We start from the raw sequence: 57,671 nt of genomic DNA, 5'->3' as shown, positions 1-57,671 counted from the left end.
AAGGATAAGAACATGAATAATCCAGTAATCGTAGATTGTATCCGCACACCAATGGGCCGTTCAAAAAACGGCGTATTCAAACATAAACGTGCGGAAGATTTAAGTGCTCACTTAATGAAAGGTTTGTTAGAGCGTAACCCAGCCGTAGACCCAGCATCGATTGATGATATTTACTGGGGTTGTGTGCAGCAAACTCTCGAGCAAGGTTTTAACATTGCCCGTAACGCAGCATTATTAGCCGGTATCCCACACTCAGTACCTGCAGTAACAGTTAACCGTTTATGTGGCTCATCAATGCAAGCATTGCACGATGCGGCACGCGCTATTATGACGGGTGCGGGTGATACTTATATCATCGGGGGTGTTGAGCATATGGGTCATGTACCGATGACTCACGGTAATGATTTCCACCCTGGTTTATCAACGTCTGTTGCACAAGCTGCAGGTGTTATGGGCTTAACAGCTGAGTACCTTGCAACGCTTCACGGCATTAGCCGTCAGCAGCAAGATGAGTTTGCTTACCGCTCACACCAACGCGCACACGCTGCGACTGTTGAAGGTCGTTTCCGTCGCGAGATCCTACCGATGGAAGGTCACGACGCAGACGGTTCATTAATTCTTGTTGAAGACGATGAAGTAATTCGCCCAGAGACAACTGTTGAAGGTTTATCTCAGCTTCGTCCTGTGTTCAACCCTGCATCAGGTAGCGTAACAGCAGGCACTTCATCTGCACTGTCTGACGGTGCATCAGCCATGCTGGTAATGAGCGAAGAAAAAGCCAAAGAACTTGGTTTACCTATTCGTGCGCGCATTAAATCAATGGCGGTTGCAGGTTGCGATCCTTCTATTATGGGTTACGGCCCAGTTCCAGCATCACAAAAAGCGCTTAAACAAGCGGGTATCACAATTGATGATATCGATGTTGCTGAGCTTAACGAAGCGTTTGCAGCACAATCACTACCGGTATTAAAAGACCTCGGTCTGATGGATGTAGTAGATGAAAAAGTGAACCTTAATGGTGGTGCAATCGCGCTTGGTCACCCACTTGGTTGTTCAGGCTCTCGTATCAGCACAACGCTTGTTCACCTAATGGAAGACAAGAATGCAAAATACGGTTTAGCAACCATGTGTATTGGTCTAGGCCAAGGTATTGCAACTGTATTTGAGCGCGTTGAATAACACGCTCATTAGCCGAACATCTTGGTGATAAAAAGGTGTACTGACACGCGCAGTACACCTTTTTTATTTGCTTTGAATTCGGTTATTGAAACCAGTAGTGATTGAAAGCTAAAATAGCCCCTTACTATTCGTTACTTTCATTTTATAGGTCTGCCATGAGCTTTGATAATCCCGATCACCAATTAGATGCACTTGGCCTTCGTTGTCCAGAACCGGTGATGATGGTGCGTGGTGCTGTGCGCAAAATGAAAGATGGCGAGACTTTACTTATCATCGCTGATGACCCATCAACCACCCGCGACATTCCCAGCTTTTGTACCTTTATGGATCACACACTCGTGGCGAAAGAAGTAGAGCAAGCACCGTATCGATACTTGGTGAAGAAAGGATTGTAGGCTACGAGCTACGAGCTACGAGCTACGAGCTACGAGCTAAAAAATAAAATCAGAGTGGGCTTTGTCAACTTTGATGTAAATAATCAATCGCCCACTCAACACTTAGCGTTATTTTTTCGTGACTGTTACTTTTGGTTGATTGCTATTGCGGTAATCAAAACTCACTACATAAACCCCTTTTGCCGCAGGTTTAAAGCTGAAGTAGTTATAGATTGTGTTGCAATCGGCGCTTGCAGCCTCACCTAAAATGAGTGCTTGACCTGCTGGGTCGGTATCACTGAAACCACAGTTATAGCCTTGGCTGAAATCAGCATCGGCGACTTTAAACTCATACACTTTGCCAGGTGTAGAAAACTTCACATCCGTTTGAAAAATCCCCGGAGCAACTTGGTAAAATTGGTACTGAGGTTCTGCATCCCACAAGGTAAAGTCACCCCGTAAATACATGGTACGGTCTAAGTCTTTACTGGGCAGAATATCATCGATATTCGGCATTTGAATTTGGCTAGAACATGCCGTTAATAAACCAGCCAAAGCTAAAGTTAGTATACGTTTCATAACTGTTCCTCTTTTACAAAAAAGCCAGCACTGAGCTGGCTTTTATTAACGTGTGTATTACTTACTTCTGCAACACAGAAATATCAGCAATATCTAAAAACAGGCGGCTTAACTGGCTTAATAATGCTAAACGGTTTTGCTTAACCGCGTCGTCATCGGCCATTACCATGACGTTATCAAAGAAGTTATCGACACTCTCACGGATACCCGCTAGTTGTGATAACGCTTCTTGATAATCGCCGTTAGCATAAAGTGGTGCAAGCTCTACAGAGAACTTAGCAACATGAGACGCGAGTACTTTTTCTGCGTCATCACTTAATAGGCTCTCATTTACATCACCTTGCGTTGTGATGTCATTCTTAGCCAAGATGTTGCTTACACGTTTATTTGCTGCTGCAAGCGCTTCTGCTGCGTCTAATGTACGGAAGTGACTAACGGCTTTAACACGACGATCGAAGTCAACCGGTTTAGTTGGACGACGCGCGAGTACAGCTTGAATAACATCAACCTCAATCCCTTCATCTTGATACCATGCACGGAAGCGACCTAGCATAAACTCAAACACATCCGTTGAAACATTTAGGTTTGTTAGCTTTTCACCAAACAAGCTTTGTGATTTAGCAACAAGGTCTAGAATGTCCAGTGGTAGTGACTTTTCAACCATGATACGCAACGCACCAATGGCTGCACGGCGAAGTGCAAATGGGTCTTTGTCACCTTTCGGTGCTTGGCCAATGCCAAAAATACCCACTAGCGTGTCGAATTTATCAGCAATAGCAACAGCACAACTAATCACATTCGTTGGTAGGTTGTCGCCTGCAAAACGTGGCATATATTGCTCATTTTGCGCCAGTGCAACTTCTTCGGCCTCACCATCGTGACGTGCGTAATGCATACCCATTACACCTTGTACGTCAGTAAACTCCATGACCATTTCAGTCATTAAATCTGTTTTACTTAAAAGACCAGCACGTTTTGCAAGTTCTGCATCAGCACCTAACTGCTCAGCAATGTAACCAGCAAGTTCACTAATACGCTCTGACTTGTCTTTAAGTGTACCAAGTTGCTTTTGGAATAATACCGTGTCTAATGATTCTAAACGGCTCTCAAGTGTTTTCTTTTTATCGGTTTCAAAAAAGAACTGTGCATCGGCTAAACGTGGACGAACCACCTTTTCGTTACCGGCAATAACCACACTTGGATCTTTACTTTCAATATTAGAAACAAACAGGAACTTGTTAAGTAAGTTGCCTTCTTGATCTAGTAGTGGGAAGTATTTTTGATCATCCTTCATGGTGTAGATAAGCGCTTCAGCGGGTACATCTAAAAAGGCTTCTTCGAAGGTTGCTGTTAGCGTTACTGGCCATTCAACAAGTGACGTTACTTCTTCAAGCAAGTCTTCATCCATCGCAACTTTTGCGTTGACAGCAGCCGCTGCAGCTTCAATTTGTTCACGAATTTGTGCTTTACGCGCTTCGAAGTCAGCCACGACATACGCAGATTTTAGTACATCAAATACTTCGTCAGCGTGATTGATAGTGACCTTTTCTGGGTGGTGGAATCGGTGACCTTGTAGTTGGTTACCTACTTGCTTACCAAGGATTTCACCTTCGATTAGTGTATTACCAAATAAAATCGTTGCCGTATGTACAGGGCGAATAAATTGCGTTTTATTCGCGCCCCAACGCATTGGTTTCGGGATCGGTAATTTAGCAAGCGCTTTGTTTACCGCATCACTCATTAACGCGGTGGTTGCTTGGCCTTCAACGTGTGCTTTATGAAGTAGCCATGCCCCTTTGTCTGTTTCAACGGTTTCGGCGTCGCTTACATCAATACCACAACCACGTGCCCAACCCATTGCAGCTTTGGTTGGGTTGCCATCGGCATCAAATGCTGCCGCAACAGCAGGACCACGTTTTTCTACAACCTTGTCACTTTGTTTTGCTTCAAGTGCTGTAACGCGTAAACCTAAACGGCGCGGTGAGGCATACCAATTTACGCCTTGATGGGCTAGCTCTAAACTTGCAAGCTCTGCTGTTAAGTTTTCAGCAAACGACTCAGCAAGTTTACGAAGTGCTTTTGGTGGCAATTCTTCAGTGCCAATTTCTACTAATAAATTTTCTGCTGACATGCTAATTCTTAATCCTTACAAAGCGGGAAACCAAGTGCTTCACGTGCATCATAGTAACTCTGTGCGCACGCTTTAGATAAAGCACGTACACGTAAGATATAACGTTGACGTTCGGTTACTGAGATAGCGTGGCGCGCATCTAATAAGTTAAACGCGTGTGACGCTTTCATTACTTGCTCGTAAGCAGGTAGCGGTAAGCCAGCCTCAATTAGCTTTTGACTTTCTTTTTCGCAGTGATCAAATTGAGAGAATAAGAATGCAACGTCAGCTTGTTCGAAGTTATACGCTGATTGCTCAACTTCATTTTGATGGAATACATCACCGTATGTAACACGGCCCATTGGACCATCTGCCCATACTAGGTCATAGATACTATCTACGCCCTGAATATACATCGCTAAACGCTCAAGACCATAAGTAATTTCACCTGTTACTGGAGAACACTCAAGGCCACCTACTTGTTGGAAATAAGTGAACTGAGTCACTTCCATGCCGTTTAACCAGATTTCCCAACCAAGACCCCATGCACCCAGTGTAGGTGATTCCCAGTTGTCTTCTACGAAGCGCACTTCATCAGTTAGCGTATCAATTCCCACAGCAGCTAACGAGCCTAAGTAGAGCTCTTGAATGTTTTCTGGTGATGGCTTTAATACCACTTGGAATTGGTAGTAATGTTGTAAGCGGTTTGGGTTCTCACCATAACGACCATCAGTTGGGCGACGGCATGGTTGAACATACGCGCTCGACATTGGCTCTGGGCCAATAGACTTTAAGAAAGTTAACGGATGAAATGTCCCTGCTCCCACTTCCATATCGAGTGGTTGAGCAATCACACAGCCTTGCTGTGCCCAATAGTCCTGTAAAGCCAGGATCAAACCTTGAAAGGTTTTAACGTCATATTTTTGCATATTTGGCTTATAGTATCTGGTGCGTTTAGTCTGAAAATTGCTCTCAGTATACCTTGTGTGCAGTAAGGTTTTAAGCAGTTTGTGCTTTTTCAGCAATAAAAAAAGGAGCCAATAGGCTCCTTTCTTCATCATGTGTTTTAGCTTATACGTCTAGGTTTACTACACGTAGCGCGTTCGTTTCAATAAATTCACGACGCGGCTCAACTTGGTCGCCCATTAATGTTGCGAATAATTGGTCAGCAGCAACGGCATCTTCAATTGTTACTTTCAACATACGACGAGCACTAGGATCCATGGTTGTTTCCCATAACTGATCTGGGTTCATCTCGCCCAGTCCTTTATAGCGCTGGATATACAAGCCACGTTTAGACTCACTGATTAACCACTCTAATGCATCGACAAAGTTATCAACTGGAATTGTTTTTTCTCCACGTTGAATATAGGCGCCTTCTTCAAGGATATTAGCAATGTTTACACCTGTTACAGCGATACGCTTATAATCACGTGAAGTAATGAAGTCGTAGTTTAATACGTGTGCTTTATCTACGCCGTGCTGACGAATATTCACTACAGGGTAATATAAATTACGCTCAGCATCATGTTCTGTTCCAGCATGGAAAATAGTCGCATCTTCATCGCGAGCAATTAAGTCATCAACTAATATGTTAGTCCACTCTTTTACTTTCGCTTCATCTGCAAGGTCAGCTTCTTTTAACTCACTTTGATAGATTAAACGTTCCATAACCGTGTTCGGGTATTTACGTTTTAAGCGCTCAATCACTTTTACCGTGTTTTGATAATCGTGAACAATAGACTCTAATGCTTCACCTTCGAGTGCGGTTGCACCCTCACTTGTGTATAGCGCAGCGTTATTTAACGCCAATGATGTTAAGTAATCAACAAGTGCTGGATCGTCTTTTATATAACGCTCTTGCTTACCTTTTTTCACTTTATAAAGTGGTGGTTGTGCAATATAAATATAACCACGTTCTACAATTTCTGGCATTTGACGGTAGAAGAAAGTAAGTAATAGTGTACGAATGTGAGAACCATCCACGTCCGCATCGGTCATGATAATGATACGGTGGTAACGCAGTTTTTCTGGATTGTATTCGTCACGGCCAATACCACATCCTAATGCGGTAATAAGAGTCGCAACTTCTTGCGAAGAAAGCATTTTATCAAAACGTGCTTTTTCAACGTTTAATATTTTACCTTTCAATGGCAAGATTGCTTGGTTTTTACGATTACGACCCTGCTTAGCTGAACCACCCGCAGAGTCACCCTCCACTATGTATAATTCAGAAAGTGCAGGATCTTTTTCTTGGCAGTCTGCTAACTTACCCGGTAAACCAGCTAAATCCATAGCGCCTTTACGACGAGTCATTTCACGTGCTTTACGCGCTGCTTCACGCGCTCGTGCTGCATCAATAATTTTGCCAACAACAGTTTTAGCATCAACAGGGTTTTCTAATAAAAACTCTGTTAGTTTTTCTGCCATGGCTTGTTCTACAGCAGATTTAACTTCGCTTGATACTAATTTATCTTTCGTTTGTGATGAGAACTTAGGATCAGGAACTTTAACACTCACAACGGCTGTTAAACCTTCACGAGCATCATCACCCGTGGCGTTGCTTGTTGTTTTAGCTTTTTTATTAAAGCCTTCTTTTTCCATGTAATTGTTTAGTGTACGCGTAAGTGCAGCTCTAAAGCCAGCTAAGTGCGTACCACCATCACGTTGTGGAATGTTATTTGTGAAACAGTAGATGCTCTCTTGGAAACCATCGTTCCATTGCATAGACACTTCAACATTAATGCCGTCTTCTTCACGCTCATGCGTAAAGTGGAAAACACTTTTATGAACAGGTGTTTTGTTGCGATTTAAATACTCAACAAAGGCTTGAATACCCCCTTCGTATTTAAAATGGTCTTTTTTCGCTTCTTCACGCTCATCGGTAAGAATAATACTTACGCCCGAATTCAAGAAAGACAGCTCACGTAAACGCTTCGCTAAAATATCGTAGTGGAAGTTTAGGTCAGTGAATGTTTCACCGCTTGGCCAGAAACGTAATTCAGTGCCTGTATCAGTCGCGTCACCAATAACAGCTAATGGTGCATCTGGCACACCCATTGTATACGTTTGTTGATGAAGTTTACCTTCGCGACGGATAGTTAACTTTAGCTTTTCCGATAAAGCATTTACAACAGAAACACCTACACCGTGTAAACCGCCCGATACTTTATAAGAGTTATCATCAAATTTACCACCAGCATGAAGTACCGTCATGATAACTTCAGCAGCTGATACACCTTCTTCTTCATGGATTGAAGTAGGAATACCACGACCGTTATCTCTTACAGAGACTGAACCGTCTAAGTGAATCGTTACATAAATATCATCACAATGACCAGCTAAGGCTTCATCGATAGAGTTATCAACAACCTCAAACACCATATGGTGTAAGCCTGTACCGTCATCGGTGTCCCCTATATACATTCCAGGACGCTTTCTTACTGCGTCTAATCCTTTAAGTACTTTAATACTCGACGAATCGTAATTCTCAGACATGGTTAATCCCACTTATCTTGTTATTAGGTTGCCATGTTTCACGTGGAACATTTTTAGTTCTCGTTGCATGGGTTCCACCACAGCAGAAATACTTTCAGATAAAATAGATGAGATAAAAAGTTGTGAATCGCAATGCGATAAAAGCTGACCCACTTTTTCCTTTGTATCTTCACCTAACTCCGAAGGTAAGTCATCTATTAGCAATATAGATTGCTTATCAGTTTCTGATTCAATTAAGCTATTTTGCGTTACTTTCAACGCATAAAGCAAGAGCTTCAATTGACCGCGTGAAAATGTATTTTCCACACTATTACCAGAAACACTAAAACTAAAATCAGCTTTATGCGGGCCTTTGCTTGTGAAACCCTGTTTGGCATCACGTTCAAAGCTCTGTTCAAGAGCCTCTGAGAGCGATTCGCTCTCTTTCCAACCCGCGTTAAAGCTAATTTCTAAATCGCGTATAAGCGTTAATTCTGCACACATTTTATCAAAAAATTGCTGCTTAAACCTACTTATATACGCGATTCTTAAATTATTTATTTGTTCTGCTAGTCTAACAAATTCTTTGTCCCAAAACTTGATCTGCTCGAAATAATTCCTAGGTTTACTCTTCAGCAATGCATTACGTTGTTTTAATACTTTATTGAATGATTGCCATAAATAAAAAAAGTCATGTTCCACGTGGAACAATCCTAAATCTAAAAATTTTCTACGCTCTTTTGGTCCACCGAAAAATAAAGAATAGCTTTCAGGTGTAATCACTTGCACAGGAATTAGCTGCGCCAACTCTGAGATCTTTCGACTCGTTTTACCCTGGATCTTTAATGATGTTTCACCCGCTTGGTTTTTACTTATACCAATCGGAATCGACAAGTCATGTAATGCCTTACGACCATGAATAACAAACTTGTCTTGCTGATGTTGAATGATACTTTTATGCTTGGCGGTTCGAAATGATTTACCATGTGAAAGGAAATAAATAGCCTCTAAAAGGCTGGTTTTTCCGCTGCCATTTTCGCCATAAATAATATTAATTCCATTTATCGGCTCAAGTGTCAGCGCCTCAATATTACGAAAATTATTGAGGCTTAAATGACTTAAACTCATAAAAGGTTATAAGCGCATCGGCATAACAACATACATCGCTTCTTCGTCACCAGCACCTTCTATTAGCGCGCTACTGTTTGAATCTGCAAGGGTAAAAGTGACATCTTCTGTTTTTAATGTATTCAAAACATCGAGTACATACGAAACATTAAAACCAATTTCCAGCTCACCACCTTGATACATAACCTCAACCACTTCTTCTGCTTGCTCTTGCTCAGGGTTATTGGCAGTTATTTTCAACAAGCCATCAGAAAGATTTAAACGCACACCACGAAATTTCTCATTCGATAAAATAGACACACGTTGAAATGCGCTGCGTAACCATTCTCTATTGGCAGTAATAACTTTATCGCCACCACGTGGTAATACTCGGCGGTAATCAGGAAAACGACCATCTACCAATTTACTTGTAAACGTAAACTCGGTATCAATAATACGAATATGATTAGCGCCAAATTGAATTGTTACTAACTCATCATCAGCCACCATTAAACGCATGATTTCTTGCACACCCTTGCGTGGAATAATAAGCTGACGCTGTGTATTAAGCGACTGAGCTAACTGCTTTTGTGCAATCGCTAAACGGTGACCGTCTGTTGCCACTGTTTTAATGTCGGCATTGTCGACTTCAAACGACATACCATTTAAATAATAGCGTACGTCTTGGTTCGCCATTGAAAAATGAGTACTTTCAAGTAGTTTACGTAACTCTACACGGGTTAACTGAAACTCAACTTCGCCATCCCATTGTTCAAGATTCGGAAAATCTTCTGCAGCTAATGTGGTCAATGAAAAGCGACTTTTACCACTGGTTAGTAATAACTGATGATCTTGGCTACTTAAAGTAAGTTCAGAGCCATCGGGTAAACTTTTACAAATATCGAGTAACTTTTTAGCTGGCAAGGTTAATTTTGTATCTGCGGTGTCTTCACCTACAAATACGCTTGCTACTAACTCAATTTCAAGATCGGTACCCGTCATTGATAGTTGTCCATTTTCTACAACTAACAGTACGTTCGATAAAATCGGTAAGGTGTGCTTGCGTTCAATCGCACCCGACACTTGAACTAAAGGTTTTAAAAATTGCTCTCTTGATATTGTTATTTGCATAATAAAGTCAGCCTTAAGATGACAAGGTTCTTATTAAGTTTTGATAATCTTCTTTCACCTCGTGACTTTCATCACGCAGTGATTTAACTTTACGACAGGCATGCAGTACCGTTGTATGGTCACGCCCGCCAAACGCATCACCAATCTCAGGTAAACTGTGATTAGTGAGCTCTTTAGATAAAGCCATAGCAACCTGGCGCGGTCGTGCTACAGAACGACTGCGGCGCTTAGATAATAGGTCTGAAACACGAATACGGTAATACTCTGCGACTGTGCGCTGAATGTTATCGATGGTTACGAGCTTATCTTGCAATGCGAGTAAGTCGCGCAACGCTTCTTTTACAAAATCGATTGATATTGGACGACCGGTAAAATTCGCATTTGCAATCACACGGTTTAATGCCCCTTCTAACTCACGCACATTTGAACGTAGTTTCTTGGCAATAAAAAAGGCCACTTCATGCGGTAAATTAATTTTACTCTGCTGCGCTTTTTTCATCAAAATAGCAACGCGCGTCTCAAGCTCAGGAGGCTCAATGGCAATAGTTAACCCCCATCCAAAGCGAGACTTAAGGCGATCTTCAACCCCTTCTATCTCTTTTGGATAGCGGTCTGAAGTTAATATAATCTGTTGATTTCCTTCAAGTAATGCATTGAAGGTATGGAAAAATTCTTCTTGAGAACGTTCTTTATTAGCGAAAAATTGGATGTCATCAATCATCAATGCATCAACGCTTCGGTAATAACGTTTAAACTCTTCTATTGCGTTATTTTGAAGTGCTTTAACCATGTCTTGGACAAAACGCTCGGAATGCATATAAACAATTTTTGCATCCGGTTTATTCGCCATGATGCCATTACCTACAGCATGCAATAAATGCGTTTTACCTAAACCTGTACCGCCATAAATAAACACGGGATTAAAGGCAGACCCTGGGTTGTCTGCAACTTGAGTTGCGGCTGCTTTTGCTAGCTGGTTTGATTTACCTTCAACAAAACTATCAAACGTATAATTTTCTTTAATGTTTGATTTATAACCCGATTTTGGTGCAGGTTCTACATTCGCTTTTTCAGGTTTGGGCTGTTGTTTCTCAGATGTGTGTTGAGCACTAACAGGAGCACTCGCAGCTGGCACGGCGGCTTGCGCATTTAAAATAGGTTTACTGCCTACGTCAAAACGTAACTCGGGCGCTTCATCACCACAAATTTCAACGAGCAGTTCATTTATACGGTTTAAATACTTTTCTCTCACCCAATCAAGAACAAAACGATTCGGCGCATATATAGTTAACGTATCTTCGGTACTTTCTGCTTGTAGTGGTCTTACCCACATACTGAACTGCTGTGACGGCAGTTCATCTTGCAATACATATAAACAACTTTGCCAAACCGACAGATACACTATTAAACTCCCAGAGATTTAATTATTATTCCCGTTCATCTTTAATGATGGAAAATCATACATTTATTACTAATCTTTGACCAATTTTCTTGGCCTAGACCGAGTATTATGAAGGCACTTTATCCACAAGTACAAGATTGATTTTTCTGAAAAATATGATCTCGTCTTCACAAAAAGACAACCGCATGATTTTTATAGGGTTTATTTTTTACATCCGAATAGTGATCATAGCAAATTCGCAGCTAGATCGCGATTAAATTCTACGATCTAATTTGCTTTTCCCAAGCTTTTATTCACTTTTTATACAGAGGCTGTGGAAAACTTCTTATTTATGATGATCCTATATGATCGAGCGACAGGATCCTTTATAATTACTGTGTTAGCCGTGTAATTATGATTGACTTTTGTTGTCTTCATCTATAATATCTCGCGCTCGCAATGGCACCTGTGCCAGGATCGCGACCTGCATAGGATGTTTTAACCTTAACCGATCGGATGGAATTGTTATGAAAAGAACTTTTCAACCTAGCGTTTTAAAACGCAAACGTACACACGGTTTCCGTGCTCGTATGGCAACAGCAAATGGCCGTAAAGTATTAGCTCGTCGTCGTGCTAAAGGCCGTAAAGTTCTTTCTGCTTAATATAAGTGGAAGACTTTAGCTTCAGCAGGGAGTTACGTTTGTTAACTCCCTCGCATTACTCTCGCATATTTAATGAACCAGCTCGCGCTGCGACTCCTTTCTTTACCTTATTAGCAAAACCCAATGACCAAACAAGTCCTCGACTAGGTCTTACTGTCGCTAAAAAACGTGTTAAAAAAGCCTGCCAACGTAATCGTATTAAACGACTTGCTCGCGAAAGTTTTCGTTTAAATCAACACAAAATCGATAACATTGATATTGTGCTTATGGTTAAAAGTGGCATTGATGAGCAGTCAAACGAAGAGTTAACAAAACAATTAAATAAATTGTGGCGAAAAATTAACGAACGCTGCAAGCCGGGTGCACCAAAACCACCCCCTTTCAAAAAACGCCCTAATAAATCAGCAAAATCTAATAAACAAGCCTGATATCAATAGAATTACGGGCATAATTAAGGTATCTTTAGCTCACCTTTTAATCATGCATTTAAAATTCTATCTTGGGAATTTAAATTCATGGTATTCCATTGACTAAATTAACGCAGGGGCAGACACACCATGAGGTTACTTAAACCACTTGTTGCTATTCCAAAGCGCTGTTTAGTCATGCTAATTCGTGGCTATCAAAATTGGATAAGCCCGCTATTAGGTCCACATTGCCGCTTTAATCCAAGCTGTTCTCATTATGCTATTCAAGCAATTAATTTGCATGGAAGTGTAAAAGGCAGTTGGTTAGCAGTTAAACGCATATTAAAATGTCACCCTTTACATGCAGGTGGGGATGATCCCGTTCCTGCAAAAAATCATATTAACCACCAACACGAGAAATAAGAGCTGTTATGGAATCGCAACGCACGTTTTTATTAATCGGCTTGATGCTTGTGTCGTTTTTATTATTCCAAGAGTGGAATAACGACTACAATGCACCAAAAGCTGATCCAAGTGCCACAACACAAACACTAGGCGCAACAACATCAGAGTCAGATGACTTTATTCCAGCATCATCTGACGGTGAAGTTCCTGTTGCTACAACAGCAAAGCGCTCAGTTATTGATGTAACAACTGATGTCTTCACTGTAAAAATTGACACCCGCGGTGGTGACATTATTGAAGCAGACTTACTTCAATACGAAGAGACAAAAGGCAGTGATACACCTTTTATGCTACTTGGTGAGTTTGACGGTAATCAATACTTCTCACAAAGTGGCTTAATTGGTTTAAACGGCCCAGATGCAACTGTTGCTGGTCGCCCTGTTTATAAAACCACACAAAAATCGTTCACCTTAAATGGCGATGAGCTTCGTGTACCACTCGAGTTTACCGACAGCAAAGGTGTGACATTTACCAAAACTTATATCTTCAAGAAAGGCGACTACGCTGTAGATTTAGAGTACACGGTAAATAACGTAACAGCGGATCCGATTCAAGTGCAGCTTTACACGCAAGTGAAGCGTACAGTACAAGATAAAGGTAGCTTAGTTGATCAAAACTACTTAGGGGCTGCATACGGTACTGAAGAAGAGCCTTACGAAAAATACAGCTTCTCTGATATGGCCGACAAAAACCTAAATGTTACGACGGCTGGTGGTTATATTGCGTTTATTCAACACTACTTTGTAAGTGCATGGGTTCCACAGCAAGACCAACAAAATACGCTATACAGCAAATTAGTGGCTGGTAATGCTGCCATCATTGGTACTAAAGGTGAAGCTGTTAACGTACAAGCTGGCACACAAACAACCCTTGCTTCGACTTACTATATGGGCCCGAAAGAGTCTGATGTACTTGAAGCAATTCACCCAGACTTAGACCTTACGGTTGATTACGGCTGGTTATGGTTCATCTCGCAACCATTATTCGTGCTACTTAAATGGTTGCACAGTATCCTAGGTAACTGGGGTCTAGCTATCATCGCTATTACTGTCATTGTTAAATCTGCAATGTACCCACTGACAAAAGCACAATACACGTCAATGGCGAAAATGCGCGCATTACAACCTAAAATGGCTGCACTAAAAGAGAAATTTGGCGATGATCGTCAAAAGTTCGGTCAAGCTATGATGGAAATGTACCGCAAAGAGAAAGTAAACCCGATGGGTGGCTGCTTACCGCTTTTACTACAAATGCCAATCTTCTTAGCACTATTCTACGTATTCTTAGAATCAACAGAATTACGCCATGCTGAGTTTGTATTATGGTTAACTGACTTATCAGCGAAAGACCCATACTACGTATTACCAATTTTATTTGGTGCAAGTATGTTCATCACACAAAAGCTGCAACCGATGACGGTTCAAGATCCAATGCAGCAAAAAATGATGACGTTTATGCCGGTAATCTTCTCTGTATTCTTCTTATGGTTCCCATCTGGCCTTGTACTTTACTGGTTAGTATCGAACCTTATCTCTATCGCGCAGATGCTTATCATCTACCGTGGAATGGAGAAAAAAGGCATTAAAGTAAGAGGCTAAAACCCTTACGCACAAAAAAGGCGACTTAGGTCGCCTTTTTTAATGCCCAGTTATTTTTAACCGAGTACAGGTGCATAAAGCTGCTTTGGCACGCTACGTTCACTAACGCTAACGCTTGTTATTACCACAGAGCCTATAACCAAGCCTATGGCTATATAACCTGATACACCTAACCAGCTAGAAACGGTTGCTTTGCGTTTAACTCTCAGCCAGCTCATGTAAATTCCAACACCACTAACACCGCTCATCAAGCTACCAAAAATAGCCCAAATAAACTTTGTGCCTAGACCTGCAAAGTTTCCAAAATGCAGTGGATCAGCGGTGTCTTTTATACGTGGAACAAACGGCAAGTCTTGCCCTTTTTGAATGCCTAACACGGCCCCTGTGCTTGCATTTATATAGACGCGATTAGCGCGTAGGCGTAGTAAAATATCGTTATTATAGCCACGAACTTCGATAGGCTGTGCTGCTTTTTGTCCGTAACCAATATAACGAATATCTAAACTAGGAAAAGCCTGTTGTGCTGCTTCGTATGCGGCCGTTAAAGATATTGGCATCATATTACTTGTCGACGCGCTTTGTTTTAGCGCAATAACCTTTGTAGGTTCTGCAACATAATGATCTACTTTGGCTGTTTGCAATCCATGCTCTATCAGATACCAAAGACCCGTTACCGCCATAACAGCAATAAACCACGTACTCCAAAGTCCTACAAGCTTATGCCAGTCTGCCCAACCATTGCGTTTATGCAATAAAAGTGGGGCTGGCTTTTTAAGAAAGCCTTGCCACCAGCGTCGGTAAAAAAAAAGCTCGAGACCAGTAATATAAGTACTAAGATACTTAAGCTTGTCACAATCAACTTACCAGTCCAGCCCATGGATAAATTCATATGCCAGTTACGTAAAAATCGCGATATTCGTGCCCACTCTCCTTCTCCTAATACTTCTCCTGAGGCAGCATCAAGATAAACAAACCGAAATGTATCATTAATTTTTAGCGCAACTTCTGTGGCTAAATAATCTTGCTTATGACTATGGATATACAGTACTTGTGCATTGGGATAATGCTTATTAAGACTGGATTCTATCGCGGGATAGTTAGTCATGGGTGAAGAGCTTAAAGCACGATATTTACTCTCAGTCAGGTACTCTATCTCGTGACTAAGGGTTGCTAACGTACTGGACACACAAATAACAAAAAGCAGGACCCCAACAACGAGTCCTGCCCACGAATGTAAGTTAAACCACTGCTTAGCGCTCACACGCCACCATTAAAAGCTGTATTTAGCACTTAAATAAACACGGCGTGGCTCACCGGGAAAATGCCCCGTACGTTCAATAAAGCCACTGCTTGCATATTCTTTATCAAACACATTTTTAACTGATAGCTGCCATTGCCAGTTATTTAAGGTCGTTTGCCATGCCATATTGTAGATAGTGTAAGGTTGAACACGTTGTCCGCCCAAGCAAAGCTGCTCATCAACATAGTCTAAACCTGCAGAAATAGATGACGATACGCGAGGTAGTTCATAGCGTGTCCAAATACCCAGGGTATTTTGCGGCGCATTGGCAAACTTATCACTGTTAGGAATTTGATTACGTATGCTGTCATTGGCTTTAGTGATACGGGTATCATTATAGGCATAACTTGCTGTCACTACCCAACGCTCGGTAATATCACCAACCACTTCGAGTTCAAACCCTTTACTTTGCACTTCGCCGACGGCCACTAAATCATCAACCCCATCGCCTGCAACATCACCCAACAAACTGGGTTGCAGAATATTTTTGCGCACAATGTCATAAGCGGCCATATTCACAGCTAAGCTATCATCAACAAGCTTCGTTCTTAAGCCCACCTCATTTATACGACTTGTTTCAGGAGCAAAAGGTCCGCCCTTGGCTGTTTCTTGATCGCTGGCACTTTGTGGTACAAAACCAGTACCATATAAGGCATAAGGAAAGAAAGTATCATTAATATTGTAACTGGTGCCGACACGATAAGTGACATCGCTATCAGAAAACTCGGTCTGATTTAACTCATCTTTGTCTTCAAAGCGATCGTATCTTAACCCTGCGGTTATGCTCCAGTTGGCAGTGACATCAAGTTGGTCTTGCACATAAGCACCAAAGCGTGTGCTATGAGTACTGCCAAGTCTGGGTGTAATAGCATTGAGATCATAATCATCGCGAGACGTTAAACCATACACGGGATCTTGAAGGTCAAGCCCAGGGACAGGCCCTCCTTTACTTTGTTGCGTAGCTGTGCGGTAAACACTTTCGAAATCATGCTCATACCAATCACTACCAAATAAGACTTGGTGTTGCATATTAGCAAATATAAACTCAGCTACCGCATTAGCGGTTAAGCTAAACCCTGTATTTTCACGAAGTTGATCACGAAATTCGCGGTGACTCCAATCAACAATGCCATCGCCATTGGTATCCACAAGCCCTCTTGGCTCATGGTAATTTTGCACTTCTTTATTATCAAAATAACGTGCTGTAATATCCGTACGCCATACATCATTAATGTCGTGTTTTAAAATAGCTTGATAAACATGCGCCTCAACATTTTGGAAATCTGTCGCTTCATTATGATTCCAGCTAATATCCGTAATAAAATGCCCATTATCATCAGCAGGCACCCCACGAAGGCGTGCTCCCCCTAATTCTTGCTCTATATACGTATATTGCGTTGTAAGCTCTGTTGCGCTGCTTATCAGCCAAGTATAACCAAGATCAACAATCGTATTATCACTGCTGGTATTAGCGCGAAATGGCTTTTCTGAATCACGATACAAACCAACACGATAAGCATGATTATCTAATGAGTCACTCAAGGGCCCTGTACTTTCTAATGCGCCACTAATAAAGTCATCATTACCAAGCTCGACTTCAATACTGTGCTTTTCAGTAAAGGTTGGCTTCTTGGTTACATAATTAATAATGCCACCTGGATTACCGCTACCGTATATAGCACCCGCAGGCCCTTTTAACACCGCAACTTGTTCAATATTAAATAATTGTGGAACGGCAAAGCCGTTGAATGGATCGCCTTTGACACCATCATATAAAATTTCATCTTGGCGAAAACCACGAAATGTTACACCTGAATAACTAAAACCATTTACACCGGCGATATTACTGTATAAATCGGTAATCTGTCGGGCAGCCTGATCGTTAATCAGCTCCTGTGGCAAAATTTGAATAGACTGTGGGATCTTTTCAATCGGCGTATTAGTGCGGGTCCCGAAGCTTGACTCGGTTGGTCGGTATAAAGAAAAAGCACGCCCTATTACATCGATTTTTTCGATTTCATTTTGATCTGACGTTTGTTGATTCTCAGCAACTGAAAAACCAGAAAAACTCGCGAGAACAGCCAATAATAAAGGAGAGTAGCGCATATATTTTTAAATTATAAAGTAAGATGCAAATATCTTAATGAATATAATTATCATTTGCAATTAGTGTTTATTATTTATTAATGTTGAATAAAGTAAAACTAATAGCAACGACTAAGTTGGTATTTTTATACACCGCTATTCGCATGAAATTAAGCCATAGGTTACAATACAAACCAGCATCATTTTCAATATTGGCAATACTAAAAGCATGATTAATCAAGATACAATTGCAGCGCAAGCGACCGCACCCGGACGAGGTGGCGTTGGTATTATTCGCGTTTCTGGCAGCTTAGCCAAAACGGTAGCAGAGCATATTATTGGTCGCTGTCCTAAAACACGTTACGCAGACTATGTGCCTTTTAAGAGCTTAGACGGCGCACAGCTAGATCAAGGTATTGCCCTTTTCTTCCAAGGACCAAATTCTTTTACCGGTGAAGATGTACTTGAACTACAAGGACATGGCGGTCCTGTTGTACTCGATATGCTATTAAAAGAAATTAGCCATATTGAAGGTGTACGGTTAGCAAAACCAGGGGAATTCTCAGAACGTGCATTCATGAATGACAAGCTTGATTTAACACAAGCCGAAGCAATTGCCGACCTCATTAACGCAACCAGTGAGCAAGCTGCAAAAAGCGCCCTGCAATCTCTTCAAGGTGAGTTCTCAAAACACATAGAGATGCTGGTGGAAAAAGTCATTCATTTACGTATGTATGTTGAAGCAGCCATAGATTTTCCAGATGAAGAAATCGATTTTCTGACAGATGGAAAAGTAGCAAATGATCTCGATGCCATCATTCAACAACTTGATAATGTCACGCAACAAGCAAAGCAAGGGACGATAATGCGCGAAGGTATGCGTGTAGTCATTGCAGGTCGACCGAATGCGGGTAAATCAAGTTTATTAAATGCGTTAGCGGGTCGTGATGCAGCCATTGTTACCGACATAGCCGGCACCACACGAGACGTACTGCGAGAACATATTCATATAGATGGTATGCCACTTCACATTATCGACACAGCCGGCCTTCGAGAAAGTCCAGACAAGGTAGAGCAAATTGGTATTGAACGCGCCTGGGAAGAAATTAATCAAGCCGATCGCGTGTTATTTATGTTAGATGGCACCGACACCGACGCTACAGATCCACATGCTATCTGGCCAGAGTTTATGTCTAAGTTACCACAAGGCATGGGCGTCACGGTGATCCGAAATAAAGCCGATATTTCGGGTGAAAATGTCGGTATGGATGAACATGATCAATACCCTGTCATTCGATTAAGCGCCAAAAATGCTGAAGGTATAGAGTTAGTTCGTACTCACTTAAAAGCATGTATCGGTTTTCAAGGCGCAACCGAAGGTGGCTTTATGGCCCGTCGTCGTCATCTCGATGCACTACACCATGCAGCGCATCATCTGCATACAGGTAAAGAGCAACTTGAACAGCATATTGCCGGTGAAATATTAGCTGAAGAGTTACGCTTAACTCAGCAGTTCCTAAATGAAATTACAGGTGAATTCACGTCTGATGATTTGCTCGGCAAAATATTTAGCTCGTTCTGTATCGGTAAATAACAAGGTAAACTAAAGGAAACAAACATCCAACTTAAGTTAAAAAAACTAATTTATTCATACATTTAATAACTTTTTTATCTTTCAATAGTTTCCTTTAGTTTCATAATATGGGCCTCGAATGGCCCACCTACTTCTTTGTTGTGGGCCACTATTGGTCCACCAAAGAGGAAGTTATTATGAAATTAACTATCGAGAAAAAGTCACCTGATAGTACAGGCCGCCAACAACTACTGTTAACCAGAAATTATGGTTCTTACCTAAACGAAAACGGCAAACGAGTTAAACGCCGTAAAAGACAATCAATGGACTTGTTCATTTATGCTAATCCTAAGGACAAGTTCCAACGTGACCACAATAAAAAGACCTTAGATATTTCAGAAAAGATAAGAGCGCAAGCGATTGTCGATTTAGCTAACAACAAGCACCACTTTGAAGACTCAGAAAAACAGCAAGAAAGCTTTTATAGCTACATGCAGCAAATAATAAACGACAAAGAGCACACTGATAGCCCATCAAACGTATCATTGTGGGAGTCATCGTTAATGCATCTGAAGAGATATTGTGATGGTAACCCTTTATCCTTTGCTGACTTCGATGCTGATGTATTACTTGGGTTCAGAACATACCTAATAAAACATGCACGAACAAAATCAGATAAGCTACTCTCTTCAAATACTACATCATGCTATTTCAACAAAGTGAGAGCAGCTTTAAACAAAGCATTTCATGAAGGCATTATTCGTCGAAATCCTGTAAACGAAGTAAAAAGCATCAAGATAGAGCAAAACCCTCGTAATTACTTAGAAGAGGAAGAAGTAACTGCACTTTATAAAACAGAGTGCCGGTATGATGTACTGAAGCGAGCATTCTTATTCGGATGCCTCACAGGTATGCGCTGGAGTGATATTCAAAAGCTAACGTGGGAAAAACTCACAATGATAGATCCACGAGCAACTTTTAATCACATTAAAACAGGGCAACTTCAGTACTTATACCTTCCATCTGATGCCACTATGCTTTTAGACTCGCCAGGAGAAGCCCATGAACGTGTTTTTAAAGGCTTAAGATACTCAAGCTATACAAATGTTGCCCTAAGCCAATGGATGCTCAGAGCAGGTATTACAAAGCACATTACCTTTCACTGTGCGAGACACACATTTGCTGTACGTATGCTAACTAATGATGTTGATATTTATACCGTATCAAAGTTACTTGGTCATTCAGAATTAAAAACGACACAAATCTATACAGACATCATAGATCGTAAGCGAAAAGAGGCAATGACCACCTTACCTAGCCTATTTCAATAAAGGATATTAGGTTGGGAAATATGGGAAACTGGGAAAATATAATAAAAACAGATAAATATAAATTTATTTACCTTCCCTCTTTCCCGTTTTTATTTGATAAGCCAGTTGTATCCAGGAGGTGTGGAAAGCGTCGAGTGCTTGCCACTCAGAGCGCCGCATACCTCTTGGATAACCTTCACTACGCAGAGAAAAGCCAGTCAAGCTAGAAATCGCCCGAAGGGTTGCGGAGCAAGGGGGCCCAGCTTGCGGGGTTCCGATTTATGGCTTTACAGGGTTTGAAAGGAGTAGTTTAGCGTAGAGATTCTACTGTAAAAATAATATTGACAAAAATAAATTTTTGAATCACTATGTATACATGAAACCAATACATAGAGTTTCTACTGTATTTTTTATTGAAGATTTTGCAGTGATAGGTTGCCGCCTATCACTGCAATTCAAAATCAACCATGCCGAGAAGCATAAGAGGAGATTGAATTATGGAACAAGAGTATCAGAGTTTTAAAAGTGTGCAAGCCATAAAGGTAACACTAGTTAAAACTGAAAACGTATTGAAAAAAATTACATCTATATCAAATAAATCAAAGCAAAGTCGTATCTCTGGTAAAGAAAAGTACCCTTTTCCAACACCAGAGATAATAAAAACAAATGACCGTAGTTTTTTCTGCTCGTCTGCTCGTATTATTTCTTTGTATAACAAAGCTCATTGCGAAAAACGCCAAAAACTAACAGCGACTGTTCAAAACTGGTTTAAAGAAAATGCAGATAGCGTTGGTTGGGATTTAATCGAATTCTTAACTGAGTCACATACAAAAGCTATTGCTGGCTGCATGCTGACAAATAACTCTTCAGAATGGCGCTCATATGAAAATACACAATAATTATCAGCTACTAAGTAATATAGCTGATGTTCGAAGCGGGTTTACTTTCCGAGAGAAAACTGAAGAGGTAGATAAAGAGATTGGCAATGCTCACATAGCTCAAATAAAAGATGTTCGTGAAATATGGGAACATAGTAATAGCTCTTTACTTATACCTAGCCAATTGCCCCTAATCAAATGGGAAGGTAAAAATAAGGCGTTTGTTGAATCTGGTACTGTAATCATACCAGCCAGGGGCTCAAAAGGCGGGTACTTCAGGGCTACATACATAGGGAGTAGCTCTACTTCAGATCTACCCCTAGTTGTTAGTAGCCAATTTTTAGTGCTCACTCCTAAACCAAAAATTTTGCCGCAATTTCTATGTTGGTCGCTTAACCGAGCTGCTATTCAGCATTCGCTGTCTATAGGTGCTGGAAGTCAGGGTACAAATATTGCCATGCTGAATACTAAAACAGTATCTCAGTTAAAACTCGAAGTTCCATGTATCGAAACACAATGGAAAATTCTGCACTTGAATGACCTATGGGAGCAAGAACAAAAAGCTACCCAAGCACTATTAAAAAACCGTGAAACCATGCTGCAAGGCATGTTTCAGCAATTACTTAAAGAGACGAGTTAAAAATGAGCGCAAACGAAAAAATTAACCAAGATAGTATAAACAAAGCGCTTTGGAACGCCTGTGATACATTCCGTGGAACCATCAGCGCCGATACTTATAAAGACTTCATCTTGACTATGCTGTTTCTCAAGTACATCTCAGACGTATGGCAAGATCATTACGATGGCTATAAGGCCGAGTTCGGCGACGAGCCTGAACTCATCGAGGAGATGATGAAAAGCGAGCGCTTTGTACTGCCTAAAGCAGCCAGCTTCTATACACTCTTTGAGCACCGTCACGAACCTGGTAACGGCGAGCGCATTGACCAGGCTCTGCACGCCATTGAAGAAGCCAACGGCACCAAACTGAAAGACGCCGGTAAAAGCGTGTTCCAGGACATCAGCTTTAACACTGACAAACTGGGTGAAGAAAAGCAAAAGAACACCATTCTGCGTCATCTGCTGGCAGACTTCGCTAAGCCCGAACTGAACCTCAAACCCAGCCGTGTAGGCACGCTGGATGTGATCGGTAACGCCTACGAATATCTGATCAAAAACTTTGCCGCAAGCGGCGGGCAGAAAGCCGGTGAGTTTTATACCCCGCCCGAGGTCAGTGACCTGATTGCCGAGCTGTTAGACCCGCAACCAGGCGACAGCATCTGCGACCCCGCCTGTGGCTCCGGCTCGCTCTTGATGAAGTGTGGCCAAAAGGTCATGGCCAACCACGACAGCAAGCAATACGCCCTGTACGGGCAAGAGGCTATCGGCTCTACATGGTCGCTAGCCAAAATGAATATGTTTTTGCACGGCGAAGACAACCACAAAATTGAATGGGGCGACACCATCCGTAACCCCAAGTTGCTGGATAAAAATGGCGACTTAATGCTGTTTGATATCGTGACCGCCAACCCGCCATTCAGTCTGGATAAATGGGGCCACGACGAAGCCGAACACGATAAGTTCAGCCGCTTCCGCCGTGGCGTACCCCCGAAAACCAAAGGTGACTACGCATTTATCCTGCACATGATCGAAACCCTTAAACCCAAAAGCGGAAGAATGGGCGTGGTGGTTCCACACGGCGTGCTGTTCCGTGGTTCGTCCGAGGGAAAAATTCGTAAACAGCTGATCGACGAAAACCTGCTGGATGCCGTTATCGGCCTGCCGGAGAAACTTTTCTATGGTACGGGTATCCCCGCTGCGATCCTGATCTTTAACAAGGATAAGTCAGATACCAGTACTCTGTTTATCGATGCCAGCCGTGAGTTTAAAGCAAGCAAAAACCAGAACCTGCTGACTGATGAATACATCGCCAAGATCGTTGAGACCTATCGCAATAACACCAGCGTCGAAAAATACGCCTACGTTGCTAGTATGGATGAGATCAAAGAGAACGATTACAACCTGAATATCCCACGCTATGTAGATACCTTTGAAGAAGAGGAAGAAATTGACTTGATGGCTGTGCGAGCAGAGCGGGAGCAACTGAAGTTTCAATTAGCAAAAATAGAAGACGAGATGACTAGCTATTTGGTTGAGTTGAACTATTTAAATGATGACAAATAAGGAGTACATGACATGGAACAAAAGCAAATTAAATCTCTAACAACCACCTTTGAAGGTCATGCTCAGCAAACTGAAAATAGTGTCGAGTACTGGCTTGCACGCGATTTACAACATCTTTTGGGTTATGGCAAATGGGATAATTTTGTCAGTGTTATATCAAAAGCTAAAACTGCATGTGAAATTAGCGGTCATACCATTGACGACCATTTTGCCGACGTCGGGAAAATGGTCGAGTTAGGCTCGGGTAGCCAACGAGAAATAGATGATGTAATGCTCACTCGCTATGCCTGTTATTTAATTGCACAAAATGGTGATCCTCGTAAACAAGAAATAGCGTTTGCCCAAACCTACTTTGCCATGCAAACCAGAAAAGCGGAGCTAATAGAACAACGTTTATTGGAAGCAGAGCGAGTACTCGCACGGCAAAAACTATCAGCTACGGAAAAAGAGCTATCTAGTGTAATTTTTGAGCAAACAGGTGGTAATCAAAACTTTGCTTTGATCCGTAGTAAAGGTGATGCGGCCCTATTTGGCAAGAATACACAGGCTATGAAAGCTCAATGGCAAGTACCTGATAATCGCCCTCTGGCAGACTTTGCTCCAACTATTATTCTCAAAGCGAAAGACTTTGCGACTGAAATTACTATACATAATGCCCGTGAACAGCAAATGACCCGCGAGCATCAAATATCCAGTGAGCATGTAACTAATAACCAAGCTGTACGAGACACTTTGTTGAATCGAGGTATAAGACCGGAAAACCTTCCTCCAGCAGAAGATATTAAGAAGGTAGAGCGCAGATTGGCGTCCGCAGAAAAAAAATCTCTTAAGAACCCCGATATCCTTAGTGACGAGGAAAGAGACCATGAATAATTTTATGGAGCACGAACAGATTATTGGCCAAAAGGTCGAACCGAAAACCGAGATGGCCAAGTATCTGGAGGAGTTGGGATATGGTGCCTAATGGTTGGAATCGAATCGCTCTTGAAAAGATTGCCGAAGTTCGCTCTGGTGTGGCGAAAGGAAAAAAAGGTCTCAAGGCGCCCATTGAGGTCCCATACTTACGTGTAGCTAATGTTCAAGATGGGCATGTCGATTTAACTGAAGTAAAAACAATTGAGATCGAGCAAGATAAACTTGAGCGCTATTCATTGAAGTACGGTGATGTACTTATGAACGAGGGTGGTGATTACGATAAGCTAGGCCGTGGGGATGTCTGGCTGGGTCAGATTGAACCATGTTTACATCAAAACCACGTATTTGCTGTTCGACCTAACCAAGACATTATAGATTCCTTTTTTCTTGCGGCTTTGGCGGCCAGCAATTATGGAAAAACCTATTTTCTAAGCTGTGCGAAGAGAAGCACTAACTTGGCAAGTATTAACTCAACCCAAATTAAAGAGTTTCCTGTTCTTGTTCCCCCACTTCCCGAACAAAAGAAAATCGCCCAAATCTTATCCACCTGGGAGAAGGCCATCACCACCACCGAACAACTGCTCGCCAAAAGCCAGCAGCAGAAAAAAGCCCTGATGCAACAACTGCTCACCGGCAAAAAGCGATTACTAGATAAGAATGGAGTTAGGTTTAGTGGGGAGTGGAAAAGGGTCGAGTTAGGAGACTTGCTGGATTATCAACAACCGACTCCCTATTTGGTTGAGAGCACAGACTACAGTGATGACTTTTCAACACCTGTTCTTACGGCTGGAAAGACATTCATCCTCGGATATACAGATGAAGAATCGGGAATATTTTCGGAAAAACTGCCAGCCATAATTTTCGATGATTTTACTACTGACAGTAAGTTCGTGGATTTCCCTTTTAAGGCTAAATCCAGCGCAATGAAAATCCTGACAGCCAAGGAAGGTGTTTCAATAAAGTACGTATACGAAGCAATGCAGTTGCTGGATTTTTCTGTCGGAGGACATCAGCGACACTGGATTTCGATCTATTCTCGTCTGGTCACACCATTTCCGGGTAGCGAAGAACAACAAAAAATCGCTGCAGTACTTTCTACTGCCGATAAGGAAATCTCTGCCCTTCAACAAAAGCTGGAAGCGATAAAGCAAGAGAAAAAAGCCCTGATGCAGCAGTTATTGACGGGAAAGCGAAGAGTTTTGGTGAGCTAAGGGGGATGCACGTGGAGCTAACAAAGGACGTTGCATATCAAGCGATTGCTGAGTTTTTTACAGACAAGCCGTTTGTATTATTTGGCACAGGAACTTCATGTGCACTTGATCTGAGTTTTGGGATGCCAGCTCTTGAGCGCCACCTTCGAGCCGAGCTTGCTCATGGAATGACCGAAGCACAAGCACAACAATGGCAGCAAGTGGTCTCTGCTCTTGATATCGGTAGTCATGATTTTGAATCTGCAATGGATTTCATCAAAGAAGAAGCTCTGACCAATCGAATAGTCGAGCTTACTGCCAGCTTTGTTGCGCACCAGGATAATGCTTACGCTCATTCAATCATGTCAGGCACGTGCGATTGGCCTGCTGGCTCGCTATTGAAAAAACTGGTTGAAGCTTTACCGCAGGCAGATAAACAACTTCACGTCGCCACGCCAAATTACGATTTGCTGGCTGAATACGCCTTCGTCCGGCATAAGATCCCCTACATTACCGGGTTTCACGGTGGCTTCCTTCGTCGCTACGACTGGGCTGAGGCAAAAAAGTCAGTTCAATCCATTCAGAAAGGCCTTGGTAAGACAAGGCCGCCATTACGAATTGTTGAGTGCAAGCATATCCGACTACACAAGCCACACGGTTCGTTAAATACATTTGAATGGGAAGCTCAGCTTATTGAATGTAACAGCTGGATACTCAACAAGCCTGACGGCGTTGTACGGGCCATGATCACTCCTGGTACGGGCAAATATCAACGATTACACAAGGACAGAGCGCAGTTAGCTGAGTACGACACAGCTGTCGGAAACCATACTAGCTTCCTATTTTTGGGGTTTGGCTTTAACGATTCCCAGCTTGTTAACAACGCATTTAGACAAAAGCTTGAACAAGACCAATGCCGTGCTTTGGTGATCACTCGGGATTCGAACCCAAGAATTGAAGAGTGGCTAGATAAATGTCCGAACATGTGGCTCATCTGCAAACAGTTTGACTCAGACAAAAGCAGGGTCTACAACTCAAAGTATGAAAACTGGCTACATATTGATGACAAGGAATTATGGCGTTTTGACGCTTTTACCAACGAATTTTTAGGAGGGTAACATGGCACTTTTTACTTTCAATGATGACAGCTACACACTTGGCAACATCCGTGAAGTTGACACCCGAAAAGTAACCATTCTGGTTAACAGTGATAAAGATCTACGTAAAGCCAGAGTTGGCCAGCTTGTAACCGTGCAACTCAGTGGTGCAACTGAATGTTGGCTGATTGGCATGATTGATAAAGTCATCAAAGCGGTGGTCGCTCAGCCACTTACACCGGAAATAGCTGAAGATGATGCTGACGAGATAGATGCTTTTGAAGATAGCGTAGTCAATACAGTTAAGATCACCTTGATGGGTGCAGCCCGCTGGGATGCAGTCGATCAAAAATATAAGTTTTCACGATCACTTGATCACGTCCCTGAAATCGACTCAACCTGTTACGTACTTAAAGACGCTCATCTAGAAGAATTCATGCGTGTTATTTCTGAGTGTGGCGACGGAGAGCACTCACTGGAGCTGGGCTCTTATAAGCTTAATGAAAACGCACGCGCTTATGTCGATGGCAATAAACTTTTCCAGCGCCATGCCGCTTTGCTTGGCAGTACCGGCTCAGGTAAATCATGGACGGTTGCCTCTATTTTGGAAAGAAGCTCGCAGCTACCTTCTTCAAACCTTGTTGTATTCGACCTACATGGTGAGTACAAGGAACTTTCTTATGCTAAGCAGCTGAGAGTACCTGGGCCGGATGAGGTTGACGTAGATGATGACTCACTGCTCTTTCTGCCGTACTGGTTGCTTAATTCGGAAGAGATTCAATCATTATTCGTTGATCGCAGCGAGTTCAGTGCACATAACCAAGTGGTGGTTGTGCAAGATGCCATAACAGAGCAAAAGAAAGCATTCTTAAAAGCGAATGGTCGAACCGATCTATTGCAGTCTTTTACTCTAGACAGCCCGATCCCATACTCCTTAAATGAAGTTATTGGGAAACTCAAATATCTAAACGAAGAGAAGGTTCAAGGATCACGAGGCCCCAAAAACGGCCCATTCAATGGCGAATTTTCTAGATTGTTAGTTCGCATGGCCAGCCGCTTGAATGACCGTCGCTATGGATTCTTATTCAATAGCCCGGACAAATACAACCAATACGATTCATTGAGTATGATTGCTGAAAAACTGATGGGTTTTGGCAATCAAAAGCAAAGCATAAAAGTAATCGACTTCTCAGAGGTTCCTGCTGACATACTGCCAGTAATAATTGGCCTGGTTGCTCGTATTATCTATCAGGTTCAATTTTGGACTGCTCCGAATAGCCGCAGACCAGTTGCTTTTGTCTGCGATGAGGCTCACCTATATCTGCCAAGAAAAGAAGGCAACCCAGTTGAACGCAGAGCGGTCGAAGCATTTGAGAAGATAGCTAAGGAAGGTCGAAAATACGGCGTTGCACTCATGATTGTGAGCCAACGGCCTTCAGATGTAAGTGCCACCATTCTAAGCCAGTGTAACAACATCATTTCATTGCGTTTAACAAACGCGGATGACCAAGCAACTGTTCGAAAATTACTACCAGAAAGCCTAGAAAGCCTCTTAGAAGCATTACCCATCATGGATGTTGGCGAAGCCATGGTTGTCGGTGACTCGGTACTGCTGCCGAGTAGAATAAAAATTGATCCTCCTGCTGAAAAGCCACTGAGCGCAACAATAGATTTCTGGTCTCGTTGGCAAGAAGACGTTACCAATGCCGATTTTGCATTGGCTGTAGAAAACATGCGCCGACAAAACAGAACAAAACCATAACCCGAAGCTGCACCTCGGGTACCAGGGGTTGAAGAGAGATAACGAATGACACAATACACACCCAAATTTCAGGAAGAATACAGTGCCAAGTTACCGGCGCTGACGTTGTTGACCAACCTCGGGTGGTCATTCCTCTCTCCTGAACTCGCGTTAGCCGCTCGTGGCGGTAAAGCCGATGAAGTGGTTTTACGGCAAGTGCTACACAGTGAGCTTCAAAAGCGTACTTTTACCTTTGCCGGTAAGAGCTACCCGCTGTCTGAAAAGGCTATCGACAACCTGATTGCCGAGGTATGCAGCCCCGCACTTAACGAAGGCTTGTTAACTGCCAATGAGCGTCTGTACAACCACTTGATGTATGGCATATCGGTCACTGAGTTTGTGGATGGTAAAAAGGCCAGCCCGACGGTTGCGCTAATTGACTGGCAAAACCCGGCCAATAACAGCTTTGTATTTACCGAAGAGTTTACTGTTACCCGCTCTGGCGGAGTCGAGAGCCGCAGACCGGATATTGTCTGTTTTATAAACGGCATTCCTCTTGTTGTGATTGAGGCGAAGCGCCCGGATGGTAATGCGAAAAAAGGCCCCACCATTGACGAAGGCATTTCGCAAAGCCTACGTAACCAGCGCCATGATGAAATCCCCTTATTGTTCGCCTATAGCCAGATGTTGCTTTCCATAAACGGCAACGAAGGCCGTTATGGTACCTGTGGCACGCCCGCAAAGTTTTGGGCCGCCTGGCGTGAAGAAGACATCTCCGATGCCGAGATGTACGCCATCAAAAACAAAACGCTCAAAAATGAGCAGTTAGCGGGCTTATTCAGCCACCGTCCGGCAAAAGACCTGGATTGGTACCAGAGCCTGACCGCTGCGGGAGAACTGGCTGTTACGGGCCAGGATCAATTGCTGATCAGCTTGTTAAGCCCTGCCCGGTTGCTTGAGATGACCTGTTACTTCACCTTGTTCGATAAAAAGGCTGGCAAAATTGTCGCCCGTTATCAACAGGTGTTTGGTATTAAACGACTGATTGAACGCATCAATACCCGAAGTAGCACAGGTGGCCGTGAAGGCGGTGTAATCTGGCATACCACAGGTTCGGGTAAGTCATTCACTATGGTGTTTTTAAGCAAGGCGCTGATCCTGCACGAGAGCCTGAAGCAATGCCGTATTGTGGTGGTGACTGATCGGGTAGATTTAGAAACCCAGCTGAGCAAAACCTTTGCCTCTGGCGGCGAGCTGGCCGGGAAGAAAGACAAAGAAGCAGCGATGGCCACCTCAGGCAAACGCCTAGCCGAACAGATTGGCAAAGGCACTGAGCGGATTATCTTCTCGCTTATTCAGAAGTTTAATACCGCAACCAAAATGCCAGAGTGTGTAAACCACAGCTCTGACATCATTGTGCTGATTGACGAAGGCCACCGCAGCCAAGGTGGTGAAAACCATATTCGTATGAAGCAGGCGCTGCCTAATGCTGCCTTTGTCGCCTTCACCGGCACACCACTGTTAAAAGACGACAAGACCACCAATAAGTTTGGCCCCATTGTGCACGCTTATACCATGCAGCGCGCCGTAGAAGACCAGACGGTGACGCCGCTGCTATACGAAGAGCGTATTCCCGATCTGGATGTAAATGAACGCGCTATCGACAGTTGGTTTGAGCGTATTACCGAAGGACTTTCAGACGAGCAAAAGGCCGACCTGAAGCGCAAGTTTGCCAAAAAAGGCCAAGTATACGGTGCGGATGACCGCATTCGTTTGATTGCCCTGGATATTGCCAACCACTTTGTAAAGAACATCGACGAAGGTTTGAAAGGCCAGTTAGCCTGCGACAGCAAAGCATCTGCCATCAAGTACAAAAAGTATCTGGACGAAGCAGGCTTGTTTGAATCGGCCGTTGTGATGAGCCCACCCGATAGCCGTGAAGGTAACACTGCTGTGGATGAGGCCACCACACCGGAAATAACCCAATGGTGGAAAGACAATGTTGGCAGCCAGGATGAACAGGCTTACACCAAGCATCTTATCGAGCGCTTCGACAAAGATGATTCACTGAAGATACTCATCGTGGTTGATAAGCTGCTCACGGGCTTTGATGAGCCGAAAAACGCAGTCTTGTATATCGACAAACCGCTGAAAGAGCACAACCTGATCCAGGCGATTGCACGGGTAAACCGTCTGCATCCGAAGAAGAAGTTTGGCTTACTTATCGACTATCGCGGCATTCTGGCTGAGCTGGATACCACCATTCAGAAATATCAGGATCTGGCTTCCCGTACTCAGGGCGGTTACGACATCAATGATATTGCTGGCCTCTACAACCAGATGAGTACCGAATACAAGCGCCTGCCACAGCTTTATAAGCAGCTATGGGCCATATTCGATGGCGTGAAGAATAAGAACGACATCGAGCAATTGCGTCAGGTGCTGGTACCGAAGATTGAAGAGCAAAAGCCTTTAGCGCCGGGAGAGAGCGGCGAGCTGGTTGACGTGCATCTAAAGGTGCGTGAAGACTTCTACGAAGCCCTGACGGCCTTCGCTAGTTGCTTGAAGGTAGCACTGCAATCCGCCACCTTCTTTGAAGACAAGAGCTTTAGCGACCAGGATCGCCGCCACTACAAAGAAACGGTTAAGCAATTCTCAAGCCTGCGCCAACTGGTGCAGCAAGATGCGGGCGAGAGGATTGATTACGACGAATACGCCGAACAGGTTAAAAAGCTGCTTGATAAGCACGTGGTAGGTGTAGAGGTTAAAGAACCCTGTGGCGTGTATGAAGTGGGTAAAATGGGGCAAAAAGAACAGCCGGAAGACTGGAGCGAGGATAAAACCCGCAACGAAACCGACATCATCAAAACCCGCGTAACCCGCATGATTGAGCAAGAGCTGCGGGATGACCCTTATACTCAGGAAGCGTTCTCCAAGCTGCTGCGCCAAGCCATTGAGGAAGCTGAAAAACTATTCGACCACCCACTGAAACAGTACATGCTGTTCCGTGAATTCGAAGAGCAAGTTCAAGACAGACGCCTGAACGACATACCCGATGTCTTTGCCGGTAATCGCCATGCCCAGGCATACTTTGGTGTTTTCAAGAAAGTGCTGCCTGAAGCTTTGGCTGTCCTCGACCAGCAAGTTCAGGATAAGTGGGTAAAAGTCGCCTTTGAAATTGACCAGGCGGTAGAAACCTCTGTCGCGGAAAACTCCATCAATCCACAGAACATCGAAGCCGACATTCGTAAAAAGCTACTGCCGCACATGTTCCAGGAATGCAAAGCCATTGGTGGCGGAATGGATCAGGCCAAGAAGATTGTTGAGATGATTGTTCAGATCACTCGGGTCGGGTTGAACGGTGCTTGAATGGGTATAACCAGATGAATGTGCCGATTAAACCCCAAAGTCAGACCATGAGCTTCCGCTATGGTGACGAGGACATTACGTTTGAGCGAGTTAAGCGTCCGCAAGCCACAGGCAAGGTATTAATTAAGGTTCATCCCGATTGTCGGGTAATCGCATCGGCTCCTGAGGGTGCTGAAAGCGAAGCCGTGTTATCTGCTGTTAAAAAGCGTGGGCGCTGGATATACGAGCAGCTTCGGGATTTCCGCAAACAGCTTGAATTCACCACCCCTCGGCAATACATCAGTGGTGAGAGTCATTACTACCTTGGGAAACAGTACCTGCTGAAAGTGATTGAAGCGCCTGAGCAGATTCAAGGCGTGAAACTACTACGTGGCAAACTGAAAGTTTCAGTACGAGCGAAGTCCACCGACAAGGTGAAAGAGCTACTGACTGACTGGTACAAAGCACGGGCTAAGGAAACCTTCGCCAAACGCTTCGATGCCATGTTGGAGCAGGCCCTTTGGGTGGATGAATGTCCTCAACTGCGTATTGTGACGATGCAAACCCAATGGGGCAGCTGCTCACCCAATGGCCGAATCACCCTGAACCCTCACCTGGTTAAAGCGCCTCGTGAGTGTATTGATTACGTGATTTTGCACGAGCTTTGCCACATAGCTGAGCATAACCACAGCGAGCGGTTTTACCGGCTGATGAGCCAGGTAATGCCGAAGTGGGAAAAGACGAAAGAACGGCTGGATGGGATGGCGGTCTTCATATTTAGCTAATTTTTACGAAAGGTAAAATAGCAGCTGCACACCTTTGTCGCCTTGACAGTATCTAAGGCCGCGTATCTATCTAGATACGACTATCCTTTGAGATGGTAGACTAAAAACCCAAAAAGCATCTACTAGGATTGTTCACCTCTTGGGCAACGCCCGGTTGTACCATTAGCCATACGGCAACCTAGGTAGAGGTCGTCTGTAGAGTAGACGAGGCTGGTGTGCAACCACTGATTTGAACTATAACTGACCTTCCTACATTGTGCGTCAGAAAAACCCCCCCTAAGTTTTCCCCGGTTTTTTTAAGGCGGATTGGCGACGAGTCGTCCCTACTAGAAAAAGGTAGGGACGACTCGCAGAGTCGCCCGTCGAGGCCACTGCTCATGATGCCTCGACACCCAATCCGCCCTGAAAAATTGCAGGGCCAGAAGAGGGATGGAGATTTGAGCGTGTCAAAAAGGTGTTGCAATCTCTGATCACTGTGATAATTTTATTTATGAACTAGCTCGAAATGAGCATCAAGAAAAAGGGCGTACTCACTGCCCGTAACACGTTCCTGAGGAGCTGCATTCGCAGCATTATGGGTCATACGACCACCCCCTATAAACAACACAAATATAAACCACAGTAGTCCGCGCTTGTATTTCGACAGAAATCACACGGCTCAGCTTTGTTGCTTTAGACCAGTTAGCCTTTATGTCTTTCGACAATATGCTCGGTTACGCACCGTTCATATGGCTTTAAAACTTACCTATTTTGGCATTTCGCCCCCTGGTCTTCGGTTTGGTGTTTTTCTCAATACTTTCAAAATTACTTTTTAAATTTATGAGGAACATGAAATGAGCCAATTAGGATATCGACTTCACCAAATGGTAAACGACACACACCGCGAAAGTAGCTTTAGCACTAGAGCTACCCGTAGCAAAGTATTAAACCTTGCAGCAGCACAACTACTTAGCCATGGTTATAGATTAAGAGATCCATCAGGTCTTAAAACCAAACATATCAATCACCTTGTAACGCGTTGGCAAGATGAAGGTTTAGCACCAAAAACGATTAAAAACAGAATGGCCGCCTTACGTTGGATTGCCGAAAAAATAGGTAAACCTAATATCTGTTCACGTAGCAATGATGATTACGGCATTCCAAGAGTTCGTAACAACCCCATTGGCAAGTCAAAAACGTTAGACATGGATAAGCATGCCAAGATCAAGAGTGACTTGATCAAGCTTTCCCTGCGTTTACAACAAGAGTTTGGGCTTAGAAAAGAAGAGTGTATGAAATTTAGCTTATCCTATTCTTTGATAGATGCTAACACTCTACAAATAAAAGGCTCATGGGCTAAAGGTGGTAAATACCGCAAAATTCCGATCTTAAAAGAATCTCAACGACAGCTCATACGTGATATTGCTGTCGTTACCAAAGGCGCACTAATTGAACCTGAGCGAATGTATGTGGATCAAATGCGCGAGTATGACAGAGAAACTGTTCGTGTAGGATTAAATAAAAATCACGGATTACGTCACCATTACGCAAGGGAGCGTTATTTAGAGCTTACAGGTTGGAAATGCCCTGCTGACGGCGGCCCGCATAGAAAAGAGCTGTCGCCCGCCAATTATGATCACGATACCAAAGTCCGAGAGCAAATTAGCCAAGAGTTAGGTCATGAACGTTTGAAGATAACCTATGCTTACTTGGGAAGTTAAAATTAGGCATGCCTAATTTTGAATGGGCGAATACACTAACATCGCCCTAGTTTATTGATCTACTAACCCTCAGTTTTTACATCCGTTTTTATCGCAATTGATTTTAGAGTGAGAGTCTACCCAATGGGTAGCTTCCTTTTTAGTATCAAAACCACATCCTGTTGTTCCACCTTTACTTCCTTTGTGAACAATTCCAGTTGGCACATGTTTAACAGCCATAATTCTACTCCATCAGATTGATTTAAAAATTAACGCTTATAAGTTAAGCATTAATAGGATGGCAATTATTGAGCAAAAAGCTAGTTATTTATTCTTATTTTTTGAAAAAAGTAAAAGTATAGATTTTGAATAATTTACTATAACCACATGAAAGTTATTGTTTTTAGTGTTTCAAATTTTAACGTGTGAGACATCTTCCATATTGATTTAAAAGGATTTATTGGCTTAACTAAAAGCAAGCTCAATTATCAACCAAATTAGGCATGCCTAATTTTAGGAGTCTCCTATGTGGAAAAAAGCGTTAAAAGTAACAGGGTTGGTGGCATTAGGCGTTGTTGATGTTTTGCTATCAGTTTCTGAAGAAAATGATCAGCTAGATGAATTGGATGATGGTATGGGTAACATTATAGCTGATGGTGAAGAGATGACTCGCGCAGAAGCTGAAGACGCTAAAGCGCGTGGCGAGCTCTACGATACCTATCTGTAAATTAGGCATGCCTAATTTTAAAGGGGGAAATGATGACAAATAAAGAGCTTTGGCCATTTAAGCCTGTATATGATGAGCTGAAGATCCGCTTAGCTGGTATCGAGGATGAGTGTGAGCCATTAGGTTTAGAGCTTAATCTTCGCAATGAAACGGAAGAAGAGATGTTCGTTGCTTTAACCACACAAAAAGCGTTTGCATTTGATGTTATGAATGAACATGACGATATTTGGGATATTCGACTGGAGTCCTTTTCCGCATTTAAAAATCGTAGCGCTCAGGTTTTCTTTCCTTTCACAGGTCTAAATCCAACTAAACGGTTGAAGATTAGTAACTGGATTTTAGAGCTTTGCAATTGGGAAGGTAATATCTACTTGGGTAATACGAAACATTAAGGTGTACTTATGACTGATTATGAATGGTTTCAAATATGGGTGTTAATGGTGCTGGCTATCCGCGCTACTCGCCACTACGACAAATTAAAGCATGATCTATTTGAAGCAATTAAAGAAGGGAGATTTAGCTAATGATACCGCTTTTTGTAGGTTGTGCTCTAATCTTAGGTTTAGTTGCCTTCTTTGCCTTTTTATACAAACTAAACTTAGTGAAAGACGACTAATCTATAAAGAGCTAATCTTTCTCTATCTCTTCATGAAAACGACGCCATAGAGGCTTCAGTTGTTTTTTTATAGTATTACTATTCATTTTGTTAGCAGCCCTAAGACCATAAGTAATAAAGTTACGCCCTCCAAGATGAGTGTATCTACTGTAAAGCTTTTTCTTGTATAGATCTTTTTCATCTGCCCCTTTCATAGCCCTGATATTATTGTACTTCCTCATCGTTTGTTTGGCTAAGCTGACTCCTCTTCTCATTTTTTCTGAATAGCGGGCCAAAGAAGAAGAGCGTAAATAAATATTTTCACCATCAAAGATAAAACCTAAGTATTGCAAAGGACTATCAGCTTCAAGGGTATTACCAACTTTATTAAATTGTCTAATTTCTGTCTTTTGTGGGTTAATGTGTACTTTTAACTTTTTGATATGTTTTTCAGCAAATCCTGCAACATTCTTTTTCAGTCTTTTAGGCATAATGAAAAGCATATCATCACAGTACCTAAAGTAATAACCTCCATGAATATCTGCATACTTTTTCATTTCCAAATCAAAGTCCAGCATATAAATGTTAGATAGAAGCGCACTTATAGGAGAACCTTGGGGTATACCATAATCATTTAAGTTAGACTTTATTAGCCCCCCATCTCGTACCTTATTTCTAAAGTCTTTGGCACAACATATTTGTTTATGCTTAATTTTAGGGTTACTTTTGGAAATTGAAAATAACTCATAAAGGTCCATTTTATCTACAGTCGAAAACTTAGTTATGGACTTAAAAACATTGAAGTGATCCGAGGGAAGCTTTTCTTTGTTGATAAGTTTACACCATGACTTTTTCAATAAGTCATGATTTAAAGTATCAAAAAACTTAGAGAAATCTAACGCTACCGCACAGCATTCACCCATTTCTTTAATTTTAATGAATGCTTCATAAGCAAAATCTATGTTGCTTTTACCCAAACTCCTAAATGCCAACACAGATTTTTCAAGCCCGTACTCTAATAGCTTGTCTTCATAAAGAGCATTTAATTTTTCAGAGTAAAAAGCATATATATGACTATCTAAATGGGAGGAGTAAGCAATTGGTCTTTCTTTATTTTTAACTAAAATCTTACCAGTTGACTTATCTTTATTTATTTTTTTTGAACTAACCGCATAATTTATAAAAGGATAAAATGAATGTCTTTTTATGTAGTTTGGGTTAGTTGTTATGTGAATAGCTTTTTTCTTGCCGACAGGCACATCAAAGTGAAGGTATCCTCTACTTCTATACCAACTAGGGGTATCATCATCCATAATAAACTCTCTAGCAAAACCGAGGCAGACTTAGAACTGCGGCAATTCCAATCGCCTTACCTCGGCTTAACCAAGTTACTCAAGTAACCATCTTGAAATACGTAGCCGCGTAATGTTAGACATGAATTATAATATAACTATTAACCAGGAGGCATCTATTTGTATTAAGACAACCTTAGTCCATGTGTTCTTATCGTTCGTATCGTTGGCCTTGTTTGGCGTTCCGATAGTACTTGACAACATGTTATAAGCCTTTGAGCCTAATTGGTAAACCCTCATCTCAAAGCAATACCAATATAGTATAGCTGTGACTTATTATCAATAACAAACCGTAGTTCAGAAACTCTTTGAGTTTGATATCTGGAATCTTATTTCCAATTAGGCATGCCTAATTTCAAGCCACTTGAGCTTTTTACTCGCCACCCGTACCCAAAAAAAACCCACTTTCACTAACCCCCCCTTTTCAGGGAATTAAGAGTTGCCTTCGTGGTTGAATTGGTTTTGAGAAAACAACCGAAACCAATAGAAACTAGAAGGTAACTACTAACATGTATGAATTACGAGATTCAGGGTTATTTTACACACCTACAACTGACTCAGAACCAAGGTTCTTGTGTGGCCCAATTCAAGTGCTTGGCATTTCAAGAGGAGGTAACAGTACTCGAGACTACGGCTTGCTTGTTGAGTGGAAAAACTTAGACGGTATTTGCATACGCAAGCTGATACCACGGCGCCACATAATTAATGATCAAGGTAAGGTGTTAAAAGAATTACTTGTAGATACAGGGCTTGCACTATCAAGCCGTAAAGGTATTTGGGACCCAATAATTTCCTACCTTATTCAAGCAAGGCCAGAAAAGCGATATAAAAGCGCGACTCAAACAGGATGGCTTAATAATAGCTTTGTTACACCCAGCTGGTGTATTAGTAATGGGGATGAGCAAGTTATCTACTCAGGCACAAAAGAAGCTGATTTTTTAAGTTCCGCTGGTACCTTATCTAGTTGGCAAAAAGAGGTTGGTAGTCTTTGTATAAACAACCCATTACTTGCATTTACTGTCTGTACAGGGTTATGTGCCCCTCTACTCCACTGGTTAAACTGGCCCAGCTGTGGTGTTCACTTATTTGGCAAGTCCAAAGCGTCTAAAACAACGACCTTAATAATGGCTGCAAGCTTGTACTCAGGTACTGACTTCTATTATGCATGGAGAAGCACGGCTAATGGATTAGAAGCAATAGCAGTGGAACATAATAACTTACTACTTTGCTTGGATGAACTGCATCAGGTAGACCCTGAGGTCGTCGATCAGTCCATTTATACAATAGCTAATGGTATGTCGAAATCGCGCAGTAATAAAGATGGCTCTCAAAGCCAGCGAAAAAAGTGGAGACTTATATTCTTAAGTACCGGTGAAATGGGGCTAGAAGAAAAGCTTTCATCAATACATAAAGGCGTAAAAGCAGGTCAAGAAATCCGCTTTTTAGAAGTTCCAATTCAAAGGCAACATGGTGCTTATGACGATCTTTATGGTCATAACAACATGAATGACTTTTCTGAATCTATTTGGAAAGCTGTTAACGAAAATCATGGCACTGTTATGCCACAATGGGTTGATCACTTAAGTACTATTGATGATCTCCCTACTCTTTTAAATCGCAATATCAAAACGATGTTAACCCATTGGGAAATAACAAAAGAAAATAATGGCAATCAGGTTATTGAAGCAGCAAAACGATTTGCGTTACATGGAGTGAGCGGTGAATTAGCAACTTTAGCTGGGCTTATGCCTTGGCCTAAAGGCCTTGCTGAAAAAAGCGCAAAAGAAGCATTTGATGCTTGGCTCGAAATACGTGGCTCTTCTAGTGATTCAGAAGATAACAAGTTAATAAAACAATTACCTTATGCATTAAAACTTTGGCGTCGAAAATTATTACCTGAAGGTAAGTTTTTAGGTGATAACTACGGCTACGCAATAGAAAAAGATGGTCAGCTTGCTTGGTTCGTAACTCGTGATGCATTTATGGAAGGCTTAAAGGTTAGTTATAGAAATGATATTTCTCATACGATTAAACTAATGTGTAAAAATCATTGGTTGGAAAGCCGTGAAGGTCGAGGAACATTCAAGAAAGTAATCGCAGGTGGGCCGCCTGGTGGTCGCTACTTTAAAGTGCTACCACAACAAATTGTGGCTGATTTAGCTTTAGATGAAGCACTTTCCCAAGTTTATTTCCCAACTTAACGTTATGAATTAATTTGATTTTCCCAAAATTCCCGTTTTCCCAAGAGATTTAAGAGAGTAGACCATGAAAAATGATATAAGTGATGCACTACGTAAGAATGACGAATTACCAGATATCCGAAATACAATTGAAGAGATGATCTTGAAAAGTCACTTATGCAACAAAGCCGCATTAACAGTTGACGAATGCGCACTTTATACAGGTATGGCAAAAAGCTACATCTATAAACTAACCCATGAAGGCATTATTCCTCATGCAAAACCTAATGGTAAAAAGATCTTCTTCGATAGGTTAGAGCTTGATCAATGGCTTCTTGGTAACAAGATAAAAGGTGATATAAACGAAAGTGATTTCATCAAAAAAAAGGCTGAATCACTCAACAAGAAAGCATCTATAAACTATAGATAATTAAACTTGGTGATCGGGCTTACTTTCCTTTAGTTTACTTGCACGATATTTTCTAATGCGAAAGTGGGCCACCACAGACCCACCAACAATGTATAAACTAACTGTTTTTATTAGCTTTTTTACTTATTGTATCGGTAAATAAACGCCGGTCATCATTATTAGAAAAGAGTCGCAAGACTCTTTTCTTGTTCATAAACTGCACTTTCATTAACAGGTTCAGTGCCGAATACAGCCAGCAATAAATCTTACACTCATTAATCTATTGATGTCATTTATAGGAGGACATCATGGATAAATATCACATTTTTCATCAATTACATAAGCAACAAACAGGCTTTGTATTACCTAATGCATGGGATCTAAGCTCAGCGCAATTTATTCAAGCTTCAGGAGCAAAAGCCCTTGCAACAACAAGTTGGGGAATTGCCGCAAGTTATGGCTTACAAGATGGTGAGAAGATCCCATTTAGTTACCTACTATCGCTGGTCAAAACACTCATCAATCACCTCACTATCCCTTTATCTGTAGACATTGAGTCAGGCTATAGTAACGACGCACACGTAATTAGCCAGCATGTACTTAGCTTAGCCAAGTTAGGGGTTGTAGGTATAAATATAGAAGACTCTGACAAAGTAACATCACAGTTAAGATCGCTTGATCAACAGTGCACTATTATAGAGAAAATAAAGCAAACTCTGGATGAAAATGGCTTCGAAAAGCTCTTTATTAATGCCAGAACCGACACATATTTAATAGAAAAAGATCCCTATGAGCTGACATTAGCACGAGCAAAAGCCTATGAAAATGCAGGAGCAGACGGTGTGTTTGTACCTGGACTTTGCAAAATTGAACAGATAAAAATGCTGGTTAACGCACTTAATATTCCAATAAATGTGATGGCAATGGCAGATTTTAACTGCCCAAAAATAGCATTTGCTGGTGGGGTTAAACGATTTTCTTTGGGGAATTCTCTATATGATCTTGTTGGTGAAACGCTAAAAAAACACTTAACACAGCTTGGAAATAACGAGCCACCAGCCATAAAGCTGATCTTAAATACAATTTAGATCGGCGATTGGTAAAAATGTTATCCACATTTGGCCTGTTTTTAGATCTAAACAGCTAAACGATCACTATTTATCACTGTCATTTTTGTTATTCAGAGTAAATATGGCAGTTTTTTAGAGGTTTTTACCTTTAAAAACTAATTTTTTCGTTTATTTTTCGTTTTTTTCGATCGAATTTACCGATCGAAAAATACAATTCGATCGTTATCAACAAGCGATCTATCCACAAAACGATCTCACCAAATACCTCCCCCCGATCTGAGCGATTCTTTCAATTCAGATATTTAAAGATCAATCACTTAGCAAAGTTATGCACGTCTAGAAAATAGCCTTGATCAGAACTTTCCCCAAATTTACTAACAGCTTGATCAACGACTTTAAATTAGCGAAATAAATTAAAAACATTATAAATCAAAAACTTAAAACAAAATAAAAATTAAAGAGTGATTTTTGAACATAAAAACTTATTCAGATCGTAATTCAACACTTTACTCACACTACAAGTTCGTTATTATGTGCCCACTTAACTCATTACACGATCAACGACATGCAATCAGTAAATATCATTGTGGGTAGTCAAATGGGATCTGCCGAATATGTTGCAGAGCAGCTCGCTGAATCCCTTGAACAACAAGGGATTCAAGTAAAGCTTCATGAACAACCCGTTTTCAATGATATCGATCAACAAGACACTATCTGGCTATTATGCACATCGACTTATGGTGCCGGTGATTACCCTGAAAACTTACTTCCTTTTATTGAATCAGTTAACCAACAAATTGATTTAAAAGGATTAAAGTACAGTGTTATAGGTTTAGGTGACACCAGTTACGACACATATAACTACGCAGGCCGTCATATTGATGATTTATTTATAAGTAAAGGCGCAAGCCGCGTAGCAGAACGTTTAGAGCTAAATATATTAGATGAACAACTGCCAGAAGATACGGCCTTAGCCTGGCTACCCAGCTGGATCAAGTCTGTGGGTCTTTAAAGTATAGAGTGGCAAGATCTATTAAAAAAGTTACCCACAATTTACTGATAATTTAGATCAGATTGTGGATAAACACTGATTTACCTGCGTTTTTAACCTAGTTTATCCATTGGATAAGATCCATTCGATATTGCCCTGTGTATAAATAGGTCTTTTGATCAGAGCTTGTTAGCGGTTAGATCCGATCATATTAACACCTTTGGATCTGACTTAAGATCATGTTTTAAATATAGAACTAAACATTATCAACAGAAAACCGCTTCAGTAGTAGTAAGAGTAATAAAAGATCTCTTTAAAAGATCCTTTATATTATTAGAGATCACCCACTTAGATCTTGAGCACTGTTTAATCATTTATCTTCTCTAAATTTCTAGGTAGAATACGCTCCCTTTACAAAGTTTTGCTGGTCGATTAAGTAGGATCCATAAATGATTTTTCACGAAAGTTTTGATGTTATTGTTGTCGGTGGTGGACATGCAGGTACTGAAGCCGCATTAGCCTCTGCTCGCATGGGTATGAATACCCTATTGCTAACACATAATATGGATACCCTTGGTCAAATGTCATGCAATCCAGCTATTGGGGGCATTGGCAAAGGTCATTTGGTTAAAGAAATTGATGCACTCGGTGGTGCAATGGCACAAGCCATTGACAAAGGCGGTATTCAATTCCGTACTTTAAATTCATCAAAAGGCCCTGCGGTTAGAGCAACTCGTGCACAAGCTGATCGTGCTTTGTATAAAGCGGCTATTCAACATACTTTACAACACCAAGAAAATTTAAAGATCTTCCAGCAATCATGTGATGATCTTATTGTTGAAGGTGAACGTGTACTCGGTGTTGTTACCCAAATGGGACTTCGCTTCAGCGCCCCTACTGTTGTGCTTACAGTGGGCACTTTCTTAGGTGGCCAGATCCACATCGGTTTAGAAAACTTTAAAGGGGGTCGCGCAGGTGATCCACCATCAATTGCTCTGGCACAACGTTTACGTGAATTACCTTTTAGAGTCGATCGTTTAAAAACGGGGACACCTCCACGTATTGATGCGCGTACTGTTGATTTCAGTAAAATGCAAGAACAGCCAGGTGATACACCAACACCCGTGTTTTCATTTATGGGCAAGCAATCGGATCATCCACAGCAGATCCCATGTTATATCACTTATACGAATGAAAAAACGCATGACGTGATCCGTAATAACTTACATCGTTCACCTATGTATTCAGGTGTTATTGAAGGTATTGGCCCACGTTACTGCCCTTCTATTGAAGATAAGATTGTTCGTTTTGCTGATAAAGACAAACACCAAATTTTTGTTGAACCTGAAGGTTTAACATCATACGAATTATACCCAAATGGTATTTCTACCAGTTTACCGTTTGATGTTCAGCTTGAAATTGTGCAATCAATTACTGGCTTTGAGAATGCACATATTTGTCGTCCTGGTTACGCAATTGAATATGACTTCTTTGACCCTCGTGATTTGAAACAATCATTAGAAACTAAATTTATCAACGGGTTATTCTTTGCTGGCCAAATTAATGGCACCACTGGCTATGAAGAAGCGGGTGCTCAAGGGTTAATTGCTGGTATGAACGCCGCATTGCAAGTACAAGGTAAAGAGCCTTGGACTCCGCGTCGTGATGAAGCATACACAGGGGTATTAATTGACGATTTAGCGACGTTAGGTACAAAAGAACCTTACCGTATGTTTACCAGCCGTGCAGAATACCGATTATTACTTCGCGAAGATAATGCTGATATTCGTTTAACTGCAAAAGGCCGTGAATTAGGCTTGGTTGATGATGCTCGTTGGGCTGCATTTAATGAAAAAATGGAGATTATCGAGAAAGAATCGCAACGCCTAAAAGAAACGTGGATCCATAAGGATCATGTTGCGGTTGATCAAGTAAACGCATTATTAAAAACGCCACTGACGCGTGAAGCGAGTTTAGAGGATCTGATCCGTCGCCCTGAAATTCGTTATAACGATTTAATGACCATTGAAGGATTAGGATCTGAATTTAATAACCAAGCTGCGCTTGAGCAAGTTGAGATCCATACAAAATACGCAGGCTACATTGCTCGTCAGCAAGATGAGATCAATAAACAATTGCGTCATGAGCAAACTGTATTACCAAAAGACTTTGATTACTCAACGGTTTCTGGTTTATCAAATGAAGTTGTTGCTAAATTAACAGATAGTCGTCCAGACACAATTGGTCAAGCGTCACGTATTTCAGGTATCACCCCTGCTGCTATTTCGCTATTATTAGTATATCTGAAAAAGCAAGGCTTACTACGTAAGACTGCGTAGTTGGTAAGGAATACAGTGTTACAACAACAATTAACGTCACTGTTAGCGCAAACTGATATTGCGCTAACAGAAAAACAACAGCAGCAACTCGTTCAGTATGTTGAATTATTAGACAAGTGGAATAAAGCGTACAATTTAACATCGGTGCGCTTACCTGAAGAGATGATGATTAAGCATATTATGGATAGCTTAGTTGTTGCGCCACACCTAAAAGGCAAACATTACATTGATGTTGGCACCGGTCCGGGTTTACCGGGTATCGTATTAGCCATTGCTTTACCTGACACACAATTTATTTTGTTAGATAGTTTAGGTAAGCGAGTACGCTTTTTGATGCAGGTAAAACACGCACTGGGTCTTGAAAATGTAACCCCTGTACAGTCTAGAGTTGAAGAATATCAACCAAGTGTTAAATTAGATGGTGTATTAAGTCGTGCATTCGCCTCTTTGCAAGATATGGTTGACTGGTGTTCGCACTTGATTGATCATTCGGGTAAATTTATCGCCTTAAAAGGTGTATTTCCGAGCGACGAACTTGACTCATTACCAGCGGGTATAAAGTTTGACGAAAAAATTAGCTTGGAAGTACCTGAGTTAGATGCGCAAAGGCATTTAATTATTCTATCTAAAGACTAGGGATCAGAGCACTGTGGCAAAAGTCATCGCATTAGCAAACCAAAAAGGGGGGGTTGGTAAAACAACCACCGCTGTAAATCTTGCGGCTTCTATGGCCGCGACAAAGCGTAAAGTGTTATTAATCGATCTTGACCCACAAGGGAACGCGACCATGGGCAGCGGTGTCGATAAATACGGTGACGTTGCAACTATTTATGACTTATTGATAGAAGAAACCCCAATCGAAGAAGTAATCAATAAAGAAACGTCAGGTGAATATCATTTAATTGCAGCTAATGGCGATGTCACAGCAGCTGAAGTTAAATTGATGGAATTATTTGCCCGTGAAGTGCGTTTACGTAATGCCCTTGAAAAAGTGCAAGACCAATACGACTTCATTTTTATTGACTGCCCACCTTCACTGAATATGCTAACGGTTAATGCGATGGCAGCAGCTGATTCTATTTTAGTGCCTATGCAATGTGAGTATTATGCCCTTGAAGGTTTAACTGCATTAATGGACACCATTACTCAGCTGTCGAAGTTGGTCAATCCGGCGTTAACAATTGAAGGTATTTTACGCACCATGTATGATCCGCGTAATCGCCTTGCAAATGACGTATCTGAACAATTAAAACAACATTTTGGCGATAAAGTTTATCGTACCGTTATCCCACGTAATGTCCGTTTAGCAGAAGCGCCGAGCTTTGGTGCCCCTGCCATGTATTATGACCGCGCATCAAGTGGTGCAAAAGCATACTTAGCCCTTGCCGGTGAAATGTTACGTAGAAAAGAGAAAACATCTTCAGCAGTAGCCTAACTTTGAGGTAAAAAAATAACATGTCTGCTAAAAAACGCGGTTTAGGCCGAGGACTCGACGCTTTATTAAGTTCATCAAAACCTGCCCCAAGTGCAGATAATCAGCAACAAAATGCAGTAACAACAGAGCCTGTATCAGATGCTGTGGCAGAGCAAAATAAAGGTGAACTGCAAAAATTAGCGATTGAGTTTTTACAGTCAGGTAAATATCAACCACGTAAAGACATGTCTGAAGAAGCATTGGAAGAGCTTGCAAGCTCGATTCGTGCGCAAGGCATAATTCAACCTATTGTTGTGCGCCCTATTGGTGCAAATAAATACGAAATTATTGCTGGTGAACGTCGTTGGCGTGCTGCTCAATTAGCTAAATTAGATAGCGTACCTTGTATTATCAAAGACGTACCTGATGAAGCGGCTGTTGCTATTGCACTTATTGAAAATATTCAACGCGAAGATTTAAATGCAATGGAAGAAGCCATTGCACTTAATCGTTTATTGAATGAGTTTGAGCTTACTCATCAGCAAGTGGCCGAAGCTGTTGGTAAATCTCGTACCACAGTGACTAATTTACTACGCCTAAATAATCTTAACGAAGATGTTAAAATACTGTTAGAGCATGGCGACATTGAAATGGGTCATGCACGTTGTTTATTAGCACTTGAAGGTGAAGCGCAGTCAGATGCGGCGCGATTAGCTGTCGCAAAAGCGTTAACTGTGCGTGAAACTGAAAAGCTTGTTCGTTCAATTTTAGAGCCCGCACCTCAAAAAGAAGTGCTCGAAAAAGATCCAGATGTCAAACAGTTAGAGCAAAAACTTGCCGAGAATTTAGGGGCTAAAGTAGAAATTAACTACAACAAAAAAGGCAAAGGCAAGCTGGTTATTTCGTACACAAGCTTTGATGAGTTAGATGGCATTTTAAGCCGTATAAATTAAGACTATTCCCGTCATTAATTAATAACATGTCCAAAAAGAGACATTTGTGGTGTTTTTGCGCTACAAAGGGTCGACTCAAGTTGCAAAACTGGTAGGAATCAGTATAATTTCGCCAGTTTTCATACCCTGACAATATGAACGTTCTTAAGGTTAATAAAACGTGACTAATAGGTTAGCAAAGCCATATAGGCTTGCCGCATTTAAATTAATTTGTCTTCAGGGTATCGTAGCGATAATCGCTGCAGTAATTGTTTTTGTAGGTTGGGGAGTCAATGCCGGCCAGTCAGCGCTTGCTGGCGGAGCTGTTGCACTACTCCCTAATTTTGTATTTGTCGTTTATGCATTCAGATATATGGGTGCAAGTCGGACAAATCAAGTGTATGCCTCGCTAAAGCGCGGCAACGGATTAAAATTTATGCTAACAATTGTGTTGTTTGCACTGATACTGAAGTCTTACACGGTCGTTTTATTACCATTTTTTTGTGTGTATGTATTGGTGTTATTTAGCGGATTGTTCGCACCCGTTTTTTTTAATCATTAACTTTTGGGATATAACATGGCTGCAGAAGAAGTAACTCTATCAAGCCATATTCAGCACCACTTAACCAATGCTAAGATGTGCTCGACCGACGCTGGTCTAGCCTTCAATAAAGCGTGTGCGGACAGTGGCTTCTGGACATGGAACATAGATACCCTCGCATGGTCAATCGGTTTAGGTCTTGTATTTTTATGGATCTTCCGTAGTGCCGCTAAAAAAGCAAATACCGGTGTACCTGGTAAATTTCAATGCTTCATTGAAATGATCGTTGAATTCGTTGGCGACAACGTACGCGATACTTACCACGGCAAAAGTAGTTTAATTGCTCCATTAGCTCTAACGATTTTCGTTTGGGTGTTCTTAATGAACTTAATGGACTTGATCCCGGTTGATTTCCTACCTGCATTCGCTGGCTTCGTTGGTGAGCAAGCATTTGGTATGGACTCTCACGACGTATACATGAAAATTGTACCGACAACAGACATCAATATGACTGCTGCACTTGCTATTGGTGTATTCATTCTGATGATCGGTTACGCAATTAAAATCAAAGGGATTGGCGGTTTCTTAGCGGAACTAACACTGCACCCATTTAGCTCTAAAAACAAGCTGATGATGGTGTTCTTAATCCCATGTAACTTATTACTAGAAACAATCGCTTTAGTTGCTAAGCCGTTCTCGTTAGCACTGCGTTTATTCGGTAACTTATATGCTGGTGAGTTGATTTTCATCTTGATCGGCGCTGTTGGTTTAATGCAACTACCGTTGCACTTTATTTGGGCCGCATTCCACATCTTAGTAATCGTGCTACAAGCATTCGTATTTATGATGCTTACAATCGTTTACCTAAGCATGGCAAGCTCAGATAATCACTAATTTTTACACTTTTAAAATTTAATTTTAATTTACAATTGAAACTTTGGAGAAAAAAATGGAACTAGTATTAGGTCTTAAGTATATCGCTGTTGCTCTACTTATCGGCTTCGGTGCAATCGGTACTGCTATCGGCTTCGGTAACATGGGTGGTAAATTCCTAGAAGCATGTGCGCGTCAACCAGAGCTTGCACCTTCACTACAAGTTAAGATGTTCATCCTTGCTGGTCTAATCGATGCCGTAGCTATGATCGGTGTTGGTATCGCAATGGTATTGTTGTTCGTACTTTAATATTATTTTTTGAACAGCTTACTATTTTAAGGAGGAGCGGTCGTGAACTTAACAGCCACTCTTATCGGTGAATTAATTGCATTTACGGTATTCGTACTTTTCTGTATGAAATACGTATGGCCACCACTAAATGGTGCAATTGAAGCTCGCCAGAAGAAAATCGAAGATGGTTTAGCTGCCTCTGATAGAGCCGAAAAAGACTTAGAACTTGCGCAAAAGAAAGCTGCTGAGCAGCTTAAAGAGGCAAAAGCTCAAGCGGCTGATATCATTGAACAAGCTAAAAAGCGTGCCACGCTTATCGTTGACGAAGAAACTGTTCGTGGTCAACAAGAGCGTGAAAAAATTATTGCTCAAGGGCACTCTGAAATCGAAGCAGAGCGTAACCGTGTAACAGAAGAGCTACGTAAGAAAGTAGCAACTCTGGCCGTGGTTGGTGCTGAGAAGATTCTAGAGCGCGAAATCAATCAAGCCGCACACAGTGACATCGTTGAAAAACTTGTCGCTGAGCTGTAATTAGGAGGGTATGAGCATGTCTGAATTGGCTACTATCGCTCGCCCATACGCTAAAGCGGCTTTTGAACTTGCTGTTGAAAAAGGCACTGTTGAAAGTTGGAACGACATGCTGTTCTTTGCTGGCCAAGTTGCCAGCAATGAGCAAGCCGCTGCTGCGCTAGCTGGATTGCCTACTGCTACTGAAAAAGCAGGTCTTTTTATTAAGATCTGTGCAGAGCAGCTCAACGAACAAGGCCAAAACCTAGTTAAGGTAATGGCTGAAAATGGTCGTTTAGTTGCACTGCCTGCTGTTGCAGAGTTATTCGCTGAATTAAAAGCGGATTACGATAAAGAAACCGACGTAGACGTGGTTTCTGCAACACCGCTTTCTGCCGAGCAGCAAGCAACATTGGTAGCGGCACTTGAAAAACGTTTCGCACGCAAAGTTAAGCTGAATTGTAGTGAAGACGCTACAGTTGTTGGCGGCCTTATTATTAAGGCGGGTGACACTGTAATTGACGGCTCAGTACGCGGCAAGTTAGCCCGCTTAGCTACATCACTACAATCGTAATTGGGAAAAAGAGCATGCAACTTAATTCCACTGAAATTTCAGATCTGATCAAACAACGTATTGAGCAGTTCGAAGTTGTAAGTGAAGCTCGTAACGAAGGTACTATCGTATCTGTTACAGACGGTATCATCCGCATCCACGGTCTAGCTGACTGTATGCAAGGTGAGATGGTTGAGCTTCCTGGCAACCGTTATGCTATCGCACTAAACCTTGAGCGTGACTCAGTAGGTGCAGTAGTTATGGGTCCATACGCAGACCTTAAAGAAGGCGTAAAAGTTAAATCAACTGGTCGTATTTTAGAAGTTCCTGTTGGTCGTGGTCTACTTGGTCGTGTTGTTAACACTCTAGGTGCCCCTATCGATGGTAAAGGCGCTTTAGATAACGACGGTTTTGAACCTGTTGAGAAAATCGCACCAGGCGTAATCGAGCGCCAATCAGTAGATGAGCCAGTTCAAACTGGTTATAAATCTATCGATGCGATGATCCCAGTTGGTCGTGGTCAGCGTGAGCTTGTAATCGGTGACCGCCAAACAGGTAAAACTGCTTTAGCTATCGATGCAATCATCAACCAAAAGAACACAGGCGTTAAGTGTGTGTACGTAGCGGTTGGTCAAAAAGCATCTACAATTGCTAACGTAGTACGTAAATTAGAAGAGCACGGTGCACTTGAAAACACAATTATTGTGGTTGCATCGGCTTCTGAATCTGCGGCACTTCAGTACCTAGCACCATTTGCTGGTTGTACTATGGGTGAATACTTCCGTGACCGTGGTGAAGACGCATTAATCGTATATGATGATTTATCTAAGCAAGCTGTTGCTTACCGTCAAATCTCATTGCTACTTAAGCGTCCACCAGGCCGTGAAGCATACCCAGGTGACGTATTCTACCTTCACTCTCGTCTTCTAGAGCGTGCATCACGTGTAAACGCTGATTACGTTGAGAAGTTCACTAATGGTGAAGTGAAAGGTAAAACAGGTTCACTGACGGCATTGCCAATCATTGAAACTCAAGGCGGCGACGTTTCTGCGTTCGTACCGACAAACGTTATCTCTATCACCGATGGTCAGATCTTCTTAGAAACTGACTTATTCAACTCAGGTATCCGTCCAGCTGTTAACGCTGGTATCTCGGTATCGCGTGTTGGTGGTGCAGCGCAAACTAAAATCGTTAAGAAACTAGGTGGTGGTATCCGTCTAGCGTTAGCTCAGTACCGTGAATTAGCTGCGTTCTCGCAGTTCGCGTCTGACCTTGACGATGCAACACGTTCTCAATTAGAGCATGGTGAGCGCGTAACAGAGCTAATGAAGCAGAAACAGTACGCACCAATGTCTGTTGCTGAAATGTCTCTGTCGCTATTCGCAGCTGAAAAAGGCTACCTAAAAGACATCGAAATCGCGAAAATCGGTGACTTTGAAGCGGGCTTAATTTCTTATGCAAACAGCACATACGCAGAGCTAATGGCTCAAATCAATGAAACTGGTAACTACAACGCTGAGATTGAAGCGCAACTTAAAGAACTTCTAGAGAAGTTCAAGTCGACGCAAACTTGGTAATTTAGTTATGAATGGTGAGCTTTAGGCAACTAAAGCCCACCTGATTCGGAGAGAGAGTCATGGCCAGCGGAAAAGAGATTAAAAGCAAGATCGGGAGTATCAAGAATACTCAAAAGATCACCAGCGCAATGGAAATGGTTGCTGCGTCTAAAATGAAAAAGGCGCAAGAACGTGTGGCATCAAGCCGTCCATACGCTGAAAACTTACGCAAAGTGATTGGTCGTGTTGCTCAAGCAAATCTTGATTTTACTCACCCTTTTTTAGAAGAGCGTGAAGTAAAACGAGTTGGTTATATTGTTATCTCTACTGACCGTGGTCTATGTGGTGGCTTGAACTCTAACGAGTTCAAAAAAGTTGCCCTAGACGTGAAAGCGTGGAAAGAAAAAGGCGTTGATGCTGAATTTACTACTTTAGGTAGCAAAGCAGCAGGCTTTTTCCAACGTTTCGGCGGTAAGTTAGTCGCTAAAAAGGCGAACTTAGGAGATACACCTTCATTACAAGACGTTATTGGTCCTGTAAAAACGATGCTAGATGCATACTCTGAAGGCAAAATTGACCGCTTATACGTCGTATTTAACAAGTTTGTTAATACGATGAAGCAAGAGCCAACAATCGATCAGTTACTCCCTTTGCCAAAAGCTGAAGAAGAAGTATCTCAACATTCTTGGGATTACTTATATGAGCCAAACCCAGAAGCTATCTTAGAAGCTCTGTTAGTACGCTTTATTGAGTCTCAAGTATACCAAGGTGTAGTTGAGAACGCTGCCTCTGAACAGGCTGCCCGTATGGTTGCAATGAAAGCTGCAACTGATAATGCTGGCGACCTTATGGATGAGTTACAGCTTGTTTATAACAAGGCTCGTCAAGCTGCAATCACACAAGAAATCAGTGAGATTGTTGGCGGCTCGGCAGCAGTTTAACGCTTCGGCAAAGTTTAATGAGAGGAATAGACATGAGTTTAGGTAAGGTCGTCCAAATTATCGGCGCCGTTGTGGATATCGAATTTCCACAAGACAACGTGCCAGCCGTATATGACGCACTAAAAGTAACAGATGGCGACTTAGCGGGTTTAACTTTAGAAGTTCAACAACAGCTAGGTGGCGGTGTGGTACGTGGTATCGCACTTGGTACTACTGACGGTTTACGTCGTGGTACATCAGTAGAAGGTACAGGTCAGCCAATCCACGTTCCAGTAGGTACGAAGACACTAGGTCGTATCATGGACGTACTTGGTAACCCTATTGATGAAGCTGGTCCAATTGGTGAAGAAGAGCGTATGTCTATTCACCGTGCAGCGCCTTCTTATGAAGAACAATCAAGTTCAGTTGAACTTTTAGAGACGGGTATCAAGGTAATCGACCTTGTATGTCCATTCGCTAAAGGTGGTAAAGTTGGTCTATTCGGTGGTGCCGGTGTAGGTAAAACCGTAAACATGATGGAACTTATCCGTAACATCGCAATCGAGCACAGCGGCTACTCAGTATTCGCAGGTGTTGGTGAGCGTACACGTGAGGGTAATGACTTCTACCATGAGATGAACGACTCAAACGTACTAGATAAAGTATCACTAGTATACGGTCAAATGAATGAGCCACCGGGTAACCGTTTACGCGTAGCGTTAACAGGTCTTACGATGGCAGAGAAGTTCCGTGACGAAGGTCGTGACGTACTTTTCTTCGTTGATAACATCTACCGTTATACACTAGCGGGTACAGAGGTATCAGCACTTCTAGGTCGTATGCCATCAGCGGTAGGTTACCAGCCTACACTTGCTGAAGAAATGGGTGTACTTCAAGAGCGTATCGCATCAACTAAGACGGGTTCAATCACATCAATCCAAGCGGTATACGTACCTGCGGATGACTTAACTGACCCATCTCCAGCAACAACGTTTGCTCACTTAGATGCAACAGTAGTACTTTCTCGTGATATCGCGTCACTTGGTATCTACCCTGCGGTAGACCCACTTGATTCATCTTCACGTCAACTTGACCCATTAGTAATTGGTCAAGAGCACTACGATACAGCGCGTGGCGTTCAAACAGTTCTTCAACGTTATAAAGAACTGAAAGACATCATCGCAATCCTAGGTATGGACGAGCTTTCTGACGAAGATAAGCAAGTTGTATCTCGTGCACGTAAAATCCAGCGTTTCTTATCTCAGCCGTTCTTCGTTGCTGAGGTATTTACAGGCGCGCCTGGTAAATACGTGTCACTTAAAGACACAATTGCTGGCTTCAAAGGTATCTTAAACGGTGAGTTTGATGATATGCCAGAGCAAGCGTTCTACATGGTTGGCTCTATTGAAGAAGCTCAAGAAAAAGCCAAAAGCATGTAATTAGGAGGGTAGTATGGCGGCTATGACTGTACATCTTGACGTAGTAAGCGCAGAAGAGAGCTTGTTCTCTGGTCTGGTTGAATCGATTCAAGTAAGTGGTAGTGAAGGTGACCTTGGTGTTAACTATGGCCACGCTCCATTATTAACTGCCCTAAAACCTGGTATGGTACGTTTAGTTAAGCAATTTGGTCACGAAGACGTGATGTATGTTGCTGGCGGTACGCTAGAAGTTCAACCTGATCGTATTACGATTCTTGCTGATACAGCAGTACGTGGTGAAGATCTGGACGAGCAAGCGGCTGAAAAAGCGAAACGTGATGCTGAAGAGCAAATGGCGAATACGTCAACTGCTGAGTTAGATTATCAACAAGCTGCAGTGCAACTTGCTGAAGCAATCGCTCAACTTCGCGTAATTCAACAATTACGCAAAAAGTAAGCCTACTCGGTTTTGTAAAAGCCCACTTAATGTGGGCTTTTTTGTGCCTGTAATTTACTCAACATTTATGTAATATCAATCCGCAATAATACTGAATCATTTTGAGTGATTAAGTATTATTATAGACCACTTAATTAAGCACAATGGTATAAGCAAACTCGTTTAAAGCGCCCTATTCTTCGTTTAGTACTTATATCCTTCATCAAAGCCCGTTACAATGTGGTGTATTAAATGTGAATAAGTATTTCATCTAAGGTTCAGTCCTCTTTATTAGGATTGAGTATTTGCACATGACGTGACTTACCTAACCAAGGTTGACTTACTTATTACACTCATTAACAGCTCAACTAAAACAAAGAAAGAAGGATATTGTTTTAATGTCTCTGACAACCGTTATTCTCGCTGCGGGTAAAGGTACTCGTATGCGTTCAGCACTTCCAAAGGTGCTTCATAAAGTGGCTGGAAAGCCGATGGTGCAACATGTAATTGATAATGCCACGGCCTTAGGCGCACGTGAGACCAACTTAGTTTATGGCCACGGTCGCGATCAATTACAAGCCGCCCTTTCTCATAATCAAGTAAATTGGGTGCTACAAGAAGAACAACTTGGTACTGGCCATGCTGTCGCGGTCGCTAAAGAGCATATCGCTGATGATGATACCGTGTTGATTTTATACGGTGATGTTCCCCTTACAAAACGTGCGACGTTAGAAAAGTTACTTGCTGTTACGCCTAAAAACGGACTTGCAGTATTAACAGTAACATTAGACGACCCATCTGGTTATGGGCGTATGCTGCGTGAAAATGGCAAATTAGTCGGTATTATTGAGCAAAAAGATGCGACCGCTGAGCAATTAGCGATTAAAGAAATCAACACTGGCATTATGGCTGCCAATGGTGAATTACTGAAACGTTGGTTAAGTAACCTATCGAATAACAATGCTCAAGGTGAATACTACCTAACAGATATTGTTGCCATGGCTCACAGTGAAGGCGTTGAAATCACCTCTGCACAACCTGAGCATCCAATGGAAGTTGAAGGCGCAAACAACCGTGTACAACTAGCGGCACTTGAGCGTGCTTATCAAGCATGGCAAGCAGAGGAGCTGATGTTAAACGGTGCCACCCTTGCCGACCCTGCACGCATTGATGTACGCGGTGAAGTAACAACGGGTGAAGATGTACTTATTGATGTTAATGTTATTTTTGAAGGTAAAGTAACACTGGGTAATAATGTACAAATAGGTCCTAATTGCGTACTTAAAGACTGCACCATTGGTGATAACGTTATTATTAAAGCCAATTCATTAGTCGAAGAAGCAACTGTTGCGACTAAATGTACTTTAGGTCCATTTGCACGACTGCGTCCTGGTGCCATTATGGAAGAAGATTCTCACATTGGTAATTTTGTCGAAATGAAAAAGACCCGCTTAGGTAAGGGCTCAAAAGCAAACCACCTTACTTATTTAGGTGATGCTGAAATCGGCGAAAAGGTAAATATTGGTGCGGGTACCATTACCTGTAACTACGACGGTGTAAATAAATCAAAAACCATCATCGGTGATAACGCCTTTATTGGTTCAAACTCATCGCTTGTCGCTCCTGTGAATATTGGTTCAACAGCAACGATTGGTGCGGGCTCTGTGATCACTAATACTGTTGAAGATGAACAACTGGCGGTAGCGCGTGGTAAACAGCGTAATCTCAGTGGTTGGAAGCGCCCTGTTAAAAAACAGTAAGCTGCATTATACCTAATTGAAAAAGGCGAGTTCACACTCGCTTTTTTTATGCCCGGATTTTGTCCACATAAAAATGCCATATTGTTGTCATGCCTGTGTGTTGTTATGTAGTAAATACAACACAAAGGAAAAATAATAATGTTAAAAAGATCAATGCTTGCTCTGTCACTGTTGTCTATTCTTACGGGTTGCTCATTAGAGGGAGATGATGGAAAAGATGGTTTACAAGGTGAGCAAGGTCCCGCAGGGCAAGATGGTGTTAATGGCACTAATGCACATTCACCTTTAAATATTCATCTTATTGGCCGTGCAGTATTAAATGCACAAAGCCCAGAAGGTGCCGCAGAGATTGTGGCCTATCAAGCGGCTAAAAAAAGAATTTTTGCAATTAATAGTTCGGGTGATTCTGCAGTGGTTAATATCATTCCGGCTGATAGCTTTGACAGAGCTGCGCTCGTAAAGGATAACGAAGGCGTTGTAAACGGCACTAATTTAGCCTCTGCAATTACCGTGTCTCTTAATGAGCACAGTGCGGGTGATGCAAACAGTATCGCCATCGATGAAAATAACGAATTACTTGCTGTAGCTATGGCTGCAAAAACAACGGGTGATGCAGGGCTTATCGCATTTTATGATATTAGTGGCGACGAGCCTCAGTTTATTAAGAATGTATCTGTAGGCGCCCTGCCCGACATGGTTACCTTTAGCCATGATGGTAATAAAGTACTGGTTGCAAACGAAGGCGAACCGAATGGGGATTACAGTATTGATCCTGAAGGCTCAATTAGCATCATTAACATCAATGATGGCGTGATTGCTGACACTGCTATTAGCATCACCTTCGCAGCCTATAACGATAAACAAGCAGAGCTTGAAGAATTAGGGATTGTTTTTGCTAATCCGACAGGTCGTACAATCAACGGCAAGCTAATTAATACAACCGTAGCTATGGATTTAGAGCCTGAGTACATCAGCATCTCTAAAGACAATAAGTTTGCCTACGTTTCACTACAAGAAAATAATGCCCTGGCTATCGTTAATTTGGAAAATAATAGCTTAGAGCTAAAAGGGTTAGGCTTCAAAGACTGGTCTAATTTACTCATTGATGCATCAGATAAAGATGGAGGGGTGAACTTTAAATCATACCCAGGCTTATATGGTATGTATCAACCCGATACTATCGCTAGTTTCAGCTGGAAAGGTGCAAATTTCATCGTTACAGCTAACGAAGGCGATGCACGAGAATACTTCTTTGACACAGCCGACGAAGCTGATTGTATAGCAAAAGGTGGTCTTGACTATGATGAAGATGATGGCTGCTTATCTTATATAGATGAAACCAGAGCTAAAGACTTAACGCTGGCAAGCAATTTTGATTATCTGAACAACGACAACACTGATATTGGCCGCCTAAAAGTGACCACAGTTAAAGGTGATGAAGATAACGATGGTGAATACGAGTCACTCTATGCGTACGGAGCCCGCTCATTTTCTATTTGGGATAGTAATGGCATGGTGGTTTTTGATTCTGGTGACCAAATTTCACGTATTACCGCATCAGTTCACGGCGAAGCATTTAACAATAATGAAGATGAAAATGCCGGTGATACCCGCTCAGATGACAAAGGGGCTGAACCTGAAGCATTAGCACTGGGTACTATTGGTGAGCGTACATTTGCATTTATTGGTTTAGAGCGTATGGGTGGCATTATGGTGTTTGATATTACTAATCCATACAATGTGACATTCCAAGATTACTTTTTTAACCGTGGCTTAGAAGCCGGTGCAGAAATAACCGGTGATCTTGCCCCTGAAGGGATGGCATTTATACCTGCAGAACAAAGTGCAACGAATGAAGCATTACTTGTCGTAGGTAATGAAATCTCGGGCTCAATCGCTGTGTGGGAAATTTCCACTAAGTAATCCAACTAGTAAAATAAAAGCGATAGACTGATTTTAAAGTATATCGCTTTTTCATTTGCCCTTTAATGAACATAAAAGTGACTGATTTTTGAGCTGAAATACTCCTGCAGCCCTTTATTTGTATGGTTATTGTACAAAATTGAAATTAATTAAATAAAACTGAAATAAAGCGTTGACGGCCTCCAGATAATCCCTATAATGCGCATCCACTGACACGGCGGGCAGCAACGAAAGACGCTGAACAACGTAGCAGAGAGTTAAGTAAAACTTCGGTTTTAAGTCTTCGAAAGAAAGTTTAAAATTAAGTGTTGACTCGAAAAATTAAGGATGT

Annotated in this window: 53 protein-coding genes (1 of these 53 running past the window's edge); 41 read left to right on the top strand and 12 right to left on the bottom strand. The window is 42.0% G+C overall.

The features are described from left to right. From fadB to tusA, 3 genes are all read left to right on the top strand, one after another. A protein-coding gene (fadB, locus tag JIG41_RS16765) for a fatty acid oxidation complex subunit alpha FadB (protein ID WP_036973678.1) crosses the window boundary here: on the top strand, window positions 1-8 show its final stretch. 2,152 nt of this gene lie to the left of the window's left edge; only the last 8 of its 2,160 coding nucleotides appear in the window; its start codon lies beyond the left edge, outside the window; the stop codon is at window positions 6-8. A 4-nt stretch (window positions 9-12) separates the two neighbouring features. Next, complete coding sequence (fadA, locus tag JIG41_RS16760) at window positions 13-1,179, top strand: acetyl-CoA C-acyltransferase FadA (protein ID WP_036973680.1); 1,167 nt, start codon at window positions 13-15, stop codon at window positions 1,177-1,179. A gap of 155 nt (window positions 1,180-1,334) precedes the next feature. Beyond that, complete coding sequence (gene tusA, locus JIG41_RS16755) at window positions 1,335-1,574, top strand: sulfurtransferase TusA (protein ID WP_036973681.1); 240 nt, start codon at window positions 1,335-1,337, stop codon at window positions 1,572-1,574. A 108-nt stretch (window positions 1,575-1,682) separates the two neighbouring features. On the opposite strand, the gene JIG41_RS16750 is transcribed toward tusA, so the two are convergent. From JIG41_RS16750 to dnaA, 7 genes are all read right to left on the bottom strand, one after another. After that, window positions 1,683-2,132 (bottom strand): hypothetical protein, encoded by a 450-nt coding sequence (locus tag JIG41_RS16750; protein WP_036973682.1) that lies wholly within the window; start codon window positions 2,130-2,132, stop codon window positions 1,683-1,685. A gap of 61 nt (window positions 2,133-2,193) precedes the next feature. Next, window positions 2,194-4,263 (bottom strand): glycine--tRNA ligase subunit beta, encoded by a 2,070-nt coding sequence (glyS, locus tag JIG41_RS16745; RefSeq protein WP_065978277.1) that lies wholly within the window; start codon window positions 4,261-4,263, stop codon window positions 2,194-2,196. An 8-nt stretch (window positions 4,264-4,271) separates the two neighbouring features. Beyond that, entirely contained in the window at window positions 4,272-5,171 is a 900-nt protein-coding gene (gene glyQ / locus JIG41_RS16740) for a glycine--tRNA ligase subunit alpha (RefSeq protein ID WP_036973766.1), read from the bottom strand. A 142-nt stretch (window positions 5,172-5,313) separates the two neighbouring features. Further along, complete coding sequence (gene gyrB, locus JIG41_RS16735; RefSeq protein WP_036973684.1) at window positions 5,314-7,740, bottom strand: DNA topoisomerase (ATP-hydrolyzing) subunit B; 2,427 nt, start codon at window positions 7,738-7,740, stop codon at window positions 5,314-5,316. A 12-nt stretch (window positions 7,741-7,752) separates the two neighbouring features. Then, entirely contained in the window at window positions 7,753-8,847 is a 1,095-nt protein-coding gene (recF, locus tag JIG41_RS16730; protein WP_065978278.1) for a DNA replication/repair protein RecF, read from the bottom strand. Window positions 8,848-8,853: 6 nt separating this feature from the next. Further along, entirely contained in the window at window positions 8,854-9,957 is a 1,104-nt protein-coding gene (dnaN, locus tag JIG41_RS16725) for a DNA polymerase III subunit beta (protein WP_075594477.1), read from the bottom strand. Window positions 9,958-9,970: 13 nt separating this feature from the next. Continuing rightward, entirely contained in the window at window positions 9,971-11,359 is a 1,389-nt protein-coding gene (dnaA, locus tag JIG41_RS16720; protein ID WP_036973688.1) for a chromosomal replication initiator protein DnaA, read from the bottom strand. A 506-nt stretch (window positions 11,360-11,865) separates the two neighbouring features. Between dnaA and rpmH the strand changes: the two genes are divergently transcribed. The 4 genes from rpmH to yidC all read left to right on the top strand — a co-directional run bounded on the left by rpmH (window position 11,866) and on the right by yidC (window position 14,470). After that, window positions 11,866-12,000 carry a 50S ribosomal protein L34 gene (gene rpmH, locus JIG41_RS16715; protein ID WP_008488847.1) on the top strand — a complete coding sequence of 45 codons (135 nt, stop codon included), beginning with the start codon at window positions 11,866-11,868 and terminating at the stop codon, window positions 11,998-12,000. 5 nt (window positions 12,001-12,005) lie between these two features. Continuing rightward, the gene (gene rnpA / locus JIG41_RS16710) at window positions 12,006-12,428 is read left to right on the top strand and encodes a ribonuclease P protein component (RefSeq protein WP_036973690.1); all 423 of its coding nucleotides are present in this window, start codon (window positions 12,006-12,008) and stop codon (window positions 12,426-12,428) included. Window positions 12,429-12,557: 129 nt separating this feature from the next. After that, window positions 12,558-12,830 carry a membrane protein insertion efficiency factor YidD gene (gene yidD / locus JIG41_RS16705; RefSeq protein ID WP_036973693.1) on the top strand — a complete coding sequence of 91 codons (273 nt, stop codon included), beginning with the start codon at window positions 12,558-12,560 and terminating at the stop codon, window positions 12,828-12,830. Window positions 12,831-12,838: 8 nt separating this feature from the next. Further along, window positions 12,839-14,470, top strand: a complete 1,632-nt coding sequence (gene yidC, locus JIG41_RS16700; RefSeq protein WP_036973695.1) for a membrane protein insertase YidC — start codon at window positions 12,839-12,841, stop codon at window positions 14,468-14,470. Window positions 14,471-14,526: 56 nt separating this feature from the next. On the opposite strand, the gene JIG41_RS23115 is transcribed toward yidC, so the two are convergent. From JIG41_RS23115 to JIG41_RS16690, 3 genes are read right to left on the bottom strand one after another with little or no spacing between them, the layout of a single operon-like run. After that, the gene (locus JIG41_RS23115; protein WP_283246081.1) at window positions 14,527-15,222 is read right to left on the bottom strand and encodes a PepSY domain-containing protein; all 696 of its coding nucleotides are present in this window, start codon (window positions 15,220-15,222) and stop codon (window positions 14,527-14,529) included. Next, a complete protein-coding gene (locus JIG41_RS23110) occupies window positions 15,180-15,731 on the bottom strand; it encodes a PepSY-associated TM helix domain-containing protein (protein ID WP_312000541.1) in 552 nt (183 codons plus the stop codon). Before JIG41_RS23110 ends, JIG41_RS23115 begins: the two co-directional genes overlap by 43 nt. A gap of 9 nt (window positions 15,732-15,740) precedes the next feature. Then, on the bottom strand, window positions 15,741-17,876 hold the full coding sequence (locus tag JIG41_RS16690) for a TonB-dependent siderophore receptor (protein WP_199525121.1): 2,136 nt from the start codon (window positions 17,874-17,876) through the stop codon (window positions 15,741-15,743). A 208-nt stretch (window positions 17,877-18,084) separates the two neighbouring features. Here JIG41_RS16690 and mnmE point away from each other — a divergent pair, with 208 nt between their 5' ends. The 12 genes from mnmE to JIG41_RS16630 all read left to right on the top strand — a co-directional run bounded on the left by mnmE (window position 18,085) and on the right by JIG41_RS16630 (window position 34,573). Next, the gene (mnmE, locus tag JIG41_RS16685) at window positions 18,085-19,449 is read left to right on the top strand and encodes a tRNA uridine-5-carboxymethylaminomethyl(34) synthesis GTPase MnmE (protein ID WP_065978282.1); all 1,365 of its coding nucleotides are present in this window, start codon (window positions 18,085-18,087) and stop codon (window positions 19,447-19,449) included. Window positions 19,450-19,625: 176 nt separating this feature from the next. Further along, window positions 19,626-20,759, top strand: coding sequence for a site-specific integrase (locus JIG41_RS16680; RefSeq protein WP_199525120.1), 1,134 nt, complete (start codon window positions 19,626-19,628; stop codon window positions 20,757-20,759). Between the two features lie 476 nt (window positions 20,760-21,235). Next, a complete protein-coding gene (locus JIG41_RS16675; RefSeq protein ID WP_199525119.1) occupies window positions 21,236-21,637 on the top strand; it encodes a hypothetical protein in 402 nt (133 codons plus the stop codon). Beyond that, a complete protein-coding gene (locus JIG41_RS16670; RefSeq protein ID WP_199525118.1) occupies window positions 21,621-22,256 on the top strand; it encodes a restriction endonuclease subunit S in 636 nt (211 codons plus the stop codon). Before JIG41_RS16675 ends, JIG41_RS16670 begins: the two co-directional genes overlap by 17 nt. Before the next feature lie 2 nt (window positions 22,257-22,258). Further along, window positions 22,259-23,797: a type I restriction-modification system subunit M gene (locus tag JIG41_RS16665; RefSeq protein ID WP_199525117.1), complete on the top strand. Its 1,539-nt coding sequence runs from the start codon at window positions 22,259-22,261 to the stop codon at window positions 23,795-23,797. 12 nt (window positions 23,798-23,809) lie between these two features. After that, the gene (gene dinD, locus JIG41_RS16660; RefSeq protein WP_199525116.1) at window positions 23,810-24,670 is read left to right on the top strand and encodes a DNA damage-inducible protein D; all 861 of its coding nucleotides are present in this window, start codon (window positions 23,810-23,812) and stop codon (window positions 24,668-24,670) included. Between the two features lie 80 nt (window positions 24,671-24,750). Beyond that, a complete protein-coding gene (locus JIG41_RS16655; RefSeq protein ID WP_199525115.1) occupies window positions 24,751-25,923 on the top strand; it encodes a restriction endonuclease subunit S in 1,173 nt (390 codons plus the stop codon). Between the two features lie 11 nt (window positions 25,924-25,934). Further along, window positions 25,935-27,020 (top strand): SIR2 family protein, encoded by a 1,086-nt coding sequence (locus tag JIG41_RS16650; protein ID WP_199525114.1) that lies wholly within the window; start codon window positions 25,935-25,937, stop codon window positions 27,018-27,020. 1 nt (window position 27,021) lies between these two features. Then, a complete protein-coding gene (locus tag JIG41_RS16645) occupies window positions 27,022-28,761 on the top strand; it encodes an ATP-binding protein (RefSeq protein ID WP_199525113.1) in 1,740 nt (579 codons plus the stop codon). A 45-nt stretch (window positions 28,762-28,806) separates the two neighbouring features. Continuing rightward, window positions 28,807-32,109, top strand: a complete 3,303-nt coding sequence (locus JIG41_RS16640; RefSeq protein WP_199525112.1) for a type I restriction endonuclease subunit R — start codon at window positions 28,807-28,809, stop codon at window positions 32,107-32,109. A gap of 14 nt (window positions 32,110-32,123) precedes the next feature. Further along, window positions 32,124-32,873: a M48 family metallopeptidase gene (locus tag JIG41_RS16635; RefSeq protein WP_249406694.1), complete on the top strand. Its 750-nt coding sequence runs from the start codon at window positions 32,124-32,126 to the stop codon at window positions 32,871-32,873. Between the two features lie 833 nt (window positions 32,874-33,706). Beyond that, window positions 33,707-34,573: a phage integrase N-terminal domain-containing protein gene (locus JIG41_RS16630; protein WP_199525111.1), complete on the top strand. Its 867-nt coding sequence runs from the start codon at window positions 33,707-33,709 to the stop codon at window positions 34,571-34,573. Between the two features lie 69 nt (window positions 34,574-34,642). On the opposite strand, the gene JIG41_RS16625 is transcribed toward JIG41_RS16630, so the two are convergent. Continuing rightward, complete coding sequence (locus JIG41_RS16625) at window positions 34,643-34,792, bottom strand: hypothetical protein (RefSeq protein WP_006793968.1); 150 nt, start codon at window positions 34,790-34,792, stop codon at window positions 34,643-34,645. A 286-nt stretch (window positions 34,793-35,078) separates the two neighbouring features. Here JIG41_RS16625 and JIG41_RS16620 point away from each other — a divergent pair, with 286 nt between their 5' ends. The 3 genes from JIG41_RS16620 to JIG41_RS23105 are packed head-to-tail and all read left to right on the top strand — an operon-like array spanning window position 35,079 to window position 35,803. Further along, window positions 35,079-35,279 (top strand): hypothetical protein, encoded by a 201-nt coding sequence (locus JIG41_RS16620; protein WP_024601501.1) that lies wholly within the window; start codon window positions 35,079-35,081, stop codon window positions 35,277-35,279. A gap of 29 nt (window positions 35,280-35,308) precedes the next feature. Then, entirely contained in the window at window positions 35,309-35,671 is a 363-nt protein-coding gene (locus JIG41_RS16615; protein ID WP_239982414.1) for a hypothetical protein, read from the top strand. 9 nt (window positions 35,672-35,680) lie between these two features. Continuing rightward, the gene (locus tag JIG41_RS23105; protein WP_275668343.1) at window positions 35,681-35,803 is read left to right on the top strand and encodes a hypothetical protein; all 123 of its coding nucleotides are present in this window, start codon (window positions 35,681-35,683) and stop codon (window positions 35,801-35,803) included. A 103-nt stretch (window positions 35,804-35,906) separates the two neighbouring features. Here the strand turns inward: JIG41_RS23105 and drt2 are convergent, their stop codons facing one another. After that, on the bottom strand, window positions 35,907-37,187 hold the full coding sequence (gene drt2, locus JIG41_RS16610) for an antiviral reverse transcriptase Drt2 (protein WP_199525110.1): 1,281 nt from the start codon (window positions 37,185-37,187) through the stop codon (window positions 35,907-35,909). A gap of 548 nt (window positions 37,188-37,735) precedes the next feature. On the opposite strand from drt2, the gene JIG41_RS16605 reads away from it, so the two are divergent. The 19 genes from JIG41_RS16605 (at window position 37,736) to JIG41_RS16515 (ending at window position 57,340) form a co-directional block, all read left to right on the top strand. Beyond that, on the top strand, window positions 37,736-39,427 hold the full coding sequence (locus JIG41_RS16605; RefSeq protein ID WP_199525109.1) for a DUF927 domain-containing protein: 1,692 nt from the start codon (window positions 37,736-37,738) through the stop codon (window positions 39,425-39,427). 64 nt (window positions 39,428-39,491) lie between these two features. Then, window positions 39,492-39,836, top strand: coding sequence for an excisionase family DNA-binding protein (locus tag JIG41_RS16600; RefSeq protein WP_199525108.1), 345 nt, complete (start codon window positions 39,492-39,494; stop codon window positions 39,834-39,836). A gap of 287 nt (window positions 39,837-40,123) precedes the next feature. Continuing rightward, a complete protein-coding gene (locus tag JIG41_RS16595) occupies window positions 40,124-40,903 on the top strand; it encodes an isocitrate lyase/phosphoenolpyruvate mutase family protein (protein WP_074989745.1) in 780 nt (259 codons plus the stop codon). Window positions 40,904-41,450: 547 nt separating this feature from the next. Further along, window positions 41,451-41,897, top strand: coding sequence for an FMN-binding protein MioC (gene mioC / locus JIG41_RS16590; RefSeq protein ID WP_065978284.1), 447 nt, complete (start codon window positions 41,451-41,453; stop codon window positions 41,895-41,897). 428 nt (window positions 41,898-42,325) lie between these two features. After that, window positions 42,326-44,215: a tRNA uridine-5-carboxymethylaminomethyl(34) synthesis enzyme MnmG gene (gene mnmG / locus JIG41_RS16585; RefSeq protein WP_199525107.1), complete on the top strand. Its 1,890-nt coding sequence runs from the start codon at window positions 42,326-42,328 to the stop codon at window positions 44,213-44,215. Window positions 44,216-44,230: 15 nt separating this feature from the next. Continuing rightward, window positions 44,231-44,851: a 16S rRNA (guanine(527)-N(7))-methyltransferase RsmG gene (gene rsmG, locus JIG41_RS16580; protein WP_036973708.1), complete on the top strand. Its 621-nt coding sequence runs from the start codon at window positions 44,231-44,233 to the stop codon at window positions 44,849-44,851. Between the two features lie 13 nt (window positions 44,852-44,864). Next, window positions 44,865-45,650, top strand: a complete 786-nt coding sequence (locus tag JIG41_RS16575; protein WP_036973709.1) for a ParA family protein — start codon at window positions 44,865-44,867, stop codon at window positions 45,648-45,650. 20 nt (window positions 45,651-45,670) lie between these two features. Then, on the top strand, window positions 45,671-46,582 hold the full coding sequence (locus JIG41_RS16570; protein ID WP_036973710.1) for a ParB/RepB/Spo0J family partition protein: 912 nt from the start codon (window positions 45,671-45,673) through the stop codon (window positions 46,580-46,582). Between the two features lie 160 nt (window positions 46,583-46,742). Continuing rightward, complete coding sequence (locus JIG41_RS16565; protein WP_036973711.1) at window positions 46,743-47,123, top strand: ATP synthase subunit I; 381 nt, start codon at window positions 46,743-46,745, stop codon at window positions 47,121-47,123. A 15-nt stretch (window positions 47,124-47,138) separates the two neighbouring features. Further along, the gene (atpB, locus tag JIG41_RS16560; RefSeq protein WP_036973712.1) at window positions 47,139-47,996 is read left to right on the top strand and encodes a F0F1 ATP synthase subunit A; all 858 of its coding nucleotides are present in this window, start codon (window positions 47,139-47,141) and stop codon (window positions 47,994-47,996) included. A 55-nt stretch (window positions 47,997-48,051) separates the two neighbouring features. Continuing rightward, the gene (gene atpE / locus JIG41_RS16555; protein WP_004335261.1) at window positions 48,052-48,285 is read left to right on the top strand and encodes a F0F1 ATP synthase subunit C; all 234 of its coding nucleotides are present in this window, start codon (window positions 48,052-48,054) and stop codon (window positions 48,283-48,285) included. 42 nt (window positions 48,286-48,327) lie between these two features. Next, complete coding sequence (atpF, locus tag JIG41_RS16550; protein WP_036973713.1) at window positions 48,328-48,798, top strand: F0F1 ATP synthase subunit B; 471 nt, start codon at window positions 48,328-48,330, stop codon at window positions 48,796-48,798. Window positions 48,799-48,814: 16 nt separating this feature from the next. After that, entirely contained in the window at window positions 48,815-49,348 is a 534-nt protein-coding gene (gene atpH / locus JIG41_RS16545) for a F0F1 ATP synthase subunit delta (RefSeq protein WP_036973714.1), read from the top strand. Window positions 49,349-49,362: 14 nt separating this feature from the next. After that, window positions 49,363-50,904, top strand: coding sequence for a F0F1 ATP synthase subunit alpha (gene atpA / locus JIG41_RS16540; RefSeq protein WP_036973715.1), 1,542 nt, complete (start codon window positions 49,363-49,365; stop codon window positions 50,902-50,904). A gap of 59 nt (window positions 50,905-50,963) precedes the next feature. Then, window positions 50,964-51,824, top strand: coding sequence for a F0F1 ATP synthase subunit gamma (atpG, locus tag JIG41_RS16535; RefSeq protein ID WP_036973716.1), 861 nt, complete (start codon window positions 50,964-50,966; stop codon window positions 51,822-51,824). Between the two features lie 32 nt (window positions 51,825-51,856). Beyond that, window positions 51,857-53,242, top strand: coding sequence for a F0F1 ATP synthase subunit beta (gene atpD, locus JIG41_RS16530; protein WP_036973717.1), 1,386 nt, complete (start codon window positions 51,857-51,859; stop codon window positions 53,240-53,242). Window positions 53,243-53,255: 13 nt separating this feature from the next. Beyond that, on the top strand, window positions 53,256-53,678 hold the full coding sequence (locus JIG41_RS16525) for a F0F1 ATP synthase subunit epsilon (protein WP_036973718.1): 423 nt from the start codon (window positions 53,256-53,258) through the stop codon (window positions 53,676-53,678). Window positions 53,679-54,055: 377 nt separating this feature from the next. Next, window positions 54,056-55,417, top strand: a complete 1,362-nt coding sequence (gene glmU / locus JIG41_RS16520) for a bifunctional UDP-N-acetylglucosamine diphosphorylase/glucosamine-1-phosphate N-acetyltransferase GlmU (protein ID WP_065978286.1) — start codon at window positions 54,056-54,058, stop codon at window positions 55,415-55,417. 138 nt (window positions 55,418-55,555) lie between these two features. Continuing rightward, on the top strand, window positions 55,556-57,340 hold the full coding sequence (locus tag JIG41_RS16515; protein WP_036973720.1) for a choice-of-anchor I family protein: 1,785 nt from the start codon (window positions 55,556-55,558) through the stop codon (window positions 57,338-57,340). Window positions 57,341-57,671 lie beyond the last annotated feature (331 nt).

Source organism: Pseudoalteromonas sp. bablab_jr011 (assembly GCF_016464045.1).
Taxonomy (GTDB): Bacteria; Pseudomonadota; Gammaproteobacteria; order Enterobacterales; family Alteromonadaceae; genus Pseudoalteromonas; species Pseudoalteromonas lipolytica.
This window is presented reverse-complemented; position numbering and strand designations above follow the sequence as displayed.

What these genes read in the sequence shown, in the direction of transcription:
- fadA (WP_036973680.1), top strand. Translation starts at nt 13, where the DNA reads ATGAATAATCCAGTAATCGTAGATTGTATCCGCACACCAATGGGCCGT.
- tusA (WP_036973681.1), top strand. Translation starts at nt 1,335, where the DNA reads ATGAGCTTTGATAATCCCGATCACCAATTAGATGCACTTGGCCTTCGT.
- JIG41_RS16750 (WP_036973682.1), bottom strand. Translation starts at nt 2,132, where the DNA reads ATGAAACGTATACTAACTTTAGCTTTGGCTGGTTTATTAACGGCATGT.
- glyS (WP_065978277.1), bottom strand. Translation starts at nt 4,263, where the DNA reads ATGTCAGCAGAAAATTTATTAGTAGAAATTGGCACTGAAGAATTGCCA.
- glyQ (WP_036973766.1), bottom strand. Translation starts at nt 5,171, where the DNA reads ATGCAAAAATATGACGTTAAAACCTTTCAAGGTTTGATCCTGGCTTTA.
- gyrB (WP_036973684.1), bottom strand. Translation starts at nt 7,740, where the DNA reads ATGTCTGAGAATTACGATTCGTCGAGTATTAAAGTACTTAAAGGATTA.
- recF (WP_065978278.1), bottom strand. Translation starts at nt 8,847, where the DNA reads ATGAGTTTAAGTCATTTAAGCCTCAATAATTTTCGTAATATTGAGGCG.
- dnaN (WP_075594477.1), bottom strand. Translation starts at nt 9,957, where the DNA reads ATGCAAATAACAATATCAAGAGAGCAATTTTTAAAACCTTTAGTTCAA.
- rpmH (WP_008488847.1), top strand. Translation starts at nt 11,866, where the DNA reads ATGAAAAGAACTTTTCAACCTAGCGTTTTAAAACGCAAACGTACACAC.
- yidD (WP_036973693.1), top strand. Translation starts at nt 12,558, where the DNA reads ATGAGGTTACTTAAACCACTTGTTGCTATTCCAAAGCGCTGTTTAGTC.
- yidC (WP_036973695.1), top strand. Translation starts at nt 12,839, where the DNA reads ATGGAATCGCAACGCACGTTTTTATTAATCGGCTTGATGCTTGTGTCG.
- JIG41_RS16690 (WP_199525121.1), bottom strand. Translation starts at nt 17,876, where the DNA reads ATGCGCTACTCTCCTTTATTATTGGCTGTTCTCGCGAGTTTTTCTGGT.
- mnmE (WP_065978282.1), top strand. Translation starts at nt 18,085, where the DNA reads ATGATTAATCAAGATACAATTGCAGCGCAAGCGACCGCACCCGGACGA.
- JIG41_RS16680 (WP_199525120.1), top strand. Translation starts at nt 19,626, where the DNA reads ATGAAATTAACTATCGAGAAAAAGTCACCTGATAGTACAGGCCGCCAA.
- JIG41_RS16675 (WP_199525119.1), top strand. Translation starts at nt 21,236, where the DNA reads ATGGAACAAGAGTATCAGAGTTTTAAAAGTGTGCAAGCCATAAAGGTA.
- JIG41_RS16670 (WP_199525118.1), top strand. Translation starts at nt 21,621, where the DNA reads ATGAAAATACACAATAATTATCAGCTACTAAGTAATATAGCTGATGTT.
- JIG41_RS16665 (WP_199525117.1), top strand. Translation starts at nt 22,259, where the DNA reads ATGAGCGCAAACGAAAAAATTAACCAAGATAGTATAAACAAAGCGCTT.
- dinD (WP_199525116.1), top strand. Translation starts at nt 23,810, where the DNA reads ATGGAACAAAAGCAAATTAAATCTCTAACAACCACCTTTGAAGGTCAT.
- JIG41_RS16655 (WP_199525115.1), top strand. Translation starts at nt 24,751, where the DNA reads ATGGTGCCTAATGGTTGGAATCGAATCGCTCTTGAAAAGATTGCCGAA.
- JIG41_RS16645 (WP_199525113.1), top strand. Translation starts at nt 27,022, where the DNA reads ATGGCACTTTTTACTTTCAATGATGACAGCTACACACTTGGCAACATC.
- JIG41_RS16640 (WP_199525112.1), top strand. Translation starts at nt 28,807, where the DNA reads ATGACACAATACACACCCAAATTTCAGGAAGAATACAGTGCCAAGTTA.
- JIG41_RS16635 (WP_249406694.1), top strand. Translation starts at nt 32,124, where the DNA reads ATGAATGTGCCGATTAAACCCCAAAGTCAGACCATGAGCTTCCGCTAT.
- JIG41_RS16630 (WP_199525111.1), top strand. Translation starts at nt 33,707, where the DNA reads ATGAGCCAATTAGGATATCGACTTCACCAAATGGTAAACGACACACAC.
- JIG41_RS16625 (WP_006793968.1), bottom strand. Translation starts at nt 34,792, where the DNA reads ATGGCTGTTAAACATGTGCCAACTGGAATTGTTCACAAAGGAAGTAAA.
- JIG41_RS16620 (WP_024601501.1), top strand. Translation starts at nt 35,079, where the DNA reads ATGTGGAAAAAAGCGTTAAAAGTAACAGGGTTGGTGGCATTAGGCGTT.
- JIG41_RS16615 (WP_239982414.1), top strand. Translation starts at nt 35,309, where the DNA reads ATGATGACAAATAAAGAGCTTTGGCCATTTAAGCCTGTATATGATGAG.
- JIG41_RS23105 (WP_275668343.1), top strand. Translation starts at nt 35,681, where the DNA reads ATGACTGATTATGAATGGTTTCAAATATGGGTGTTAATGGTGCTGGCT.
- drt2 (WP_199525110.1), bottom strand. Translation starts at nt 37,187, where the DNA reads ATGGATGATGATACCCCTAGTTGGTATAGAAGTAGAGGATACCTTCAC.
- JIG41_RS16605 (WP_199525109.1), top strand. Translation starts at nt 37,736, where the DNA reads ATGTATGAATTACGAGATTCAGGGTTATTTTACACACCTACAACTGAC.
- JIG41_RS16600 (WP_199525108.1), top strand. Translation starts at nt 39,492, where the DNA reads ATGAAAAATGATATAAGTGATGCACTACGTAAGAATGACGAATTACCA.
- JIG41_RS16595 (WP_074989745.1), top strand. Translation starts at nt 40,124, where the DNA reads ATGGATAAATATCACATTTTTCATCAATTACATAAGCAACAAACAGGC.
- mioC (WP_065978284.1), top strand. Translation starts at nt 41,451, where the DNA reads ATGCAATCAGTAAATATCATTGTGGGTAGTCAAATGGGATCTGCCGAA.
- mnmG (WP_199525107.1), top strand. Translation starts at nt 42,326, where the DNA reads ATGATTTTTCACGAAAGTTTTGATGTTATTGTTGTCGGTGGTGGACAT.
- JIG41_RS16570 (WP_036973710.1), top strand. Translation starts at nt 45,671, where the DNA reads ATGTCTGCTAAAAAACGCGGTTTAGGCCGAGGACTCGACGCTTTATTA.
- atpB (WP_036973712.1), top strand. Translation starts at nt 47,139, where the DNA reads ATGGCTGCAGAAGAAGTAACTCTATCAAGCCATATTCAGCACCACTTA.
- atpE (WP_004335261.1), top strand. Translation starts at nt 48,052, where the DNA reads ATGGAACTAGTATTAGGTCTTAAGTATATCGCTGTTGCTCTACTTATC.
- atpH (WP_036973714.1), top strand. Translation starts at nt 48,815, where the DNA reads ATGTCTGAATTGGCTACTATCGCTCGCCCATACGCTAAAGCGGCTTTT.
- atpA (WP_036973715.1), top strand. Translation starts at nt 49,363, where the DNA reads ATGCAACTTAATTCCACTGAAATTTCAGATCTGATCAAACAACGTATT.
- atpG (WP_036973716.1), top strand. Translation starts at nt 50,964, where the DNA reads ATGGCCAGCGGAAAAGAGATTAAAAGCAAGATCGGGAGTATCAAGAAT.
- atpD (WP_036973717.1), top strand. Translation starts at nt 51,857, where the DNA reads ATGAGTTTAGGTAAGGTCGTCCAAATTATCGGCGCCGTTGTGGATATC.
- JIG41_RS16525 (WP_036973718.1), top strand. Translation starts at nt 53,256, where the DNA reads ATGGCGGCTATGACTGTACATCTTGACGTAGTAAGCGCAGAAGAGAGC.
- glmU (WP_065978286.1), top strand. Translation starts at nt 54,056, where the DNA reads ATGTCTCTGACAACCGTTATTCTCGCTGCGGGTAAAGGTACTCGTATG.
- JIG41_RS16515 (WP_036973720.1), top strand. Translation starts at nt 55,556, where the DNA reads ATGTTAAAAAGATCAATGCTTGCTCTGTCACTGTTGTCTATTCTTACG.